General features: G+C 70.7%; 51 protein-coding genes (1 of these 51 running past the window's edge). 22 read left to right on the forward strand and 29 right to left on the reverse strand.

Features of this window, described 5'->3' with window-relative positions; translation table 11 throughout:
• The coding region (locus CLV67_RS48295; RefSeq protein ID WP_146169620.1) for a phosphopantetheine-binding protein at positions 1–1,032 on the forward strand (1,032 nt) is incomplete at its 5' end.
• A 935-nt stretch (positions 1,033–1,967) separates the two neighbouring features.
• Here the strand turns inward: CLV67_RS48295 and CLV67_RS48300 are convergent.
• The 4 genes from CLV67_RS48300 to CLV67_RS48315 form a co-directional block, all read right to left on the reverse strand.
• A complete protein-coding gene (locus tag CLV67_RS48300) occupies positions 1,968–3,563 on the reverse strand; it encodes a tryptophan halogenase family protein (protein WP_203737852.1) in 1,596 nt (531 codons plus the stop codon).
• A gap of 160 nt (positions 3,564–3,723) precedes the next feature.
• Positions 3,724–6,087 carry an FxSxx-COOH system tetratricopeptide repeat protein gene (fxsT, locus tag CLV67_RS48305; RefSeq protein WP_170154286.1) on the reverse strand — a complete coding sequence of 788 codons (2,364 nt, stop codon included), beginning with the start codon at positions 6,085–6,087 and terminating at the stop codon, positions 3,724–3,726.
• A 54-nt stretch (positions 6,088–6,141) separates the two neighbouring features.
• The gene (locus tag CLV67_RS48310) at positions 6,142–6,822 is read right to left on the reverse strand and encodes a response regulator (protein WP_106330739.1); all 681 of its coding nucleotides are present in this window, start codon (positions 6,820–6,822) and stop codon (positions 6,142–6,144) included.
• Positions 6,819–7,940 (reverse strand): sensor histidine kinase, encoded by a 1,122-nt coding sequence (locus CLV67_RS48315; RefSeq protein WP_106330740.1) that lies wholly within the window; start codon positions 7,938–7,940, stop codon positions 6,819–6,821. The genes CLV67_RS48310 and CLV67_RS48315 overlap by 4 nt, the downstream gene beginning before the upstream one ends.
• Positions 7,941–8,048: 108 nt before the next feature.
• Between CLV67_RS48315 and CLV67_RS48320 the strand changes: the two genes are divergently transcribed.
• The 6 genes from CLV67_RS48320 to CLV67_RS48345 all read left to right on the forward strand — a co-directional run bounded on the left by CLV67_RS48320 (position 8,049) and on the right by CLV67_RS48345 (position 15,266).
• Entirely contained in the window at positions 8,049–8,987 is a 939-nt protein-coding gene (locus CLV67_RS48320; protein ID WP_106330780.1) for an ABC transporter ATP-binding protein, read from the forward strand.
• Entirely contained in the window at positions 8,984–10,456 is a 1,473-nt protein-coding gene (locus CLV67_RS48325; RefSeq protein WP_203737851.1) for a DUF1349 domain-containing protein, read from the forward strand. The genes CLV67_RS48320 and CLV67_RS48325 overlap by 4 nt, the downstream gene beginning before the upstream one ends.
• 46 nt (positions 10,457–10,502) lie before the next feature.
• Positions 10,503–11,303, forward strand: coding sequence for a hypothetical protein (locus CLV67_RS48330; protein ID WP_106330741.1), 801 nt, complete (start codon positions 10,503–10,505; stop codon positions 11,301–11,303).
• 19 nt (positions 11,304–11,322) lie between these two features.
• Positions 11,323–12,894 (forward strand): carbamoyltransferase N-terminal domain-containing protein, encoded by a 1,572-nt coding sequence (locus CLV67_RS48335; protein WP_106330742.1) that lies wholly within the window; start codon positions 11,323–11,325, stop codon positions 12,892–12,894.
• Entirely contained in the window at positions 12,891–13,850 is a 960-nt protein-coding gene (locus CLV67_RS48340) for a sulfotransferase domain-containing protein (protein WP_106330743.1), read from the forward strand. Before CLV67_RS48335 ends, CLV67_RS48340 begins: the two co-directional genes overlap by 4 nt.
• Positions 13,851–14,474: 624 nt before the next feature.
• Positions 14,475–15,266 carry an AfsR/SARP family transcriptional regulator gene (locus tag CLV67_RS48345; RefSeq protein WP_106330744.1) on the forward strand — a complete coding sequence of 264 codons (792 nt, stop codon included), beginning with the start codon at positions 14,475–14,477 and terminating at the stop codon, positions 15,264–15,266.
• 4 nt (positions 15,267–15,270) lie between these two features.
• On the opposite strand, the gene CLV67_RS48350 is transcribed toward CLV67_RS48345, so the two are convergent.
• From CLV67_RS48350 to CLV67_RS48370, 5 genes are all read right to left on the reverse strand, one after another.
• The gene (locus CLV67_RS48350) at positions 15,271–16,842 is read right to left on the reverse strand and encodes a tryptophan halogenase family protein (RefSeq protein WP_106330745.1); all 1,572 of its coding nucleotides are present in this window, start codon (positions 16,840–16,842) and stop codon (positions 15,271–15,273) included.
• Complete coding sequence (gene vioD / locus CLV67_RS48355) at positions 16,836–17,969, reverse strand: capreomycidine synthase (protein WP_106330746.1); 1,134 nt, start codon at positions 17,967–17,969, stop codon at positions 16,836–16,838. Before vioD ends, CLV67_RS48350 begins: the two co-directional genes overlap by 7 nt.
• A complete protein-coding gene (gene gntD / locus CLV67_RS48360) occupies positions 17,966–18,967 on the reverse strand; it encodes a guanitoxin biosynthesis L-enduracididine beta-hydroxylase GntD (protein WP_106330747.1) in 1,002 nt (333 codons plus the stop codon). The genes vioD and gntD overlap by 4 nt, the downstream gene beginning before the upstream one ends.
• A gap of 109 nt (positions 18,968–19,076) precedes the next feature.
• Positions 19,077–20,132 (reverse strand): alpha-hydroxy acid oxidase, encoded by a 1,056-nt coding sequence (locus CLV67_RS48365; RefSeq protein ID WP_106330748.1) that lies wholly within the window; start codon positions 20,130–20,132, stop codon positions 19,077–19,079.
• Positions 20,129–21,097, reverse strand: coding sequence for a VOC family protein (locus tag CLV67_RS48370; RefSeq protein ID WP_106330749.1), 969 nt, complete (start codon positions 21,095–21,097; stop codon positions 20,129–20,131). The genes CLV67_RS48365 and CLV67_RS48370 overlap by 4 nt, the downstream gene beginning before the upstream one ends.
• Before the next feature lie 189 nt (positions 21,098–21,286).
• On the opposite strand from CLV67_RS48370, the gene CLV67_RS48375 reads away from it, so the two are divergent.
• Both CLV67_RS48375 and CLV67_RS48380 read left to right on the forward strand, forming a co-directional pair.
• A complete protein-coding gene (locus CLV67_RS48375) occupies positions 21,287–22,549 on the forward strand; it encodes a cation:proton antiporter (RefSeq protein WP_106330750.1) in 1,263 nt (420 codons plus the stop codon).
• Positions 22,542–23,753, forward strand: a complete 1,212-nt coding sequence (locus CLV67_RS48380; protein ID WP_203737850.1) for a tryptophan 2,3-dioxygenase — start codon at positions 22,542–22,544, stop codon at positions 23,751–23,753. Before CLV67_RS48375 ends, CLV67_RS48380 begins: the two co-directional genes overlap by 8 nt.
• Before the next feature lie 32 nt (positions 23,754–23,785).
• Here the strand turns inward: CLV67_RS48380 and CLV67_RS48385 are convergent, their stop codons facing one another.
• The 5 genes from CLV67_RS48385 to CLV67_RS48405 all read right to left on the reverse strand — a co-directional run bounded on the left by CLV67_RS48385 (position 23,786) and on the right by CLV67_RS48405 (position 29,125).
• Entirely contained in the window at positions 23,786–24,979 is a 1,194-nt protein-coding gene (locus tag CLV67_RS48385) for a glycosyltransferase (RefSeq protein ID WP_106330751.1), read from the reverse strand.
• Between the two features lie 134 nt (positions 24,980–25,113).
• Positions 25,114–26,598: a glycosyltransferase gene (locus CLV67_RS48390; protein WP_170154287.1), complete on the reverse strand. Its 1,485-nt coding sequence runs from the start codon at positions 26,596–26,598 to the stop codon at positions 25,114–25,116.
• Positions 26,599–26,648: 50 nt separating this feature from the next.
• A complete protein-coding gene (locus tag CLV67_RS48395; protein ID WP_146169622.1) occupies positions 26,649–27,464 on the reverse strand; it encodes a glycosyltransferase family 2 protein in 816 nt (271 codons plus the stop codon).
• 130 nt (positions 27,465–27,594) lie between these two features.
• On the reverse strand, positions 27,595–28,341 hold the full coding sequence (locus tag CLV67_RS48400; protein WP_307833910.1) for a class I SAM-dependent methyltransferase: 747 nt from the start codon (positions 28,339–28,341) through the stop codon (positions 27,595–27,597).
• Positions 28,342–28,510: 169 nt separating this feature from the next.
• The gene (locus CLV67_RS48405) at positions 28,511–29,125 is read right to left on the reverse strand and encodes a TetR/AcrR family transcriptional regulator (protein WP_106330754.1); all 615 of its coding nucleotides are present in this window, start codon (positions 29,123–29,125) and stop codon (positions 28,511–28,513) included.
• A 90-nt stretch (positions 29,126–29,215) separates the two neighbouring features.
• Between CLV67_RS48405 and CLV67_RS54515 the strand changes: the two genes are divergently transcribed.
• From CLV67_RS54515 to CLV67_RS48420, 4 genes are all read left to right on the forward strand, one after another.
• Positions 29,216–29,338: a hypothetical protein gene (locus CLV67_RS54515; protein ID WP_275414987.1), complete on the forward strand. Its 123-nt coding sequence runs from the start codon at positions 29,216–29,218 to the stop codon at positions 29,336–29,338.
• Positions 29,335–29,976, forward strand: coding sequence for a DsbA family oxidoreductase (locus tag CLV67_RS48410; RefSeq protein WP_239166951.1), 642 nt, complete (start codon positions 29,335–29,337; stop codon positions 29,974–29,976). The genes CLV67_RS54515 and CLV67_RS48410 overlap by 4 nt, the downstream gene beginning before the upstream one ends.
• Positions 29,977–30,114: 138 nt before the next feature.
• Positions 30,115–30,444, forward strand: a complete 330-nt coding sequence (locus tag CLV67_RS48415; RefSeq protein WP_106330755.1) for an ArsR/SmtB family transcription factor — start codon at positions 30,115–30,117, stop codon at positions 30,442–30,444.
• Positions 30,444–31,178, forward strand: coding sequence for a cation diffusion facilitator family transporter (locus CLV67_RS48420; protein WP_106330785.1), 735 nt, complete (start codon positions 30,444–30,446; stop codon positions 31,176–31,178). Before CLV67_RS48415 ends, CLV67_RS48420 begins: the two co-directional genes overlap by 1 nt.
• Here CLV67_RS48420 and CLV67_RS48425 read toward each other — a convergent pair.
• Positions 31,142–32,185 carry an NAD(P)-dependent alcohol dehydrogenase gene (locus CLV67_RS48425; protein ID WP_106330756.1) on the reverse strand — a complete coding sequence of 348 codons (1,044 nt, stop codon included), beginning with the start codon at positions 32,183–32,185 and terminating at the stop codon, positions 31,142–31,144. The genes CLV67_RS48420 and CLV67_RS48425 overlap by 37 nt on opposite strands.
• 183 nt (positions 32,186–32,368) lie before the next feature.
• Between CLV67_RS48425 and CLV67_RS48430 the strand changes: the two genes are divergently transcribed.
• The 3 genes from CLV67_RS48430 (at position 32,369) to CLV67_RS48440 (ending at position 34,367) form a co-directional block, all read left to right on the forward strand.
• Complete coding sequence (locus CLV67_RS48430; protein ID WP_106330757.1) at positions 32,369–32,575, forward strand: hypothetical protein; 207 nt, start codon at positions 32,369–32,371, stop codon at positions 32,573–32,575.
• A 42-nt stretch (positions 32,576–32,617) separates the two neighbouring features.
• Positions 32,618–34,000 carry a S28 family serine protease gene (locus CLV67_RS48435; protein ID WP_106330786.1) on the forward strand — a complete coding sequence of 461 codons (1,383 nt, stop codon included), beginning with the start codon at positions 32,618–32,620 and terminating at the stop codon, positions 33,998–34,000.
• 79 nt (positions 34,001–34,079) lie between these two features.
• Positions 34,080–34,367: a hypothetical protein gene (locus CLV67_RS48440; RefSeq protein ID WP_239166950.1), complete on the forward strand. Its 288-nt coding sequence runs from the start codon at positions 34,080–34,082 to the stop codon at positions 34,365–34,367.
• A gap of 4 nt (positions 34,368–34,371) precedes the next feature.
• On the opposite strand, the gene CLV67_RS48445 is transcribed toward CLV67_RS48440, so the two are convergent.
• The 7 genes from CLV67_RS48445 to CLV67_RS48475 form a co-directional block, all read right to left on the reverse strand.
• On the reverse strand, positions 34,372–35,088 hold the full coding sequence (locus tag CLV67_RS48445) for an ABC transporter ATP-binding protein (protein WP_106330758.1): 717 nt from the start codon (positions 35,086–35,088) through the stop codon (positions 34,372–34,374).
• Positions 35,061–35,879, reverse strand: coding sequence for an ABC transporter permease (locus CLV67_RS48450; RefSeq protein ID WP_106330759.1), 819 nt, complete (start codon positions 35,877–35,879; stop codon positions 35,061–35,063). Before CLV67_RS48450 ends, CLV67_RS48445 begins: the two co-directional genes overlap by 28 nt.
• Positions 35,876–36,826 carry an aliphatic sulfonate ABC transporter substrate-binding protein gene (locus CLV67_RS48455; RefSeq protein WP_106330760.1) on the reverse strand — a complete coding sequence of 317 codons (951 nt, stop codon included), beginning with the start codon at positions 36,824–36,826 and terminating at the stop codon, positions 35,876–35,878. Before CLV67_RS48455 ends, CLV67_RS48450 begins: the two co-directional genes overlap by 4 nt.
• Before the next feature lie 14 nt (positions 36,827–36,840).
• Entirely contained in the window at positions 36,841–37,341 is a 501-nt protein-coding gene (locus tag CLV67_RS48460) for a flavin reductase family protein (RefSeq protein ID WP_106330761.1), read from the reverse strand.
• Positions 37,338–38,483: an LLM class flavin-dependent oxidoreductase gene (locus CLV67_RS48465; RefSeq protein WP_106330762.1), complete on the reverse strand. Its 1,146-nt coding sequence runs from the start codon at positions 38,481–38,483 to the stop codon at positions 37,338–37,340. The genes CLV67_RS48460 and CLV67_RS48465 overlap by 4 nt, the downstream gene beginning before the upstream one ends.
• A 132-nt stretch (positions 38,484–38,615) precedes the next feature.
• On the reverse strand, positions 38,616–39,575 hold the full coding sequence (locus CLV67_RS48470) for a LysR family transcriptional regulator (protein WP_239166949.1): 960 nt from the start codon (positions 39,573–39,575) through the stop codon (positions 38,616–38,618).
• 360 nt (positions 39,576–39,935) lie between these two features.
• Entirely contained in the window at positions 39,936–42,203 is a 2,268-nt protein-coding gene (locus CLV67_RS48475; protein ID WP_203737848.1) for a M4 family metallopeptidase, read from the reverse strand.
• A gap of 199 nt (positions 42,204–42,402) precedes the next feature.
• Between CLV67_RS48475 and CLV67_RS48480 the strand changes: the two genes are divergently transcribed.
• On the forward strand, positions 42,403–44,388 hold the full coding sequence (locus CLV67_RS48480; RefSeq protein WP_106330765.1) for a sensor histidine kinase: 1,986 nt from the start codon (positions 42,403–42,405) through the stop codon (positions 44,386–44,388).
• Here CLV67_RS48480 and CLV67_RS48485 read toward each other — a convergent pair.
• The 3 genes from CLV67_RS48485 to CLV67_RS48495 are packed head-to-tail and all read right to left on the reverse strand — an operon-like array spanning position 44,328 to position 47,906.
• A complete protein-coding gene (locus CLV67_RS48485) occupies positions 44,328–44,723 on the reverse strand; it encodes an STAS domain-containing protein (protein ID WP_106330766.1) in 396 nt (131 codons plus the stop codon). The two genes, CLV67_RS48480 and CLV67_RS48485, sit on opposite strands and share 61 nt — an antisense overlap.
• Positions 44,720–46,687, reverse strand: coding sequence for a SpoIIE family protein phosphatase (locus CLV67_RS48490; RefSeq protein ID WP_239166948.1), 1,968 nt, complete (start codon positions 46,685–46,687; stop codon positions 44,720–44,722). Before CLV67_RS48490 ends, CLV67_RS48485 begins: the two co-directional genes overlap by 4 nt.
• Complete coding sequence (locus tag CLV67_RS48495) at positions 46,665–47,906, reverse strand: acyltransferase family protein (protein WP_170154289.1); 1,242 nt, start codon at positions 47,904–47,906, stop codon at positions 46,665–46,667. The genes CLV67_RS48490 and CLV67_RS48495 overlap by 23 nt, the downstream gene beginning before the upstream one ends.
• Before the next feature lie 165 nt (positions 47,907–48,071).
• Here CLV67_RS48495 and CLV67_RS48500 point away from each other — a divergent pair, with 165 nt between their 5' ends.
• The gene (locus tag CLV67_RS48500) at positions 48,072–50,666 is read left to right on the forward strand and encodes a PAS domain-containing sensor histidine kinase (RefSeq protein WP_170154290.1); all 2,595 of its coding nucleotides are present in this window, start codon (positions 48,072–48,074) and stop codon (positions 50,664–50,666) included.
• A gap of 4 nt (positions 50,667–50,670) precedes the next feature.
• On the forward strand, positions 50,671–51,051 hold the full coding sequence (locus CLV67_RS48505; protein ID WP_106330788.1) for a YccF domain-containing protein: 381 nt from the start codon (positions 50,671–50,673) through the stop codon (positions 51,049–51,051).
• 96 nt (positions 51,052–51,147) lie between these two features.
• Here the strand turns inward: CLV67_RS48505 and CLV67_RS48510 are convergent, their stop codons facing one another.
• A complete protein-coding gene (locus CLV67_RS48510; RefSeq protein ID WP_106330769.1) occupies positions 51,148–52,020 on the reverse strand; it encodes a MerR family transcriptional regulator in 873 nt (290 codons plus the stop codon).
• Between the two features lie 117 nt (positions 52,021–52,137).
• On the opposite strand from CLV67_RS48510, the gene eno reads away from it, so the two are divergent.
• Entirely contained in the window at positions 52,138–53,448 is a 1,311-nt protein-coding gene (eno, locus tag CLV67_RS48515) for a phosphopyruvate hydratase (RefSeq protein WP_106330770.1), read from the forward strand.
• On the opposite strand, the gene CLV67_RS48520 is transcribed toward eno, so the two are convergent.
• Complete coding sequence (locus CLV67_RS48520; protein ID WP_170154291.1) at positions 53,385–54,038, reverse strand: CDP-alcohol phosphatidyltransferase family protein; 654 nt, start codon at positions 54,036–54,038, stop codon at positions 53,385–53,387. The genes eno and CLV67_RS48520 overlap by 64 nt on opposite strands.
• 137 nt (positions 54,039–54,175) lie before the next feature.
• Between CLV67_RS48520 and CLV67_RS48525 the strand changes: the two genes are divergently transcribed.
• On the forward strand, positions 54,176–54,403 hold the full coding sequence (locus CLV67_RS48525; protein ID WP_106330772.1) for a DNA-binding protein: 228 nt from the start codon (positions 54,176–54,178) through the stop codon (positions 54,401–54,403).
• Positions 54,404–54,489: 86 nt separating this feature from the next.
• Here the strand turns inward: CLV67_RS48525 and CLV67_RS52500 are convergent, their stop codons facing one another.
• Entirely contained in the window at positions 54,490–54,657 is a 168-nt protein-coding gene (locus CLV67_RS52500; protein ID WP_170154292.1) for a hypothetical protein, read from the reverse strand.
• Between the two features lie 77 nt (positions 54,658–54,734).
• On the opposite strand from CLV67_RS52500, the gene CLV67_RS48530 reads away from it, so the two are divergent.
• The gene (locus tag CLV67_RS48530) at positions 54,735–56,768 is read left to right on the forward strand and encodes a cellulose binding domain-containing protein (RefSeq protein WP_203737854.1); all 2,034 of its coding nucleotides are present in this window, start codon (positions 54,735–54,737) and stop codon (positions 56,766–56,768) included.
• Between the two features lie 6 nt (positions 56,769–56,774).
• Here the strand turns inward: CLV67_RS48530 and CLV67_RS48535 are convergent, their stop codons facing one another.
• Positions 56,775–57,671, reverse strand: partial view of an ATP-binding response regulator gene (locus CLV67_RS48535; protein ID WP_106330774.1) — the 3' portion only. Its footprint extends 1,122 nt past the window's final position; 897 of the gene's 2,019 nt are visible here — the last part of the coding sequence; its start codon lies off the right edge, out of view; its stop codon occupies positions 56,775–56,777.

Genomic DNA, 57,671 nt, shown 5'->3' on the forward strand with positions numbered 1-57,671 from the left:
CCACACCACCTCCGGCACCAATGGACCGACTCCACGCTGATCAACATGTACGGCATCACCGAAACGACAATCCACGTCACCCACCAACACGTCGGCATCACCGATCTCCGAGCCTCGGATGATCGCGCGGCCGCAGAGGGCAGCGAGGGTCAGTGGGGCCGGCGGGGAGGCGGGACCGGCACCGCACCGGCCATCGGCACCCCACTGCCGAACTACCGGATCCACCTACTCGACCAGCATCTGCAGCCGGTTCCGCCCGGCGTTCCCGGCGAGATCCACGTTGCTGGGGGCGGGCTGGCCCGCGGCTATCACCGGCGGCCGGCTCTCACCGCCGAACGGTTCGTTCCCAACCCGTTCCACCCCGACGGTGAGCGCCTCTACCGCTCCGGTGACCGAGCACGGCTCCTACCCGACGGCACGCTCGAATACCTCGGCCGCACCGACACCCAAATCAAGATCCGCGGCCACCGCATCGAACCCGCGGAGATCGAGAACGCCCTCACCAGCGTCCCGCAGATCAGCGCCGCCATCGCCACCGAACACGACGGCCGACTGATCGCCTACCTGATCCCCAACGGTGACCTGCCGCCCACGGACCAACTCCGGACCCACCTGGCATCGCTGCTGCCCGCACACATGATCCCGTCCATCTTCATGCCGCTCGACGCCCTGCCACTGAACACCAACGGCAAACTCGACCGCACGAAACTACCGGCCCCCGACAGCAGCCGGCCCGAACTGAGCTCTGACTACCAGGCACCCACCAGCCCCACCGAGCAGACCTTGGCGGAGATCTGGTCCACCCTGCTCGGCCTGGACCGGACCGGCATCGACGACAACTTCTTCGACCTGGGCGGGCACTCGCTCCTGGCCACCCAGGCGATCAGCCGCATCCGTGCCGCCTTCAAGATCGAACTTCCCCTGACCGCGATGTTCGACCGCCCCACGATCCGAACCTTGGCCATAGCGATCACCCAGCAGCTGCTCGGCGACGACTCCGACGCCGAGACCTACGAGGAGTTCGAACTCTGACCCACTCCGCGGGGCGAGGGCTGCGGGATCCAAGACCCCCGCAGCCCGACAGCCCCGCAACCCGACAGCCCCGCAACCCGACAGCCCCGCAGCCCGACAGCCCGACAGCCCCGCAGCCCGACAGCCCCGCAGCCCGACAGCCCGACAGCCCGGCCCACCGTCTTCCGCGCAGGCTCCGTCCAACTCTGCTATTCAGCCGGACCGGCCCACGGACAGCCTGCCGATACCGTCGTCAGCCACGGCTCGGTGGCCGACACCGCCACGTCCCGGTGCTCCACGATCAACTACGGCCGTTCCCAAAGCCGGGCTCCGGCATACGGCTGCTTCCCGGGCAGGGACGGGTGCGCCAGCCACAGCCGAACGATCGAATAGCACGAGGATGCATCCACCAACCACAGCCCGACGATCAAACGGTCGAGGACAAGACCGCCAGCCATAGCTGGGCGATCAAACAGCCCGAGGAAGCGTCCGCCAGCCATAGCTGGGCGATCCAACGGTCGGCCGAACCCCGGTGCTCCGGTCGGCGGGCCGGACCCGAGGGTGAAAGGTGCCCAGAGCAGCCCACGACGCGGGTCCGTGGACGCGCAACGTCACCATGGCGACAGCCCGCACACACGCAGCAGGTCGTTGTGTGGCGGCGTCCCGAAATCCGCGTAACTTCTCCGGTTCGATCGCACCGGCCAGCGCTCCAGCGACACCACCCACCGGCGGGCAAGGCCGCAGCGCAAACCGAACCGGCACCGAGTCCCCCCATGCACCGGCGGCAGCGCCGCAGCGCAAACCGAACCGGCACCGAGTCACCCGCATGCACCGGCGGCAGCGCCGCAGCGCAAACCGAACCGGCGCGGTATCACCCGCATGCAGCGGCGCGCTGAGACGAAACCCGCCTCCCTGCGCGACGTAGGCGCTGAGAGGCGGGTTCGTGGCGCCCCCGGTCAGGGGCGCTTGGCGTGCAGCATGCTCAGGTACTCGCGGGTCGACGGCAGCGTTGCGACCAGCTCGTCCTGGCGGCGCTGGACCTCCTCGAAGAGCAGGTCGGCGTTCTTGACGGCGTCCGGTTTGTGCGCGAGCGCCGGCAGCGGATTGTCGGGGAGCAGGCCCATGCCGGTGAAGATGCAGTAGTAGCTGCCGTTGGTCCAGAAGTTGGCGAACTCGGCGTCGAGGTTGCCGTAGTACCCGCTCTCGTCGGTGATCGGGGCGTTGACCGGCAGTCCGGCCTTGTACATCGCCACCTTCTCCTGGATGCTCTCGCTCAGGTGCAGTTCCTTGTTCGCCGCCCAGAACGGGGTGTCGGTGCGTGGCGAGAAGTAGAAGTGCGCCTGGATGAAATCGCGAGTGTCGTCGAAGAAGCTCTGGATCTGCCGGTTGAAGTTGTCGCTGAGCGCCGGATCGAACCGCAGGTCGGGGAAGTTCTTGACGAGCTGATAGATCGCGGCGTATGCGAAGTAGATGCCGGTCGATTCAAGTGGTTCCAGGAAACAGGAGGCCAGGCCGACGCTGACGACGTTCTTCACCCAGGATCGACGGTTCCGGCCGACCCGGAAACGGATCTTGTTAGGCGGCGTCGTCTCCGGGTCGATCTGCCACATGTCACAGAACTCGCGGATCGCGTCGTCCTGGCTGATGAACCGGCTGGAGTAGACGTATCCGGTGCCGAACCGCCGCAGCAGCGGAATGCGCCACGTCCAGCCGGAGGACATGGCGATGGCGGAGGTGTACGGCTCGACGCCCTCGGCCTCGTCGTCGTACGGCAAAGACGTGGCGATGGCACTGTCGCAGAGCAGATGGTCGCTCATGTCGAGGAACGGCTCGCCCATCGCCTGGTTGATCAGCAGCCCACGGAAGCCGGAGCAGTCGATGAACAGGTCGCCCTCGAGCCGCTTCCCCTCCTTGGTGTGCAGCGCCGTGATGAATCCGCGATCGTCGAGCTCGACCCGTTCCATGGCGTCGCGCACGTGCCGCACACCCAGGTTCTCGGTGGCGAACCGGCACAGGTAGTCGGCGACCAGCTGGGCGTCGAAATGCCAGGCGTAGTAGGTGACCCGCTCACCGTCGAGTGTCCGTGGCGCCTTCAGAGCGTCCATCATGGCCGGTTCACGGAAGCAGGAGTAGTCGAACGGCGCGTCGGTCTCCCCGTTGAGCCGTTTGCGGGCCCAGTAGTGCGACAGCGGAATCTGGTCCTCGGTCGGCAGCAGCCCGAACGGGTGGTAGAAGTGGTCCGGCCGGCCCTGCCACTCGCGGGCTGCGGGGTCACCCGTTCCCGGCGTACGCCAGTTGATGAACTTGACTGCCGTCTTGAAACTCGCGTTACATTCCCTCATCCATTCCTCTTCGGGAATTCCGAGGAAGTCGAAGACCACGCGCTGAAGGTTCGGAACTGTCGCCTCACCGACGCCGATCCGGGGAATGGCGGGCGCCTCCAGAACGGTGACCTCAGCCGTACCCTGGAGCGCTTTGCCCAGATAGGCCCCGGCCATCCAGCCGGAGGTGCCACCGCCGAGAATGACGACGCGTTTGATTCGCTGGTCCACTTGAGCTCTCCGATCGGACAGGCCGATATCGGGAGGAATTTTACGTTCCCGCCGTGCTCGAAACACGACCTCGCCAGGCAGCCTCCAGCGACTCACCAGGATCCCGCAAACACTATTACAGCCGAATCGGAGTGGCTTTCGAGCCGAGCCCGGCGGGCTCTCAGGTTTCCGACGGAAACTTCCGCCGCAACTCGTCGGCCTCGGCATGCCGGCCGAGAGTGTCCAGGCCCCAGGCGAGATTCACGGCCGACCGGCGAGTGTCGGGATGGTCGTCACCGAGCACTCGGCGCCGCCGGGCAAGAGTGTCCACTTCCAGCTCACACGCCCGCTCGGACTCACCCAACGCGTGCAGGTCGGCGGCGAGGCCACCGGCCGAGCTGAGGGTGTAGGGGTGATCGTCACCGAGCACTCGGCGCCGCCGGGCGAGTGTGTCCTCATCCAACTCCCGTGCCCGCTCGTATTCGCCGAGCATGAAGAGGTCTCCGGCCAGATTCCTGGCTGAGGTCAGCGTGTCGTTGTGGTCGTCGCCCAACAGCCGGCGCCGCCGGACCAGGGTGTCCTGGTCCAGGTCGCGCGCCCGCTCGTATTCCCCCAGCTCGTGCAGAACGGCGGCGAGGTTGCTGGCCGACACGAGCGTGTTGCGGTGATCATCACCGTGAAGCCGCCGCTCCCGGGCGAGGCTGTCCTGATCGAGCTCGCGAGCCTGCTCGTAGCGACCCACACTGCGGTAGACGAGAGCGAGGGTGTTCGCGCTGATCAGAGTGCTGTCCTCGTCCGGCCCGAACCGAGCTTTCCACTCCTCGTAGAATTGCTCGGCCAGAGGCAGAGCGGTCCCGTATTCCCCACGGGCCATCAGATGCCAGACCGCGGCGTTGGCGGTCACGCGCAGGCTGAGGTTCGTCGTAGCGGCCGGGTCGGCGGCGAGAATGTGCGGCAACAGTACCGTCCACCGGGGCCACCATCGCGGATGGGAACCGTTGTCCGGTTTGGCAGCGCTCAGGAGTTCTTCGACGACCTCGCGGTGACCGGCTGCGTCGACGTCGGCATCACGGAGTACTGCCTGGACCAGGCGGTGCAGCACCGGGCCGCTGTCGGTGAGCCGGGCCAGGCCGTAACGGCCCAGCTGAGCCATCACGCGACCGAACGCGACCGGCCTGCGTGCCGATTCCTGCAACGGAGCGGGGAGAAGGTCGGGGCGGGCGGTGAACAGATCGGGCGGGACAGGTTCGGGTCCGAGCCTGGCGCACAGGTAAAGCAACTCGCCGGCGGCAGGATCGGCTGCGCACAGCCGGCCGGCGGACAGGGTGACAGTGGCGGCCAGCGGAAGCGGATATCCGTTGGGCGGACGTCCCTCACCCATCAGGTCAGCGGCATGCGTACCAAGATCATGCAGGTAGGTGTCGATCGGCAGACGGGTCTCGGCAAGCAGATCCACCGCCTGACCGACGGCCAGCGGCAGATCTCCCAGCGCCTCGGCGAGTCGATCCGCGTCGGCATCGCTCACGTTCGGCAGATGCTTGTGCAGAAGGCCGGTCGACTCGGATCGAGCGAAAACGTCCACGTCGACCGCCTGTGCCACACCCGTCCAGTTCGGGTCCCGACTGGTGATCAGCAGATGCCCGGGACCGTCCGGCAGCCACGGCGCCAGTTGGTCACGATTCTCGGCATTGTCGAACAGCAGCAGCCAGCGGTCGGTTCGACGCAGGCGATCCCACAGCGCCTCGACCGAGTCGGGCGTCACCGCTCCGGCCGGTACGAGACGCAGTTTCTGGGCCAGCGTGGCGAGGTGGTCGCCGATCAGTTCGGGTTGTTCGGCGGGAATCCACCAGATCAGGTCGTACTCACCGGCGAAGCGATGGGCGTACTCCAGAGCCAGCTGGGTCTTGCCGACACCACCCATGCCGTGGAGCGCCTGCACCGCCACCCGGCTGCCGCCCCGCAGGCTGGCGTGCAGACGGTTCAGCATCTCATCGCGGCCGGTGAAGCCCGGGTTCCGGCGAGCCAGGTTCCACACCGCCGGCAGCGATCCCGGTGGCCGCGGGCCTCCGGAAACGGCAGGCACGGTGCGGTCCGGATAGGACGGGGGCACCGTCGGCAGGGTACCGGCGGGTGGGGGGTCGATCACCCGTCGCACCGCGTCGATCAGGATCGTGGCCGCCTCGTCCGGGGACAGGCCGAAGACGTCGGGCACGACGATCGGGGCCCACAGGCCGCTGTGCAGGTCGACGTTCTCGATCCGCAGCGGGATCAACTTGGCGTCCGGGTCCCTGCGCCGCTGCGCCAGCCGTGCCGTCCACGCGTCGGTGGTGAGCCGCTCCGGATCCAGGTACGCCGACGACAACAACACCAGCATCGGGTTGTCCCGGCGCAGCGCCTCATCCATGGCCTCGACGGCGTTGGTGCCCGGCGCCCAGTCGACACCGTCCAGTTCGGTCGTGTACCCGGCGGTCTCCAGGTGCCAGCGTGCCCACTCCGCCCAGGCACGGTCCCTACCGGCGTGTGAGATCAGGATCCGTGAGGTCACGCCGTCCACACTGCACGAACCCGTTCCCGGAAGACGACCACCGAACGGGTACCGCTACTGTCCCGCGCCGGGCACGACCAAGCCCGACTCGTACGCCATGATGACCGCCTGGACACGGTCGCGGACGCCGAGTTTGGCCAGCACCCGGCTCACATGCGTCTTGATCGTCTCGGAGCTGACCATCAACCGCTCGGCCATCTCCGCGTTCGACAGCCCCTCCGCGATGAGCCGCAGAATCTCCTGTTCCCGCGCGGTGAGCTGGTCCTCCAACCCGGCAGGAGCAGCCCGCCGAGGCCGCAGCCGGGTCAGCTCCCCGATCAGCCGCCGGGTCACGGTAGGCGCCAGCAGCGCCTCACCCGCCGCCACCACGCGTACCGCGTCGAAGAGCCGCTCGGCCGACATGTCCTTGAGAAGGAACCCGCTGGCCCCCGCGTCGAGTGCCTCGTAGACGTACTCGTCCAGGTCGAACGTGGTGAGCATGATGATCCGCGGCGGGGATGTCCCGGCCGCGGCGAGGATCTCGCGGGTGGCCTGGATGCCGCTCTTGCGAGGCATGCGCACGTCCATGATGACCAGGTCGGGACGCTCCTCGCGGCACATCCGCACCGCGCTCTCCCCGTCGTCCGCGCAGCCCACGACAGTGAAGTCGGGCTGAGTGCCGAGCAGGGCGGCGAAGCCGGCGCGGACGACCTCCTGATCGTCGGCGATGACGATGCGGACCGGGCCGCTGGTCACGACGCGCCGTTCACGGGCAGGACCGCTTCGACGACGAAACCGCCGGTCCGGCTGTGGCCGGTGCGCAGGGTGCCACCCGCGAGGGCCACCCGTTCCCTCATGCCGAGCAGGCCGAATCCCTCCTCCGACGGCTCGTCGCGGCCGTCTCCCCAGGTGTTCCAGACGTGCAGGTGCAGCCTGTCCGGATGGAAACCTACCTCGATGTCGACGGCGGCGCCGGGGGCGTGCTTGCGGGCGTTCGTCAAGGCCTCCTGCACTATCCGGTACGCGGTCAGTTCGAGCCCGGGGTCCAGGCGGCGTGACGCACCCCGTACGACGAGCCTCGCTCTTGATCCTCCGGTGGCCCGGTCGTGGTCGACGAGGGTGATGAGCTGGTCGAGTCCGGGCTGGGGCAGCTGTTCGGGCTCGGTGCCGGCGTCGTCGCGGAGCACGCCGAGGACGCGGCGCATCTCGGTGAGGGCCTGCCGCGCGGTCTCGCCGATGGCGAGCAGCCGGGCGGCGCCGTCGGCGGGCAGGTCGCGGACGGTGAGGCGGGCGGTCTCGGCCTGGATGGAGATCAGCGAGATGTGGTGGGCCACGATGTCGTGCAGCTCGCGGGCGATGCGGGCACGTTCCTCGCGGGCGGCGTAGGCGTGCGCCATATCGGTGAGCGCGCCGGTGGCGGCCTGCCGGTCGGCGGTGCGGGTGCGCGACTGCCGCAGGCCACCGGCCGTGAGCGCACCGGCGGCGACGACGAGCAGGGCCGCGCCGAGCAGCTCGCCACCGGGGCGGGTCTCGATCGGCGTCACCGCATAGACAACGAACGGAACGACGAAGAACAGACCTGTGCGGTACGGACGACGCGCGCCCACCTGGTGGAGCGCCCAGGCCAGCGCCACCAGCGCGGCGACCACCGGCTGCTCGCCGATGACCAGGGCGATCAGCACACTGCCGCTGATGACCGCGGCCGCCGCGTTCAGACGTACCGTAAGGAAATAGACCGGAAGGGTGCCGCAGAGAGCGAGCACGGCGGCCGGCGGCAGGGTGCCGGACGTGTCACCGGATCGCGCCACCGCCTCCACGAGGCCCGTTGCTCCCAGCACCGCGGTGGCCACCGTGGGCAGGTTCACGCCGCCCATTATGTACGCGCGCGAACCGGGCGATCCCCCACGCGGGGGATGACGGGCGCAAAAGATCGCTCGCGGTGGTGACTACCCGGACCGGTCCCCCGTCATAGGTTGCTCATCATGCCCAATCTGACGATCGAGGCCCGTGAGCTGGTCAAGCGTTACGGCTCGACCCTCGCGGTGGATCGCCTCAGCTTCACCGTCGAAGCCGGCCGGGTAACCGGGTTCGTCGGGCCGAACGGCGCCGGCAAGTCGACGACGATGCGGATGATGCTCGCCCTGGACCGGCCGGACGGCGGTGAGGCGCTGATAGGCGGCAGGCCGTACACCTCCTATCGCGAGCCCGCCCGCACCGTCGGCGCGCTGCTCGACCCGGAGGCGGTGCATCCCGGCCGGCGCGCGTGCGACCACCTGCTGTGGATGGCGCAGTACAACGGCATCCCCCGCAAGCGCGTCGACGAGGTCCTGCAGATCGTCGGCCTGGAGTCAGTCGGCCGCAAGCGGGTCGGCGGGTTCTCCCTCGGCATGCGCCAGCGCCTGGGCATCGCGGGCGCTCTGCTCGGTGATCCGGGCATCCTGATCCTCGACGAGCCGGTGAACGGGCTCGACCCCGAGGGCATCCAGTGGATCCGCGGCTTTCTCAAGCAGCTGGCCGCCGAGGGGCGGACCGTGCTCGTGTCCAGCCATCTGATGAGCGAGCTGCAGGACACCGCCGACCATCTGATCATCCTCGGTCGTGGCCGGCTGCTCGCCGACACCACGGTGAAGGAGTTGCTCGACCAGACCTCCGGCGATCAGATCGAGGTGCGTACGACCGAGCGCAGCAGGACGATCGACGCGTTGAGCCTGGCCGGCGCGACCGTGGCGGTGACCGGCCCGGAGACGGTGACGGTGACCGGCCTGACCACCGAGCGGGTCGTGTCGCTGCTGTCGGCGGCGAGCATCCCGTTCACCGGGATCGGGCAGCACCGGGCGTCGCTGGAGGACGTCTACATGGCGATGACCCGTGAGCACACGACGTTCGCGGCGGCGCCCGAGGACGAGAGGGCGCTCGCGTGACGGGCGAACCGGGTGTGCTCCGGCTGACCGGGCGCGCGCTGCTGGCCGAGTTCACCAAGCTGCGGTCGGTGCGCAGCAGCGGGCTGGCCCTGCTCACGCTGGTCGCGCTGACGATGTTGCTGAGCCTGGTCGCGGCGTCACTGAGCACCACGACCGCGAACGACGCGAAGATCTCGGTGGACCAGTTCCACTTCGTGCATCAGCCGCTGACCGGCGACGGCACGGTGACCGCGCAGGTCGGCGCGCAGCGCGGCACCGATCCGTGGGCGAAGGCCGGTCTCATGTTCAAGGACGGCACGGCGAGCGGCTCGGCGTACGCCGCCATCATGGTCACTCCCGGTCATGGCGTGCTCCTGCAGGCCGACGCGACCACCGAGGTGGCCCGGCCGTCGGCGACCGGCCCGCGCTGGCTCCGGCTGACCCGCACGGGGCAGTCGGTGACCGGTTACGAGTCCGCCGACGGCACCACCTGGAACACCGTCGGGACGGTCACGACGGCCGCGCGGCCCGGCACCGGCCAGGCCGGTCTCTTCGTGGCGTCACCCCCGAAGCTGCGCATGATCGGCGAGATCCCCAACTATGAGCCGGTTCTCGGCGAGGCGACGTTCAAGAACGTGAGCCTCACCCCGGCCGGCGGTGGCACCGCGGCCGGGACCTGGGCGGACACCGAGGTCGCGCCGCCGCCGGACGGTCCGGAGACGGCACTCGGTGAGGGCGCGCCGTCCGCGCCGGTGCTGGCCGGCGGTAGCACCCGGAAGGCCGACGGCACGGTCACGGTCTCCGGCAGCGGGGACATCGGGCGGGCCGGGATGGGCGGCATCAACCTGACCGACGTGGACCGGGTCAAGGCCGGTCTCACCGGCATCCAGTTCGGGCTGATCGGCGCGATCGCAATCGGCGCGCTGTTCATGACGGCGGAGTTCAAGACCCGGGGCATCCGTACGACGTTTCTCGCCCGCCCCGGCCGCGCCACCGTGCTGACCGCCAAGTCGATCGTGCTGGGCACCGTCGTGTTCGTCACCGGCCTGGCCGTGACCGTTCCGGCGTACCTCATCACCAAGCCGCTGCAGGACGACAACGGGTACCGTGCGCCGATCTATCCGGAGTCGTCGATCACCGACCCGGTGGTGCTCCGCGCGATCGTCGGCGCGTCGCTGTTCCTGGCCCTGATCGCCCTGTTCAGCCTGGCCGTCGGCACGATCGTGCGGCGCACGGCGGGCGCGGTCATCGTGCTGCTCGCGGTGCTGGTCATCGTGCCCACGATCGCCGGCGGCACGTCGGACACGGCCTACGCCTTCATCGGCCGGGCCACCCCGCTGGCGGGCATCTCGATCCTGCAGACCGTCGAGCTGACCCCGGTGTCGGACGCCGTGGTGACCGACGCCTGGTCGGGTTTCGCGGTGCTCTGCGGGTACACCGTCGCGGCGCTGGCCGCGGCCTTCTGGCTGCTGAAGAGGCGGGACGCATGATCCACACGCTGCTCGCGGAAGGCACCGGTTCGAGGAGGCGGGACGCATGAGACGCGCACTGCTCGCGGAGTGGACCAAACTGCGGACCCTGCCGTCCAACGCGTGGACGATGCTGGCCCTCGCGGTGCTGATGACGGCCGGCGCGGCCGTGGTGATCGCGGCCACCGACGTGCCGGGCTGCCGGGGCGAGCAGGACGGCTGCCCCGCGCAGGACACCACGGCGCTGATGCTGATGGGCGTGCACGCCGCCCAGATCGCGGCGGTCGCGCTGGCCGCCGCGGCGATCTGCGCCGAGTTCCAGCCCAGGCTGATCCGCACCACGTTCGCGATGAAACCGCAGCGTGTGCTGGTCTTCGCCGCCAAGGCCCTGGTGGTGTGCGGCGCGGTGCTGGTGACCGCCCTCGTCGGGGCGGTCGCGGCGATCCTCGTCGGCCGCCCGGCCCTGACCGGCAAGGGCCTGACCGCTCAGCTCGGTTACACACAGCTGGCCCTGTCCGACGGCTCACTGCAGCGGGCGGTGCTCGGCACGATGCTCTACCTGGTCCTGGTCGGTCTGCTCACCGTCGGGATCGCCGCGGCGGTCCGGCATGCCGGGGCCGCGATCGGGATCGCGGTGACGGCCCTGTATGCGCCGTACATGGTGACGGTGCTGGTCCCGATGTCGGCGCAGACGCTGGACCGCATCCAGGACGCGTCGCCGATGATGGCCGGTCTCGCCGTGCAGACCACGGTGGCCGGGACCGGCACGTCGTCACTGCAGCCGTGGGCCGGGCTCGCCGTGCTGACCGCGTACGCCGCCGGCGCGCTGCTCATCGGCGGTGTCCTGTTCACCCGGAGAGACGTGTGAGAACGGATATGGGGACCTGATGCTCATAGCGGGACTGAGATCCGTCCACGGGGGCGGTCTTGCCATCCTTCGCGACGACACACTCGAGTTCGGTGCAAGGCTCGACGAGTCCAGCGGTTTCACCCAGGCCGCCGCCGTGCTGGCCGGGCAGGGCTTCGACGCCGACCGCATCGACGCCTGGGCGGTGGACGGCGCGGTCGGCGTGGACCGGCCGTACTTCGGCTATCCGCACGCGGCGGGCCAGGTCGCGGCCGCGTACTGCACGAGCCCGTTCGCCGCCGGCGGCGAGTCCGCGCTGGTGCTGGTCTGGGATCACGGAGCCGCGCCGCTGCTGCACCGTGTCGGCGCGGGCGGGCGCATCGAGCAACTCGGTCCGCTGCTCCCACCGGCAAGCGGTGGCCTCACCGCCGAACTCGGCGACCCCGCATCGGAGGCCGGTAAGCCGGACACGACCGGGCTCGCCAGCACCGGGACAGCAGGCGACGCCGGGCTCGGCCACACCCGGACGGCGGGCGACGCCCGGCTCGGCGACGCCGGGACGGCGGGCGTCGCTGACGAGGAGATCCGGAAAGCGCTGCACAGCGCCCTCCGGGCCCATCTGGACGGTCCGGAATCGGGCCGGGGCTTTCTCGACGACCTGCGCGCCGAGGCGTCCCGGCTCGGCGTCGATACCGGCCGCGTCCGGGCCGGCGCCCGTGACCTGCTGGTTCAGCTCGTCGCCGAACATCTCGCCGAAGCCGGTGGCGACCGCGCCGGTCTCTGCTTCACGGGCGATCTCGCAACGGATCCGCGGTGGGCGACGGCCCTGCGGCGGCACGCGCCCGACGCCGGGTTCTGGGTGCCGCCGTTCGCGGGCGAGTCCGGTTCCGCGGTCGGGGCGGCCCTGCTGCACCGGTTCCGTGACGACGGTCTGCGCGCGGTGCGGTGGAACCGGCGCTGCGGTCCGGTGCCGCGGCGGCACAGCCACGTGCCGGACGGCTGGTCGACGATGCCGTGCAGGCCGGAGGAGCTGGCCAGGATCATGCACCACACCGGCCGGGCCGCGGCGATCGTCACGGGCCGCGCCGATCTCGGTCCGGAGACGCTCGGCAGCCGGGCCGTGATCGCGCCGGCCGGCGGTGACGGGGTGGACCGCTGGGGGCCGGCGGTGACGCTGTGCCTGTCGCGGCAGGCGGATCTGTTCTTCGATCAGGCCGACGCCGATCCGTATGCCCAGTTCCGGCACCGGGTCCGCGCGGAGTGGGCCGCCAGGCTGCCGGGCCTGTGCGACGCCGACGGGACGACCCGGGTACGGACCGTGCACGAGGCCGACGATCCGGTGCTGGCCACGATCCTGCAGGAGTACTCGGTGTGGAACGACGCGCCTCTGCTGAGAGGGGCGAGCGCGAACTTCACCGACGCGGTGTCGGCGATGCGTTCCGGCGGGGTGGATCTGGTGTGGAGCGACGGGGTGTTGTACCGCCGGGCGTATTCCGGCCGGACCAGGGAGAAAAGCCGGACCGGGGAGAACAGCCGGACCGGGGAGAACAGCCGGGACGGGCAGACGAGCCGGAGCGGGCAGACGAGCCGGAGCGGGGAGGAGGGCCGATGACCCAGGCACCACAGGCGATGGTGATCTCCTGCATGAAGGCGGGCACGCATCTGATCCAGGAGCTGGTCCTGGAGCTGGACTACCGGGTGGTGGGCGCGCCGCGGCCGACTCCGAGGGCCGCGCCGCGGTTCACCGACGAGCAGCGCCGGGCGATCGCGGCCCTGGTGCTGTCCAAGGCCGATTACGACGAGGTGCTGGAGTCGCCGCCCGCGGAGTTCGCCGAACGCACCGACGACGCGTGGGCGGCCCTGGTGTGGCACTGGCATCAGCGCCTGGGGCAGCCGGTGGTGAACCGGTACGGCCAGACCCGCATCGACTTCACCGCGGGCCTCGCCAGCAACCCGTTCCTGCCGTACAGCCGGTTCTCCGACACCCCGGCCGGGCTGTGCTGGATCCTGCACGAGCTGGACCTGGAGAAGGTCGACGGCAGTTTCATGAGCGAGTGGGTGGAGACGTCGTCGCCGCCGCTGGTGTTCAACTTCCGGGACCCGCGCGACGTCGTCGTCTCGATGATCAACTTCCTGCAGGGTGCGACGGGTGGCTACGGCAACTTCTTCGAGGCGGACATCTTCAGCACCATCCTGAAGAGCAAGCCCACCTGGGAGGAGAAGATCGACTACGCGCTGACCGACCCGCTGTTCGTCGGTGGACGCGCGTTCGAGCGGGCCCTGTGGCTGCTCAATCACCCGAAGGTCCTCAACGTGCGGTACGAGGATCTCATCGGTGAACAGGGTGGCGAGTCACGCCGGCGGCAGGTGGAAACTGTTAACCGCGTACTCACCCACCTGGGGTCCGGCCGCGACCCGGAAAAGGTGGCCGCCAAGGTCTACAACCCCGAATCGTGGAGCTTTCATCGCGGTCGCACGGGGGCGTGGCGGGAACGATTCACGGCACGGAACATCGCCCACTTCAAAGAGCGGTACGGCAGTCTTCTGGAGCTTTACGGATACGAGTGAGTGCGGCCGGTAACGGCATGGGAAGAGGCGCGGCCCGCCGCCACCGGCGGGGCGCGGCTCGGTGGCGCGCGGGATCGGCGGGGCTCACATGGTGGCGCCCGGTCCCACTCATCGGAAACGAGCACTCGCCCTGAGACTATGACGACGATCACAACGAGCAGTCCGTCCACCCTGCGATTGGACGGTCATTATGCCGCGAAACAGGTTAAACCGCAGGCGGAATGACCACTGGTTGTGGATACCGTCGCGCAGGACCCCCACCCGGAGCGCGACCGCGCACACCGCCCACGATCCGGGACAATGACGAACCCCCAGGTCATGCCGGGGGCATACCGCAGGGCCGGTCTGTCGACTCTGGACGCCCACAGGTTGCCTCGCTAGTATTCGGCGAGATTGGGGCGTGATCATGATCTTCAATATTGATACCGGCTGAGCGCATAGGGCGCTCCAAATGAGGCCGTGTATTTCCGTGCCCGCACGAGTATCGCGATGCGGATTCGCTGTCGCGCGTTTCCGCATGGAGCACGAAGCGTGAACAATTAAATACTTGTAACGACGGTCAGCGCAGTACGGCCCGGGTACCCCAGAGCCCGACGCCGCCCTGCGCGTCACAGGGGAGACCACGTGCGATTCTTAATCCTGGGCAATCTCGAGGTCAGGTCAGCCGAAGGAATAATTCCGATCACGGCACCGAAGCAGCGTACGGTGCTGGCGGCCCTCCTTCTCGGCGCCAACAACGAGGTCGCCATCGACCAGCTCATCCACTTCGTCTGGGACGGACGCCCGCCGGCGACCGCCCAGACCACCCTGCAGTCCTACATCTACCGCCTGCGCCAGCTGCTTCGTCCGCTGCCGGACACCGAATTGCGCACCAACATCGACAGTTACCGCCTGGAGAGCCCGCTCGGCGAGACCGACCTGTGGTTCTTCCGGGAACGGGTGGAGCGGGCCCGCCGCGAGGCCGACCACGGCGACCTCGCCGCATCGGTGATCAGCCTGCGGGAGGGCCTGTCGGTCTGGCGTGGCAAGTCTCTGGCCGGCATTCCGGGCCAGGCCATCGCCGAGGAGGCCCGGATGCTCGACGGCGAGCGCATCGCCGCTTACGAGGAGCTGTTCGGCGCCGAGATCGCCCTCGGCAACACCCGCCAGATCATTCCCGAGCTGCACCGGGTGGTGTCGGTCTACCACTTCCACGAGATCTTCCAGGCCCAGCTCATGCTCGCCCTGTACTGCGCGGGCCGCCAGGCGGAGGCCCTGCAGAACTACGCCGGCATCCGCCGCCGGATGCGCGACAACCTGGGCATCGAACCCGGCCAGGAGCTGCAGCGGCTGCAGCGCTCGATCCTCGAGCAGGTGCCGGCGTCGAAGATCGCCCTCACCGAGTGGGTGCGCGGATCGAGGGTGCCGGCCGGCTAGGGGCTCAGTGCAGGCGCGCCAGATATTCGCGGTGCCCGGGCAACTCGCCGACGAGGCGTTTCGCCTGGGTCTGCAGCGCCGCGAACTTCTGCCCGGCCTCCGTCGCGTCCAGCAGAGCAAGCGCCGGACGCGGCGGCGGCTGCACCCGCCCCAGACCGATCAGCATCGCGATCCAGGAGTACGGCTCGAAGCCGTGATAATGCGGCCAGATGTTCTCCTCGCCCGGCAGCATCTCCGCCCAGACCCGCATGCGCTCGGCCAGTTCCGCGTCGCCGCGCTCCTTGGCCGCCTTCCAGTATGGCGTGTCCGCCCGGGACGCTCCGCGATAGTGCAGCGTCAGAAACTCACGGACACCGTCCATGCACCGGCCGACCTGCCCGTTGTACGCGGCACGCAGGCCGTCGTCGCCGTCGTTGCGGTCCGCGGGACCGTACCGGGGAAAGTGTTTGACCAGTTGTTCGATGCCGTTCTGAATGAAGAAGATGCCGGTCGACTCGAGCGGTTCGACGAACCCGCTGGACAGGCCGATCGCCACGCAGTTCGCGACCCACGATCTGCGGTTCCGGCCGACCCGGATGCGCACGTGATTGGCCGCAAGGCCGGCGGCGGCCGGTCCCACGAAGTCGCGCAGGGTCCGCTCGGCCTCCTCCTCGGAGCAGTACTCCCCGGCGTAGACGTATCCGAGACCGTCACGTCCGTACAGCGGGATGCGCCAGATCCAGCCGGCGTCCATCGCGGTCGCCGTGGTGTACGGACGGATTCCGACCGTGTCGATGTCGGACGGCACCCGCAGCGCCACGGCCCGGTCGTTGGGCAGCACGTCGGCGAACGAGTCGAACTCCTCGCCGAGTGTCTTGTTGATCAGCAGGGCCCGGAACCCGGAGCAGTCGATGAACAGGTCACCGGCCACCTCGCCGTGCTCGCGGGTGGTGACGTGGGTGATCCAGCCGCGGTCGTCGCGGCCCACGCCGACCACGTCGTCGGTCACGTGCCGTACGCCCTGCTCGACACCGATCCGGGTGAGGTAGCGGGCCAGCATCGCGGCGTCGAAGTGGTAGGCGTACGGGAACTGCGTGTCCTGCTCGGTCAGTGTGCTCCGGCCCGGGTCGGTGCCGGCGCCCAGGTCACCGCCGCCTGCGCCGATGCCATACAACGTGCCGTCGAGGTGCCGGGGGCTGCGCTGCGCCTCGCACAGCGCGGTGGTGATGAAGCACTCCTCGTCGAGGCGTCGCGCGCCGCCGATCTGCAGCCACCAGTCGGCCAGTGAGAACCCGTTCGCCCGCTGGAGCCGTTCGAACGGGTGGTAGAAGTGGTGGCCGGGCCGCCGCCAGTTCTCGAAACGGATCGCCAGCTTGTAGGTGGCGTTGCACTCCGGCATCCACTCGCTCTCGGCCAGGCCGAGGTACCCGAAGAAGTGCCGGATCGTGCTGAAGGTCGCCTCGCCCACCCCGATCGTCGGGATCCGGGCCGACTCGACGAGCGTGATGCCGACCCGGTCACCGAACGCGGCCCGCAGATAGGTCGCCGACATCCACCCGGCGGTGCCGCCACCGACGATCACCACGTTCTTCACCATGCGGAACGCTCCCTCAGCGACGAGTCCGACAGTGCCGCGCTCAGCCGGTCGAGGCCTTCGGCCAGCGCCTCGGTGGGGCCGCCGAAGCCGACCCGGATGTGTTCGGGCGCGCCGAAGCAGGAGCCGGGGATCACCAGCACGCCCCGGTCCAGGAACAGCTTGTCGCAGAACTCGTAGGTGTCGCCGAGTCCCAGCAGGCGCGGGAACGCGGCCACCCCGCCGTCCGGCAGGCGCAGCGACACCCGCTCCGGATCGGCCTGCGCCCAGCGCCGCAGCAGTTCCCGGTTGGCCCGTGCCCGTTCCCGCCGGGGGCCGATGAACGCGTCGGCGTTCTCCAGCACCCGCAGCGCCAGCAGCTCGATCAGCGGCGCGACGTGCAGCGTGGTGTAGTCGCGGACCCGTACGCACCCGGCCAGCACCTCCGGCGGCGCCAGGCACCAGCCGAACCGCAGCCCGGGCAGCCCGAACGCCTTCGAGAAGGTGCCGAACCCGATGCCGCGCGAGTACAGCGTGGACACGCACGGCAGCGGAGCGGTCTCGTAGGTGAGGTCGGCGAACGCCGCGTCCCAGAGCAGGTAGGCGCCGGCCCCCTCGGCGATCGCCACGAGCCGGCGCAGCTCGGGCTCGGTGATGGAGACGCCGGTCGGGTTCTGCGGGAAGTTGACGATGATCGCCCGGGTCCGCTCGTCGACCAGTTCCGCGAGCTCGTCCAGCGACGGCGTGAAACCGGCGTCGGCGTCGAGCCGCCAGGTCACCGTGTCGCAGCCGAGCCCTTCGGCGAACCGGACGAGCGAGTGGTAGCCGGGCTCGACGACGACGACCCGGTCGCCGGCTTCCAGCAACGCGGTGAGCACCAGGGTGATCGCCTCGCTGGATCCGCTGGTGGTCATCACCTTCCGCGCGTCACCGTCACCCCATCGATCGGCGATCACCTGTCGTACGGGCGGCGCGCCCAGTGAGTAGCCGTCGTCGAACACGAGGGTGTCGATCTCGTCGTACCCCAGCCCGGTCGTCTGCCGCAGCCACGTCATCGAGTACGGCTCGACACCACTGGAGCTGATGTCGATCTCGGCGGTGAAGTAGTAGTCACGGAGCCAGTCCTCGAGCGGTGCCGGTCGCAGTCTCATCTGATCGCCCGGTCGTCTCTGGCCGGCCGCGACGCGCGCGACTTGCGCAGATCCACGGTGATGTTGATCCGTTTCAGCCAGCGGTCGGTGCCGTCGTGGCGGGCCTTGAACGGCTTGCGCCCGTGCACCACCCGGTAGTTGTCGATGACGATGAAGTCGCCGTCGCCGAGCACGACGTCGAACATCCGGTCGTCCATCGCCTTGGCGAACGCGTCGAGCGCCGAACGGGCCTCGTCATCGCCTTCGGCGACATCCATGAAATACGGATCGGCGCGTACGAACGGCGCGTTCCGATCCCCGAAGAGCACCGCGATCGGCTCGGGAGCACGATCCATCTCCTCGATGTCCTCGAACGCCTTGCCCTCGGCGTCGGAGTTGTTCTTGGCCAGGTGCGACTCGTCCGGCCGGATCCCGAACCGCGGCTCGAACAACACGTCGCGCACGCTCTCCGGCAGCTCCAGCGCGTCGACGTAGCCGACCGTGGTCTGCGCGCCGTACGGATTGCGCAGGCACCCGAGCAGCAGGAAGTCACCGCGCAGCGGATGGAACGCGTCCTCGGTGTGCCAGGTCAGCAGGGCCTCGCTGCTGGAGCCCAGCTGCTCGTTCTCGTGCCCGGCGATCGGCAGCACGTCGTGGATGAGCCGGCCGTCCTGCTGCGTGCCCCAGGCGAACGGGTCGCCGAGCAGCGAGCCGATCATCAGCAGGAGCAGTTCCTCGCGGCGTGAGGTGCTGGGCTCGGGCCGCTCCCGCCAGTGCCCCGGGGTCGGGCCCACCCGCTCCTGGTCGACGCGGTAGCCGGAGACGACCAGCACGCCGTCGAGCTCGCCGAGCCGGAACGCGTTGATCCGGGCCCGGACGTCGCGCGGCAGCTCCTGCGCGTGCAGCGTGGCCAGTTTGAGCGACTCCTCGGTGTCGAGGGCGCCGAACTCCCCCTCGACGTCGTCGAGCAGACGCTCGATGTCACGCACCTCGTCGGCGTTCAACTCAAGCTTGTACATGGTTCGTCCTTCCTGGCCGGAACCGGCACTCTGACATCGACATCCGCACAGATTTCTGGTGTTGCGTGCTCTGCGTTGCCTCGGCCCCCGGCACAGAGGGGAACCGCTTCTACCACTGCTCCCTGACGAGTGCCGGGCCGGCGTCCTTGACGGAGCCGGTCCCGGTCAGCGTCATGGCGTCGGTCAGTTCCTCGACGAGGATGTCGAGGACCCGGCCGACCCCGGCCGCGCCGCCGATCGCCAGCCCGTGCAGCACAGGCCGGCCCAGCAGGACCGCGTCGGCGCCGAGCGCCAGCGCGACCAGGACGTCCGTACCGCGCCGCACGCCGCCGTCGAGCAGCACCGGGCCGCGGCCGGCCACCGCTTGTACGACCTCGGGCAGCACCCGTAACGTCGGCGGCACACCGTCGAGCTGCCTGCCGCCGTGGTTGGACACGATCACGCCGGCCGCGCCCGCTTGCACGGCCAGCCGCGCGTCCTCGCCGGTCAGTACCCCTTTCACCAGGACAGGCAGGGCGGTGATCGACCGCAGCCAGCCGATCACCGACCAGTCCAGGTCCGGGTCGAGCTCGTCCCGGCCGTGCGCCGCCGGTGACGCGTAGTCGCCCGGCGCCAGGTTGGCCGGTGCCACGCCGGGCGGCAGCACGAAGCCGTTGCGTACGTCGCGCAGCCGGCGCCCCAGGTGCGGGGTGTCGGCGGTCAGCACCAGCGCCGCGAACCCGGCCCGCTCGGCCCGCTCGACGACCGCGCGGGTCGTCGCGCGGTCGCGGAAGCAGTAGACCTGCAGCCACAGCGGCGCGGCCGTCACCGCGGCGATCTGCTCGAACGCCGTGCCGGCGAACGTGCTGACCACCAGCGGCAGGCCACGCTCCCCCGCGGCGCGGGCGGTGGCCGCCTCGCCCTCCGGATGGGCCATCGTGTGGTACGCCAGCGGCGCCACCCCGATCGGCGCCGCCCAGTCGGCCTCGAGGACGCGGGTGCCGAGGCCGGGACGGCCCGCCCCGGTGAGCACCCGCGGGCGCAGCCACACCCGGTCGAAGACGTCCCGGTTCGCGGCCAGGGTGCGTTCGTCGCCCGCACCGCCGGCCACGAAGTCCCAGACCGGCGGAGACAGGCGCGCCCGCGCCAGCCCGGCGACGTCGTCGAGGGTGAGGGCGTGGTTCATTCCGTCATGACACGGTCGCGCTCGACCGCCTCGTACAGCGCCCGGATGTTCGAGCTGCCGAAGCCACGGGCGCCGCGCCGCTGGATCAGCTCGTAGAAGAGCGTGTTGCGCTCGTGCGGCGACCGGGAGAACAGCTGCAGCAGATATCCCCATTCATCGCGGTCGGCGAGCACGCTCGTGGACCGCAGATCGGCGATCTCCTCGCTCATTCCACCGAGCCGCTCACCGAGCACGTCGTAATACGAAGCCGGGGTGCTCAGGAATTCCACACCACTGTTCCGGTAGTGCCGTACCGCACCCACGATGTCGTCGACCAGGAATGCGAGATGCTGAACACCGGCGCCGTTGTTGCGTTCCAGGAACGCGTCGATCTGCCCGGCGTTCTTCTCCGAATCCGGCTCCAGAATGGTGAACGTGACACCGCCTGACGGGCTGCGGACCACCACCGAGTCCATCGCCTGCCCACCCACCTCGATGTACTCGCTGGAGTAGATCTCCATGCCGAACCCGGCGAGGTAGAACTGCACGCTGGAGGCCAGCGTCGCGGCGTCCACGCAGACCGCCACGTGGTCGAGTTCCTGGATCAGCCCGCCCGGGACCGTCTCGTCCGGACCGTCCGGCAGCAGTGTGTGCCGTACGGCGCCGAAGCCCGAGACAACCGGCTGTGCACCGCCCGTGAACAGGGTCGCCCCGGCCGAGACCGCCCGGTCGCGGGTCGCGGTGACGTCGTCGCAGACGAAGGCGATGTCGGCGATGCCGTCGCCGTGCGCGTCGACGAAGGCGGCCGTGGCCGGGCCGGCGGACACGCGCAGCCGGAACGTCCCCTGCGCCAGGTGGACCGAGTCGAGGCCGGGTCCAGCGGACCGCCCGGTCTCGGTGAACCCGAGGGCGTCCACGAAGTAGTCGAGGCTCGAATTCAGATCCCCGACGTAGAGCTCGACGTATCCGATTCTTTTCACGGGCATGGCAAGAGGCTCGCATATCACGGCGGCCTTTCGAATGCATCACCAGCCTTGCTCCACCGGCACACCACGGCGCTTGGACCGGGCCGCCACAGCAGCGCCGACAGTTCTTTATGGCATTGACCGGCCATTGAATACGCGGTTACCTTCACCGCGAGCATTCGCTGACAAAATCGCCTGGGAAGGCCTCCATTGACTACCTTTCAAGCGACCTTCCTCCTGCTCGATCTCGCACTGATCCTCCTGCTCAGCCAGATCTGCGGCCGGATCGCCCAGCGGCTCGGCCAGCCGGCGGTCATCGGAGAGGTGGTCGGTGGGATCCTGGCCGGGCCGACGCTGCTCGGCGCCGTCTCCACCACGTTGTTCCCGATGGAGGTGCGGCCCTTCCTCACGGCACTGGCGAACGTCGGCGTCGCGATCTTCATGTTCCTCATCGGACTGGAGCTCAACCACCGCAACCTGCGCGGGCAGGGCTCGATCGCCGCGTCGGTCGCGATCAGCTCGATCCTGCTGCCGTTCAGTCTCGGGGTCTGCCTGGCCCTGTTCCTCGCGCCACGGCACGAGGCGGAGCACCGGCTCGGGTTCCTGCTGTTCATCGGCGCGGCCATGTCGGTCACGGCGTTTCCCGTACTCGCAAGGATCTTGACCGATCGTGGTCTTCAGCGGACGACCCTCGGCGGGCTCGCGCTGGCCTGCGCCGCGATCGACGACGTGCTCGCCTGGTCGCTGCTCGCCGTGGTGATCACCGTGGCCGGCAGCGGCGGCACCGATCAGTGGCTTCTCCTGCTCCTGGCCCCCTATCTGGGCGTCATGCTGGGCATCGTCCGGCCGCTGCTGCGTCGCCGGCTCGCCGCAGCCACCGGCATCACCCCCGGCCTGCTGGCCACGTTCTTCATCGGCGCGCTGCTGTCGGCCGCCGCGACCGAGTGGATGGGCCTGCACTTCCTGTTCGGTGCGTTCCTGTTCGGCGCGCTGATTCCACGGGAGGGCACCGGGCTGCTGCGGCGTGAGATCGTCGAGAGCACCCAGCGGTTCAACGGCACCCTGCTGCTGCCGGTGTTCTTCGTGGTCGCGGGATTCAAGGTGGATCTGTCCCTCAGCGCCGGCGGCCTGCTGGAACTGGGACTGATCCTGGTCGTCGCGATCACCGGTAAGTTCGGCGGCGCCTTCCTCGCGGCACGGCTGCACCGGCTGCCACCACGGCAGTCGGTGATGCTGGCGATCCTGATGAACACCCGCGGCCTGACCGAGCTGATCATCCTGATGGTCGGGCTGCAGCTCGGGCTCCTCGACACCGAGCTCTACTCGCTCATGGTCGTGATGGCGGTCGTCACGACGGCGATGGCCGGGCCACTGCTGCGGCTGGCGGGGCTGCGCACACCCGTACCGCCACCGGCAGACGACCTTCCGATCAGCGCTCGCGCCACGACCGATCGTGACGATCGGCATGGATGAGCTCGCGACGTGGCTCGCCGATCCCGACCCGGCGACCTTTCCGTACGCGCCGGTCGTCGCCGGCTTCCACGGCACCGGCAAGCACTTCGTCGCCCAGCACACGCTGAAACAGCTGGCCCTGGCTCGCGAGGCGATACGCGGCACGACGGCCCCGGCGGTGCTGCCGCGCTGGCTCGACGTGCTGCTGGACAAGTGGGACGACCGCTACGACTACCGGTCCTACCTGGCACTGAGTCTGCTGCCGCTGCCCGGCACGGACGCCGGTTCCGCCCTGGTCGCCCGGGACCGCCTGGTGGCCGGGCTCCTCGGTGACGTGCTCGGATTCGAACACGACGCCGCAGCGGGCCGGACCGCGCTGCTGCCGGAGATGCGCCCCGGCCCGGACCTGGTCGCCAAACGGTTCCGGCTCGGGCTCAAGGTGGCCCGGCCGGCATTGGCCCGGCTCGGCGCCGGACCACTGGCGGACGACGACGGCACGGCGGTCACCGGCCTGCGCACCGCGATGCGGCGGCTGCTCGGTCCCGACGAGCTGCGGGCGCTGGACCTGAGCATCCTGCCGGTCTACGTCTCGCACGACGAGTACCTGTTCATCCGGGTGCTGCAGGTCTTCGAGACCACCTTCGCGATGCTCGTGCTGCGGCTGCGGGCCGGCATCACGGCCCTCGACGACCGGGCCTGGGCTGTGGCGGCCGGTCACGTGTCGGTGGCCGCGCGGATCCTGACCGAGTCGGCGCCCACGTTCTCGCTGCTGGCCACCATGCAGGTCGAGTCGTTCCGGACGTTCCGGGAGTTCACGGTGGGCGCCAGCGCCATCCAGTCCCGCAACTACCGGCTCCTCGAATCGCTGTGCCGTCTGCCCGACGACGACCGGCTGGCCTCGGCCGCCTTTCACAACACGCCCGATGTACGCGAACAGGTGCGCCACGGGCTACGGACGCTCGAGCAGGCGTACACCGAGGCTGTCGGACCGGCCGATCGCAACCCGCCGGCCGGCGCCGAACCGGTGGTGGCCGCGTTCCGTGCGTTTGCCGCCGCCGTGCGCCGCTGGCGCCAGACCCACTACCGTCTGGCCGTGCGCATGCTCGGTGACCGCACCGGAACCGGGTACACCGAGGGCACGCCGTACCTGAGCCGCGCCCGCACCATCCCGGTCTTCCTGAACGACGACCTGGACGACGCCGCCGGGGCCGCCGGCCGCACCTGAGCCGGGGCCCTGGCCGGACTCCGCACCGCGGCCTATCCCAGGGCGAGCAGACCGGCGGCGGCCACGCTCGCGCCGTCGGCACGGACCCGCGGGGCCAGATCCCGCGCCGCAGGACCCGCTCGCAGCGCCGTCTCCACCACGCCGGCCAGGGATTCAGCGGTCAGCGGACCGGCCGGGTGGGCCGCACCGATGCCGAGTTCCGCAACCCGCCCGGCCCAGTAGAACTGGTCGTAACGATGCGGAAGGATCACCTGCGGCACCCCGGCCCGCGCGACCGCCGTGGTCGTGCCCGCACCGCCGTGGTGCACGGCGGCCGCGACCCGCGGGAACAGTGCCTGATGGTCGAGCTCGCCGACGACCAGGCAGTCCGGGGCGCCGCCGCCGGCCGACAGCTCGGCCCAGCCCCGCGCCACGATCGCGCGCCGGCCGGACGCCCGCGCCGCGGCGAGCATCGCGTCGCCGACACCGCGATTGCCTACAGGGGTGCTGCCGAGTCCGAAATAGATCGGCGGTTCCCCCGCGTCGAGGAACGCCTCCACCTCCGGCGGCAGGGTGTCGCCGGCGGGCCGGATCCACGCGCCGGTCTGCGTGACCGTGACCTCGCCGGAGCCGGGCCACGGCCCGAGCACCGGGTCGGCGGCGAGCCAGGGACGGGCGGTGAACAGGTGGGCCCGGACATCGTCGACGGCCGCCAGCCCGGCCGCCTTGCGCTGCTCGTTGACGGCGGGTCCCCAGTGCTCGTTCCAGCGGCGGGCGTCGTCGGCCCACTGCCGGCCGGCGTCGGCCGTGGTGTCGCCACCCCAGGCGACCGGCGGCGGGGCGTGGTGCGGCGAGGGCAACGACACCGGGCAGAAGTGCACGTTCAGGTACGGGACACGCAGCATCTCGGCCACCGACGGCGCGGCGAACAGCATCGGCCCGCCGCCGACGATCAGATCACAGCCGGCCGCCACCGCGGGGTACTGCTCGAACTGCAGCGCCACGGTGCCCTCGATCAGCCGGCGCCGGGCCAGGGGTGTCGTGCCCGCCGGTCGCCGCGGGCCGGCTCCGGGCCGCACCGAAGGCCCGAACGGTGTCACCGGCAGGCCCAGTTCCTCGATCCATTCACGGAAGTCCGGCGGTACGCAGAGTCGCGCCTCGCCACCGGCCTCGCGGATCCGCAGTGCCACCGCGACGAGGGGTTCCACGTCGCCGCGGGACCCGATGGTGGACAGCAGAATCCGCATCCCGACCTCCTCGGCGGCACCCCCGGCCCGGCGATTCTCTCGACGGCGCCGATCCCCCGCAAGCCTGTGGGGGTGTGCCGCGACGCGGGCTCCGGCGAGCGTCCAGTGATCCGCGGCTGTGCCTCACCGCCGTCTCAGGTCCGTTGAGACAGCCGTGAGACAGAGCCGGGCCGGTGGAACCGGGCGGCGGCGAGCAGCGCGAGCCGGGCCGGCCCACGCCCCCAGATCGGCAGGTGTGTGGTGTGCAGCAGGATCTCGTCGCGCAGCACGTCCTCGGGACCGTGGCCGGGGTCCCCGGCCGGCACGGACACCGGCGTGACACCCGCCCGCTCGGCCCGCACCCACAGGTCGGTCACCGCACCGTGCCCGCCGAACCGGCCGTCGACACCGCCGAGCCGTTGCAGCAGGTCACGGCGAATCAGGACGGGCGGCGCGGGTGCGAGTTCGGTGAGGCCCAGACAGTATGCGACGGCACGCCGCAGCGACGGCCGCCGGACCGCGCCGCCGTAGAGCCCCGCACCGGGAAACCGCACCGCGAGCGCGTGCAGAACCTCGTCCACCTCACCGCCGACCGCCACCAGCGCGGCCGTCGGGGTGACGGTCGTCATGCCGGCGCCCGGAGCGGCGACACCCCCGGCCGGAATGGAGACGCCCGGCGCGGGAACCCCCGCGGTCGTAGTGGAGACGCCCGGCGCGGGAACCCCCGCGGTCGTAGTGGAGACGCCCGGCGCGAAGGAGCCCGGAGTGCGTAACCCGTCCGCCCGGGCCCAGCGCTCGGGCCGCCGCAGCCGGCTCGCCACCTGCACCCACAGGAACGCCGGGACGTGCGGCCACAGCCGGGGCGCGGCCAGCACCGCCCGCGCGTTACTGCCGGCACCGGCGGCCGGCGACGCGTCGGCGAGTTCGGCGTTGCCCTGACGCCACCGCGCCAGCACCCGGATCAGTTCCCGTCCGGCGGGCAGGACGAGCAACATCCCGGCGTCGTCGACGACCCGGCGTTCCGCCCCGGCGAACCGCGAACGTACGAACGCGTCGTCGGCGATCACGTCGGGGAATTCGCCCCACCGCTGCCGGCCGGCCGCGTTCACCGCGTAACAGCCGCTGCCGACGACATCGCCCTCGACCGAGGGCAGGCGCGACCAGACCGCCCCGAACCCGCGGGCCAGCCGGTCCCCCGGACGCACCAGAACCGGCCGCGGGCCCACCAGCACCGGCCGGCCGGCCGCGTCCATAGCCGCCACCAGCGCGGGCAGCGACCCCGGCGTTAGCACCGTGTCCGCGTCGAGATAGACGACGGGTACGCCACGGAGGTACTCGTTCGCCGCGTTCAGAGCCGCCGGTTTGGACGCGGCCGCGAGCTCCACCACGATGAGGTCCACATCGGCACCGGCACCGGCCGCCCGCGCCACGTCCGCCGTGTCGTCCGTGCACCCGTTCGCCACCACCACGACCCGCACGTCCAGACCCGCCGCGCCGGCGGCGACCGAGCGCAGGCAGGCCCCGATCAGGGCCCGTTCGTCGTGGGCAGGCACCACCACGTCGACGCGGCCGCCCATGGAGATCGACGGCGACTCGGGGGTCAACGGCTGCTCGGGGGTCAACGGCTGCTCGGGACTCAACGGCGGGTCGGGACTCAACGGCGGGTCGGGGCTCAACGGCGGGTCGGGGCTCAACGGCGGGTCGGGGTGAGCCGGCCCGCGGCGTGCACGGCCAGGAAGACGGCGGCGGCCGGCCACGCCGCGGGCTTGGCCAGCAACGACTTCACCACGCCGCGGTGCCGGATGTGATCGTCCGGGTAGGGCGGTCGCGGGGTGAGGCCACCGAGCTCGCGGTTGCCGCGCTGGTAGCGGCGCCTCGCCCGGAGCAGATCGGCCACACCGTCCGGGGCGACCACCTGGTACCACTCGTCGGAGACGACACGGCGCTCGAACGGCGCGAAGTGCCAGCGCACCCACTTGTCGTCGGAGTGCAGGTCGGGCAGCACGTCCCAGCGCGACCGGCCCTCCGCCGACACCGCGTACGCTCCGCAGGTGGCCGGCGAGCGCCGCACGTACGGCAGCTCCCGCCAGATGCGGTAGTAGGCCTGGGTCACCGCGCTCTGGCCGGGAGCCAGCCGGAACCTCGGCACCGCGAAGTGGATGCCGGTGCCCGGAGCCAGGACCGCGAGCAGCGTCGCGACCGCCGACGGCGACAGCGCGGCGTCCTGGTCCAGGTAGAGCCGGGCGCCCGGCGGCAGCAGCCGGTCGGCCGCCCGCATGCCGGCCTGCCTGCCCGGCGCGGTCCGGATGACGATGCACTCGATCCCGGCGGCACGGACCTCGGGCGCCAGGGCGACGGCCCGGTCGTAGCTGTCGGCACGGTCGTCGTTCACCGCGACGACCACGTGCACGTCGCGGGTACGGGTCTGCCGAGCCAGCGAACGCATGCTGCGGTCGAGCATGGTCGAGCCGTGGTGAGTCGGGATGACCACACCCAATCTGGCCACGGTTTCCCCGTTCCGTAGGCGAGATCTGCATCCTCGCACCGTCCGAAGTGGCCTGCCCATGGGCGAACCGGCCGACTTCGATGTCCGAGCGTAGGAATCCGATTCACGTCCCGGCGTGTGAGGGATCGCGTCAGCGGGTGCGGCGGGCCAGGTGGACGATGAGGTCGGCGGTGATCTCGACGGTGGCCGGCAGGACCCGTTCGATGCTGTCGAAGGCCTGCCCGCGGGCCGAGGGCGGCAGCTCCAGGTAGGCCGAGATGGTGGCGAGGTGTCCGATGTAGTCGGCGGCACTCATCGCGAGGCGGCGCTCGATCACGACCTGCCGCACGTCGGTGAACAGGCCGGACAGCAGCAGTTCGGTGCCCGGCCACCACATCTCGGCGCTCTCCGGGGTGCCGTCCGGCGACGGGATCTCGTCGGTGGCGAGGAACGGCGCCCGGGCGATACGGACCGCCTCCTCCACGGCCGGGTCGGAGAGCCGGGCCGGGCCGCCGAACGACGCGAACACGCCACCCGGCTCCAGCAGCTCCGCCATCCGCGTCCAGCGGCCGTCCGGCCTCGTCCAGTGCAGCGCCGCGGCGGCGTACACCAGGTCGAAGCTCTTCCTGGTCTTGATCTCCTCGAACGCCGCACGCATCACCGTCACCTCCGCGGGGACGTGTTTACGCAGCTCGGTGAGCATGCCCTCGTCCGGGTCGGTCGCGGTGACGGCGATGCCGGGCCTGGCGAAGAGGCGAGTGGCCTTGCCGGTTCCGGCTCCGACCTCGAGCGCGGTGCGGATCGGCCGATCCGCGTAGGAGTTCACGAGGTCGAAGAGTTCGTCCGGATAGCCGGGCCGGAACCGCTCGTAGGTCTCCGCCACCGCTCCGAAACTCACCGCGCGTCCTGACACGCCCGGCATCCTGCCACGACCCCGGCTGTCCGCGCCCGCGAATACAGGGTCCGAAGGGTGAGCTTCCGCCTGGCGGCGTACGCCGTGTGCATCGACGACGACCGGGTCCCGCTCGCGGATCCCGGATGCGCCCGTCACGGCCGGCTGGACTCGGTCAGGGCATCAGCAACCGGTTGATCTGCTCGGCCGACATGGGCTCGACGGCGATCGGCTTGGCGGCCGCAGCCCGCAGCCCGTCCAGCATGAAGCTCACGCCGCGGCGCCACGCGTCCGAGCCGGCCGACGCGGCAGCACGGGCGAGCGGCGCGTGCGAGGCGAAGAAGAACAGCAGGTCGGAGGCGGTGAAGTCGGACCGCAGCGAGCCGTCGAGGCGGGCCCGCTCGATGATCGACTCGGCAGCGGCGAACGAGTTGTCGCAGACCGCCATGAGCCGGCTGGCGTCCGGGAACCTGCGCGTCAGCACGTCACCCATGGCCGGGTCGACGGCCTGCAGCTCGCAGACCTCGGTCACGTAGCCGGCGAAGCCCTCCCATGCGCCCGGGCAGGCCAGTGCCCGGCGAGCGGCCTCCCCGAGCCGGGTGGCGGCGAGATCGGCGACCACCTCGTCGAGCAGCGCCTCCCGGGAGCCGAACAGGTTGTAGAGCGTGCCGTGACTCACCCCGGCCCGGCGGGCGATCTCCTTGAGCGAGACCTGAAGTCCCTGTTCTCCGAAGAGCTCGGCCGCGGCGGTACGCAGTCTGGCCGCGTTGCGTTGTGCGTCGGCGCGCATGCCCCTCCGTAACTTGACCCCGCGGTCAACATGTCTGCTACCGTTGCCGCCATAAGTTGACCGCCAGGTCAGAATACCGGAGGTGCGGCCATGCCGGAGATCCCGGCCGAGCAGCCCGTCGACGAGGAGATCACCGTCGAGGAGCTGCCGCAGTTGATCACGCTGGAGGGCTCCGAGGACGCCCCGGTCTGCGAGAACGGAGTGTGCCTGTGAGCATCCGCATCGACGTCTGGTCCGACGTGGTCTGCCCGTGGTGCTACATCGGCAAGCGCCGCCTCGAGACCGCCCTCGACCGGTTCGAGCACGCCGACGAGGTCACCGTCACCTGGCACAGCTTCCAGCTCGACCCGACCATCCCGGCGGGCCACCGCGAACCGGTCCAGGAGATGCTGGCCAAGAAGATCGGCGCGCCCGCCTCGCAGGTCCGCGCCATGACCCACCAGGTCACGCAGCTCGCCGAGGCCGAGGGCCTGAGCTACGACCTGGGCAACGCCATCTCGGTCAACACCCGTGACGCCCACCGGGTGGCACACCTCGCAGGCCAGCACGGCCTCGGCACCGAGATGCACGAGGCGCTGCTCAAGGCCCACCTGTCCGACGCCGCCGTGGTCGACGACCCGGACACCCTGATCCGGCTGGCCACCGAGGTGGGCGTCCCCGCCGACGAGGCCGGCGACGTGGTCCGCGGCACGAAGTACAGCGCCGAGGTCGACGCCGACATCAGCACGGCCCGCAAGATCGGCGTCTCCGGCGTCCCGTTCTTCATGCTCAACGAGAAGTACGGCATCTCCGGAGCCCAGCCCGCCGAATCCTTCCTGGGCGCCCTCCGCAAGGTTCACGCCGAGTCCTGACCGACGCCGGATGCCGGGCATCCGGCCCGTGACGAGCGTCCGGTGACCGTTCGCTTTCATCACCGGGTCCGCCCATCCGGCGTCGACGCACGCCCTCCAGCCTACCGACAGTACAGGTTTGGCTGTACTGTCGCGGGTGTGGAGCTTCTGACGCACGGGTCGGTGCTGGCCCGGTTCGGACATGCGCTGTCGGATCCGACGCGGGCCCGGCTGCTGCTCGCCCTGCGTGACGGGCCGGGCTATCCGGCCGAGCTGGCCGGGCTGCTCGGCTGCACCCGGCAGAAACTGTCCAACCACCTGGCCTGCCTGCGTGGGTGCGGCCTCGTGGTGGCGGTGCCCGAGGGCCGCCGGGTGCGCTACGAGCTCGCCGACGAGCGGCTCGCGCATGCGCTCGGTGATCTGCTCGGCCTCGTGCTCGCCGTCGACCCGGCGGTCTGCGCGGACTCGGACGAGAAGGGGTGCTGCTGATGACCGGGCCGCTGTTCCAGATCCTCCCCACAGGACCCGGAGTGCAGCGGCGGGCCGTTCTCCACCGGCGGGTACGGCTGCTCGTCGCGGCGACCATCACCTACAACGTGGTCGAGGCGGTCGTCGCGATCACGGCGGGCACGGTCGCGTCGTCGACCGCGCTGATCGGGTTCGGTTTGGACTCGATCATCGAGGTGTCGTCGGCCGCGGCGGTGGCCTGGCAGTTCTCCGGCGCCGATCCGGAACGCCGGGAGAGGGCGGCGCTGCGGGTCATCGCGGTCTCCTTCTTCGCGCTGGCCGCCTACGTCGGCGTGGAATCGGTCCGGGCGCTGCTGACCGGGACCGAGGCGGAGCACTCCACGATCGGGCTCGTCCTGGCCGCCGTCTCGCTCGCGGTGATGCCGGGCCTGTCCTGGGCGCAGCGGCGCGCCGGACGGGAGCTCGGGTCACGGTCGGCGGTCGCCGACTCGAAGCAGACGCTGCTCTGTACGTACCTCAGCGGGGTCCTGCTCGCCGGTCTCGCCGTCAACAGCCTGTTCGGGTGGACCTGGGCCGACCCGGTCGCCGCCCTGGTCATCGCCGCCGTGGCGCTCAAGGAGGGCCGTGAGGCCTGGCGGGGCGACACCTGCTGCTCCCCCGCCACGACAGCGGGACGGCGCGGACACCCGGAGGCCCCCGGGTGTCCGCGAGAATCGGGTCAGCGCAGCGAGTCGACGTCGATGACGAAGCGGTAGCGGACGTCCGACTTCATCACTCGCTCGTACGCCTCGTTGACCTCGTCGGCGCCGATGACCTCGACCTCCGGCGCGATGCCGTGCTCGGCGCAGAAGTCGAGCATCTCCTGGGTCTCGGCGATGCCGCCGATCGACGACCCGGCGAACGAGCGCCGGTTGCTGAACAGCGTGAACACCCCGACCGGCAGCGGCTCCGGCGGCGCACCGACGCTGACCAGCGTGCCGTCGAGAGCCAGCAGGGACAGGTAGGCCTTCATGTCGATCGGGGCGCTGACCGTGTTGATGATCAGGTCGAACGTGTTGCGGAGCGTCTCGAACGTGGCCGGGTCGCTGGTGGCGTAGTAGTGCTTCGCACCGAACGCCAGGCCGTCGTCCTTCTTGCTCAGCGTCTGTGACAGCACGGTCACCTCGGCGCCCATGGCCACGGCGAGCTTCACGCCCATGTGCCCGAGACCGCCCATACCGACCACGGCGACCCTCTTGCCGGGCCCCGCCTTCCAGTGCGCAAGCGGCGAGTACGTGGTGATGCCGGCACACAGCAGCGGCGCGGCGGCCTGGTGCGGGATGCTCTCCGGCACCCGGAGCACGAAGTCCTCGTCGACGACGACATGGGTCGAGTAGCCGCCCTGGGTGACGGTGCCGTCACGGTCGACGCTCGCGTACGTGCCGACGTTGCCCGTGAGGCAGTACTGCTCGTACCCGGCCTTGCAGTTGTCGCACTCCCGGCAGGAGTCGACCATGCAGCCGACCCCGACCCGGTCACCGATCGCGTGCCGGGTGACCGCGGCGCCGGCCTCCCGGACGTGCCCGACGATCTCGTGTCCGACGGTGAGCGGATAGGGCACCTCGCCCCACTCGCCGCGCACCGTGTGGATGTCGGAGTGGCAGATGCCGGCGTAGCTGATCTCGATCAGGATGTCGCGTGGCCCCAGGTCACGCCGTTCGATCGTGGTACGGACGAGCGGCTCGGTGGCCGAGGGCGCGGCGATGGCGTTGACGGTAAGGATGGCACTTCTCCGATCGGACTTGCGTTTTCCTTCACTTGATCACGTACCAGCTAACCTGATCCGCATTTCGCCCGCCACCGCTGAAAGGTGTACCAGTAGTACCGTCTCAAGACATCGACGGGCTCGACATGATGGAGCAGAATGTCGGGTGCGCCGTATGACCGACCGGTGAGAGGACGTTCCATGAAGGTGAGAACCATCCTGTCGCTGGCCGCGGCGTCACTCGCGATCGCCGGGTCCGCGGTGGTGCTGAAGACACCGCTGGACGCCACTGCCGGGGGCGGCGGCTCCGGCGCGGTCCTCGTCATCGTCGACAACGGCACATTGATCCCGGTCACCGACGATGTACGGGTGGACTGGGACTGCCCCGACTACGCGGCCGACAGCTGACGGGGCTTCGCCCGATCGCCGTACGTCGATATGGTGTCGGGCGTGAGACTTCGCATCGTGGCAGTTCTCTGTTCCCTGCTGGTTACCCTCTCGCCAGCCGCGGCGGCCCGCGCCGCGGCCGACCCGCTGCTCGATCAGCTGGCCGCCGTTCCCGGACTCACCGTCGTCTCTGAGACCCAGGGCACCGGTTACCGGTTCTTCGTCATGACCTACCGGCAGCCGGCCGATCACCGGCACCCCCGGGCGGGCACCTTCGAGCAGCGGCTCACGCTGCTGCACCGGTCGGAGGCCGGTCCGGTGGTGCTCTACACCAACGGGTACGGCCTGGCCGCCAGCCCGCGCCCGACACAGACCGAGCCGACCGCGCTGCTGAACGCCAACCAGCTGTCGGTCGAGCACCGGTTCTTCACGCCGTCACGCCCGGCCGAGGCGGACTGGTCGGACCTGACGATCTGGCAGGAGGCGACCGACGAGCACCGGATCGTCAGCGCGTTCAAGAGCGTCTACGACGGGCGCTGGATCCAGACCGGCGCGAGCAAGGGTGGCATGACCTCGGTCTACCACCGGCGCTTCTATCCGAACGACGTCGACGGCGTGGTCGCCTACGTCGCGCCGAACGACGTGGTGAACCCGGCCGACCGGGCCTACGACCGGTTCTTCGACACGGTCGGCACGGCCGAGTGCCGTACCGCCCTCGACGACGTGCAGGCCGAGGCGCTGCGCCGGCGGGACCGGCTGGTGCCCCGGGTGGCCGCCGACGCCGCCGCGCAGGGCCGGACGTTCGAGCGGACCATCGGCACCGCCGACCGGTCGTTCGAGATGACCGTGCTGGACGCGGTGTGGGCGTTCTGGCAGTACAGCCTCGAGGCCGACTGCGCGTCGGTTCCGGTGGCGGCGACCGCCACCGACGACGAGATCTACGGCTGGATCGACACCGTGGCCGGCTGGATGTTCTACACCGACCAGTCGCTGGAGTACTACTTCCCGTACTACTTCCAGGCCGCTTCGCAGCTGGGCTGGCCGAGCCTGAAGTTCGAGCACCTGCGCGGGCTGCGCGAGTACCCGGGGCTGTACACGGCCAACTCGTCGCTGCCGGCCGAGCTGCGTCGTCACCACAACCCGCTGCCGATGGTCGACGTCGACTTCTGGGTGCGTACGGCCTCGCAGCGGATGCTGTTCGTGTACGGCGAGAACGACCCGTGGGGCGCCGAGCAGTTCACGCCGAGCCGGCGTGACTCGGCCGTCTTCACCGCGCCGGGCGCCAACCACGGCGCGAACATCTCCCGGCTGAACCCGGCCGACAACGCCGCGGCCACGGCGATGCTGCGCCGCTGGGCGGACGTGCCGGCAGTGGCCACCCTGTCGGCGTCGGACGTGCCGCTCGACGACATGCTCACCGACCGCCGCCGCCTCGACCGCAAGTAGACGCGGAAAACTCCGCCGATCCGGTCCGGCCCACGATGACATCCTCTGCACCGTGGGCCGGACTGCCATCATCATGGGCATGACTTCCGAGGAACACGCCGCCCGCGCGGCAGAGCTCGTCGCCGAAGCCGAGCGGCTCTACCAGATCTGCCTGGTCGACTATCAGACCAACATCAACGAGGACGACCATTCCGAGGAGCCGTACGTCCCCGGCGCCGACCTGGCGATGCTGACGGCCACGACCCAGCTCGCGCAGGTCCACGCCACGCTGGCGCTCGGCCGGGCGGGCCGCACGCCGATCACGCCCCCTTACGAAAGCGTCGAACTCGGCTACGGCGACGACGCACCCACCTGGGACCGCCGGTGATCGGTCAGCCGGCCGGCACACCCAGCCGGTCGAGCAGGTGACGGCGCAGACCACCGAACCCGGGATCGTCCTGGTGACGCGGCCTCGGCAGCGTCACCGGGACCTCCTCGGCGATCCGGCCGCCCTCCAGGATCAGGGCACGGTCGGCGAGCAGCAGGGCCTCGTCGACGTCGTGGGTGACCAGCAGCGCGGCGAAGCCGTGCCGCTGCCGCAGCCGTTCCAGCAGCTGCTGCATCCGTAGCCGGGTGAGCGCGTCCAGCGCGCCGAACGGCTCGTCGAGCAGCAGCAGCTCGGGCTCGCGGACCAGCGCACGGGCGACCGCGACACGCTGGGCCTGCCCGCCGGAGAGCTCGGCGGGCCAGGCGCCCCCGCGGTCGCCGAGGCCGACCTCGGTGAGCGCCCCGAGGGCCCGGGTGCGGGCGTCGGCGCCGGTCAGGCCGAGGGCCACGTTGTCGGCGACGCGTTTCCAGGGCAGCAGGCGGTGTTCCTGGAAGACGACGCCGTAGTGGTCGGGTACCTCGATCACGCCGGTCGCGTCCGGGTCGAGGCCGGCCAGGGCGCGCAGCAGCGTGCTCTTGCCGGAGCCGCTGCCGCCGAGCAGGGCGACCACCTCGCCCCGCCCGACGGTGAGGTCGGCGCCGTCCAGGACTTTCGTGTCGCCGAAGGCCCGGCGCAGGCCGGTGACCCGGACGGTCAGGTCGCTTGCAGGCCGCGTCGCCACGCCAGTGTCCTCCGTTCCGCGATGCGGATCAGTGCGTCCGAGAGCAGCCCGAGCAGGGCGTAGACGAGCAGGCCGAAGACGACGACGTCGGTCTGGGCGAACTCGCGGGCCTCCATCATCAGGAAGCCGATGCCGGTCTGTGCGTTGACCTGCTCGCCGACGACCAGGCTGAGCCAGCCGGCGCCGATGGCCAGGCGCAGGCCGAGGAACAGCGACGGCAGCGCGCCGGGCAGCACCACGTGCCGCAGCCGCTGCCACTGGTTGAGCCCGCACGTCTTGGCGGCCTCGACGAGCCGCTGGTCGATGTCGCGGATCCCGGCGTACGTGTTGAAGTAGAGCGGGAAGAAGCTGCCGAGCGCCACCAGGCTGATCTTGAGCTCCTCGCCGATGCCGACCCAGATGATCAGCAGCGGTACGAGGCCGAGGTGCGGCAGCATGCGGGCCATCTGCACGGGCGGGTCGATGGCGTTGTCACCGAGACGCAGCAACGCGGCCGTGGCGGCGAGCACCACGGCCAGGCTGCCGCCGATGGCCAGGCCGATCAGCGCGCGGGTCAGCGAGTCGAGCAGGTGGGTCGTCAGCTCGCCCTCGGTGGCCAGCCGCCAGCCGGTCCGCGCGACGACGCTGGGGGCGGGCACCTTCTCCTCAGGAAGCACGCCCGTCCGGGCCGCGGCCTCCCACGTGACGACCAGGACCAGCGGGCTGATCAGCCGGTACCAGCGGCGAGGCCGGCGATTCCGGGCCGGCGCGCGGGCCGGAGAGACGGCAACCTCGTTCAGAAGAGTCGTCACAGGAACGCCTCGTTGAACGTCTCGTCGACGCGCTCCTTGATGTTCACCGAGCCGGGGATGAGCTCCAGCTTGGTGAACCCGTCGGCGATGGCCTGCAGCTCGTCGCCGATCGCCGGGGTGATCGGCGCGAGCGGCTTGGCGCTGCGGGCGAGCGCCCGGGTGGTGGTGGGCTCGTCGATCTTCAGCTCGGGCGAGAGGATCTTCGCGCGTTCGGCGGCGTTGGCGATGCCCCAGTCGGTGGTGGCGCGGTACTTCTTGAGGAAGTCGCGAATGAGCTCGGCCTTGCCGGTCACCGCGTCCGGGGCGGCGAGGATGTATTCGCGGTTGTTGGCCAGTCCGGTGGCGTCGGCGAGGACCTGAACGCCCGGTTGTTCGGCGAGCGCGAAATACGGGTCCCAGATGATCCACGCGTCGACCTGGTCCGAGTCGAAGGCGGGCCGGCCCTCGGCGGGCTTCAGGTACTTCACATTGATGTCTTTGATGGTCAGTCCAGACTGTTCGAGCAGTTTCACGAGCAGCCAGTTGACGTTGGAGCCCTTGTTCAGAGCGACCGTTCTGCCCTTGAGGTCGGCGAACGTCTTGTAGCCCTTCGCCGCCTTGACCAGCACGGCCTCACCCTGCGGGACGGGCTCACTCGTACCGACGATCCTGAAATCGATCTTTCCGGCGGCCGCGAAGATCGGCGGCGCCTCACCGGTCTGACCGATGTCGATCGCGCCGGCCTTGAGGGCCTCGGTGAGCGCCGGGCCGCTCTCGAAGAGCGACCAGGTCGCGTCCGGCGCGTCACCGCGCGCCTTCGCCAGACTCAATCCGCCGAAGCGCTGATATCCGATGCGGAGCTTTCCGGCCTCGCCACCGGCGCTCGTGCCGGAATCCGAGTCCCCGCACCCGGCGAGAAACGCGGCGCCGAGCGAACCGATCAGAAGACTTCGACGAGAAGCAGGCATTGTTCAAAATCCTTTCAGCGGTACGGGGAGAGCCGCCCGAATCCGGAGCGGTGAAAGACCAGTGGCCCGGCGGCGGCGTCGGCGCCGTGTTCCACGGCGTGCAGTTGCAGCAGGACGATGGTGTGATCGCCGGCCTCGACCTCGCGGTAGATCGTGCAGTCGAACCGGGCGAGACCGTCCTCGATGACGACCGCGCCGTTCTCGGTGACGTCGACGCCCACGTGGTCGAACCGGTGCTCGACCGGCCCGGCGAGCTGCCGGCACAACTCGCCGTGGTGCGCGGCCAGTACGGTCACCCCGAGGTGGTCGGCGCGACGCAGGTCGGGCCAGGTCTTGGAGCTGTTCGCGATCGACACCGACACCAGGGGCGGCTCGAGACTCACCGACGTGAACGAGCTGGCCGCCAGGCCGACCGACGCCCCGTCGACCAGCGCCGCCACGGCAACGACGCCACTGGGGAAGTCACCGAACGCCTGACGTAGGCGTACCGGATCAAGGTCTTGATTGGTCTTCATCGCCCGGCGGCGGCGAACGGCACCCGGGCGTTGCGGTGACGCCGGGGCCGTTCGTCCTTCCACAGTCCGCGCTCGGCGAGGATCGGCAGCACACCCTCGCCGAACCAGTAGGCGCCCTCGAGATGCGGGTATGCGGAGAGGATGAACTCCTCGATGCCGAGGGCCGCGTACTCGGCGATCCGGTCGGCGACCTGCTCGTGGCTGCCGACCAGCGCGGTGCCGGCACCGCCGCGGACCAGGCCGACGCCGGCCCACAGGTTCGGGTAGATCTCCAGGCTGTCGCGGGAGCCGTTGTGCAGGGCGAGCATCCGCTTCTGCCCCTCCGACTCGCTGCGCCGCAGACCCTGCTGGACGGTCTCGACGGCCTCCGGCGGGATCCCGGCGAGCAGCCGGTCCGCTTCCGCCCACGCCTCGTCGGCGGTGTCGCGGGTGATGGTGTGCATCCGGATCCCGAACCGGATGGTCCGGCCCTGCTCGGCGGCGAGCCCGCGGATCCACGCGATCTTCTTCGCCACCGCGTCCGGCGGCTCGCCCCAGGTGAGGTAGACGTCGGCGTGCTTCGCGGCGACCAGCCCGGCGGCCGGCGACGACCCGCCGAAGTAGATGTCCGGTACCGGGTCCGGGATCTGGCCGAGGGAGGCGGCGTCCACGGAGAGGTGCTCGCCGTGGAAGTCGACGGTCTCGCCGGCCCACAACCGGCGGACGATCTCCAGGAACTCGTCGCAGCGGCGGTAGCGGGCGTCCTTGTCCAGGTAGTCGCCGTACATCCGCTGCTCGTGGCTCTCGCCGCCGGTCACGACGTTGAGCAGCAGGCGGCCCTGGGACATGTTCTGGAAGGTGCCGGCCATCTGCGCGGCCAGGTACGGCGAGACGACGCCGGGCCGGAACGCGACGAGGAACTTCAGGCGGTCGGTGGTCTGGCTGAGCATCGCGGTGCTGAGCCAGGCGTCCTCGCACCAGGCGCCGGTCGGGGTGAGGGCGGCCGCGAAGCCGTTGTCCTCGGCGGCGCGGGCGACCTGGGTGAGGTAGGCGACGTCGGCGGGGCGGCCGGAGCTGCCGGGCGCGAGGCCGTGACCGCCGCCGACGACGTGCCGGCCGTCACCGCCGTTGGTCGGCAGGAACCAGTGGAACTGGAGGGACATGAGGCCCCTTTCGGTGTAACCATCTAATGCCTATAGGTTCGCTAGATTTAGAACCAAAGGCAAGGCATCGGCTGTACGGGCATGCCGAACGCCCCATCGGTTACGCCGAACGGGCCGCCCCCGTCCTTTTGGTCACGCCGAACGGGCCAGCCGCTGGATGATCTCCTCGAAGTCCGCGATCCCGGCCGGCACCCGGTCGTACCGACGGCGCAGCATCAGCATCATCACCCCCGGGACCTCCCCTGCCAGCGGCCGCGCGGTGATCACCCCGGCCGTCTCCAGAGGGTCGCCCAGGATGCTGTAGTCCGGCAGGATCGTCGGACCGGTACCGGTCGCCACCAGCGTCTTGCCCATCTCCGCGCCATCGGTGGAGAACGTCTCCGGGGGCGGCGCGTCCCCGAACAGCCGCTGCGCCAGCCGGTGCATCAGATAGCCCGGGCGCATCGCCACGAACGGCCGTTTCCGCAGGTCGTCCACACTGATCGCGTCCTGCGAGGCGAGCGGGTCGTCGGTGCGGCAGCAGACCGCCGGGACGCCGTGCAGCAGAACCGTCCGGTGCAGCGCCGCGGGGATGTCGTCACCCGGGAACGCGTTTATCAGCCCGACGTCGAGCCTGCCCTCCAGGAGGCTGTCCTGGATCTCGGCCTGCAGCAGGGTCGCCACGTCGACGGTGGTGCCCGGGTGGCCCGCGCCGAACTCGCGCACCGCCGGGACCAGCAGTTTCGAGGTGCCGGCGTTGACCGTGCCGACCCGGATCGTGCGACCGGCCCGCTCCTGGTCACCGGCGACGGCCTTGAGCTGTGCCACCCCGGCGAGAATCTCGGCGACCAACGGCAGCAGGTCGCGTCCCTCCCGGCTGACCCGCGCGCCGGACCGGTGCCGCTCCAGCAGGGAGACGCCGAGCTCGCGCTCCAGCGAGCTGATCCCCTCGCTGAGCGCCGACTGGGACACGTGCAGTTGCTCCCCCGCCCGGCGGAGCGACCCGTGCCGGATCACCGCCATCAGGTACTCCAGCTGCTCGAACCGCATCGCCCCCGGCACCCCCTCGCCCGCCGCGAGACTACGCGCCCGCCCGGCCCGGCTGCCGCTCACGGGCCCTGCACCCGCCCCGGCCCGGCTGTGACTCACCGGCCTCACACCTGCCCGGCACCCCTCAACCGCAAGTCACCACACGAACCGCCTCCGCCGGCAACGTGGTGAACCACGCCCACCCGCGAACCACAAGTCACCACACCAACCGGCCCGCCCGGCAACGTGGTGAACCACGCCCACCCGCGAACCACAAGTCACCACACGAACCGGCCCGGCAGGGCGCCTGCCGTCCGCTGAGCCGAGCGGCCGCACGGCCGGGAGCCCTACGCGCGCCTGACGAGGCGCGCGGATGCGAAGCGGGGTGGCGGCCACCGATGTGGCTGCCACCCCGCCGGGTGCTACCTGGGTCAGAGGGTCAGGTCAGAGGGTGAGGGTCCAGGTGTTGATGTAGCCGGTGTCGGCGGACGCGGCGTCCTGAACCCGGAGGTTCCAGGTGCCGTTGGCCGCCTCGGACGACAGGTTGGTGGTGAAGGTGGTGACGATGTTGTCGGCGCTGCCGCCCGACCGGTTACGCAGGGTGTAGACGCTGCCGTCCGGGGCGACCAGGGCGACGACGAGGTCACCGCTGTAGGTGTGAACGATGTTCACGGCGACCGAGCTGGTAGCCGAGGCGTTACGGGCACAGCCGCTGATCGTCACCGGGGACGTCACCGTGGTGTTGTCCGGGATCGCCACGTCGTTGCCGTTGGTGGCCGAGCAGCCCGCCGGGCCGTTGACGGTCAGGGCGAACGTCGCCGAGCGGGTGACCGAGCCGCCGGCGCCGTTGAGGCTCACCGAGTACGTGCCAGCCGGGGTGCTCGCCGAGGTGGCGATGGTGACGGTGGAGGTGCCGCCGGCGGTGACCGACGCGGGGCTGAACGTGGCCGTGGCGCCGGTCGGCAGGCCGGAGGCGCTGAACGTCACGGTCTGGGCGCTGCCGTTGGTGACGGCCGTGCTGACGGTGGCGGTGGCCGACGAGCCCGGGTTCACCGCGGCGGAGGCCGGGGCGACGCTGACCGAGAAGTCGTTGCCGACCGGGCATGCGGTGTCGTTGCCGGCGACGTTGACCGAGGTCCAGGCGGCCTGGACGGTGCGGTACTCGGTGGAGCACTGGCCGTACAGGTCGGTAGCGGCCCGCAGGGTGTAGGCGCGGGACGTGTTCGCCGGGGTGCTGCTGTTGACGTACCGCGTGTTCGAGGTGAAGTAGACGTCGAGGGCGCGGTACCAGATGGCGGCGGCCTTGTCCCGGCCGATGCCGGTCACGGCGGCGGCGGAGCCACACAGCGGCGAGGTGCCGAACGCGGTGGCGCCGGAGCCCTCGGCCAGGTTGAAGAAGAAGTGGTTGGCCGGGCCGGAGGAGTAGTGCACGTCGATGCTGTTGGTGTTGGTCGCCCAGCAGCCGTGGGACGAGCCGTCCAGCGTCGGGTTGTACATGTACCGCAGCGGCGTGCCGTTGCCCCGGATGTTGATCTTCTCGCCGATCTGGTAGTCACCCGGGTCGGCGCTGGTGTTGGCGTAGAACTCGACCATCGAGCCGAAGATGTCGCTGGTGGCCTCGTTGAGGCCGCCCGACTCGCCGGAGTAGGTGAGGCCGCCGGAGACCACGTTCTCGGTGACACCGTGCGCCATCTCGTGACCGGCCACGTCGAGCGAGACCAGCGGGCGGGTGTTGCCCGAGCCGTCACCGTAGGTCATCTGGGAGCCGTCCCAGAACGCGTTGACGTACGCGCTGCCGTAGTGGACACGCGACGGGACGCCGGTGCCGTTGCCGAAGATGCCGTTGCGGCCGTGCACGTTCTTGAAGTAGTCGAACGTCTTGGCGGCGCCGAAGTGGGCGTCGACGGCGGCGGACGCCCGGTCGCTGGTCGCGCCGTTGCCCCAGTTGTTGTCGGCGTCGGTGAAGGTGGTGCAGGTGCCGCTGGTGCGGTTGTTCATGTCGCAGGTACGGCCGCTGCCGTGCGACGGGTCGATCATGCTGTAGGTCGAGCCGGAGAGTGTGGTGTCGACGGAGACGCTGCCCGAGTAAACGCTCGCGCCGGTGCCGGCGACCGTCTCGACGTCGTCGAACTCGCCGATGTACGCCCCGGTCTGCGCGTCGGAGATGACGTGCAGCGTCGACGGGGTCTGCTTGTCCTCGGCCCAGCCGGTGACGACGGTCTCCCAGGCCAGGCGGCCGGCGCCGGTGCTGGCGTCGACGAACAGTTCGGGGGCGGCCGAGCCGGTGATCTCACCGGAGAAGCGGGCCTTGGCCGCCTTCTCCGCCTTCTCCGCGCTCACCTTGGCGGTGGTGCCGAGGGTGAGCGGGGCGTCGAGGCCGACCGAGGTGCCGTCGTAGGCGCCGCCCGGCTTGGTGTGCACGACGAAGTCACCGCCGTAGACGCGCAGGCCCCGGTACTCACGGGTGTAGCGGACGTGCGCGGCGCCGTTGGCATCCACCTTGGTGCGGTACACGGAGTAGGACTCGCCGGCCCCGGCCTCGATGTCGGCGGGACGCGCCGCGACGATGTCGTCCGCGCGGTCGACCGCCTGCGCCTCGGAGGGCGGCGCGGCGGGGGTGGGCGGCGGTGCCGCGGCGCTGCTCGCGGCGGTGGCCGCGAGGGCGCTGCCGACCAGCAGGGTGACGCCGGTCAGAGCAATGGCTTTTTTCACTCGGTTCCTCCCCGAACCAGACATTTACGCATGGCAATGCGTGAATTCATTATGAGGATCGGATAATGAACGGCGTATATATCTTCGGGGTCATACCGTCGTGACACATCAGGGCCGGGAGCGCTCCCCTGAGCGAGCGGCGGCCGGATCGACGAGATCGGGCGCTACAACCGCTGAACCGGTGGTCGAATAAGAAGACATGGTCAGTCCGCTGTTCGAGGAGACGTCCGTGATGCGGGCCGCCCACCGGGCGCCGCGTCACGGCGAGGAACAGTCACGGGCGGCCTTCGAGGCCAGCCCGTCCGGCATGATCATCACCGGCGTCGACGGGCGGTTCGAGCGGGTCAACCCGGCCTTCGCGCGGATGCTCGGCCGCACCGTCGAGGAACTGCACGGCCGCGACCACCGCGAGTTCACCCACCCCGAGGACCTGACGGCCGGAACCGGTGACACCCTCGGTGAGCTCGAGAAACGGTTCCTGCGACCGGACGGCACGGTGGTCTGGGCACGGGTCACGACCACCGCGATCACCGGACCGGACGGCCGGGCACAGCGTCTCCTGCAGGCCGAGGACATCACCGCCCGCAAGGACGCCGAGGCACGTGCCGCGCGCGAGACCGACCGGCTGCGGAGCATCATCGCCATCCAGCGGGAGGTCGCCGCCGCGGCCGCCGACCGCGACACCGCCCTGCGGCTCGTGGTGCAGCGGGCCATGGAATCCCTGCCTGCCGCGGAGGGCGCCATCATCGGCATGGTCGACGGCGACGAGCTGTATCCGGCGGCCACGGTCGGCGCGCTGACCGCCAGCAGCGACATGCGGGTGCGCGTCGACGGCTCGCTCGCCGGGCAGGTCGTGACCAGTGGGAAGACCCTGCGCTGCGACGACATCGGCACCGACGTGCGGGTCGACCGGGACAACAGCCGGTCCGCCGGCGTCCGATCGATGATCATCGCGCCACTCTTCGCCGACGGCCGCGTCTTCGGCACACTGGGCGTCTGCAGCGGCCTGCCGTACGGGTTCGGCGACGCCGACACCGAACAGCTGACCCTGCTCGCCGACGCGCTCACCGGCGCCCTGCGGGCCAACGCCGCGGTGACGGCCCTCGAGATCAGCGAGACCCGGTTCCGCTCGGCGTTCGACAACAGCCCGCTCGGCATGGTGCTGACCGGCCTGCGGGAGGACAACCTGGGCGTGGTCCTGCGGGCCAACCCGGCGATGGCCGCGATCACCGGCTACCCCGTCGAGCGGCTCGCCGGGATGCGCATCCACGACTTCCACCATCCCGACGAGCACGCCGCCACCGACCGGGTGCTCGACGAGCTGAGCCGGACCTCCCTCGACACGTACGCCGTCGCCAAGCGGTACCGGCACGCCGACGGGCACACCCTGTGGGTACAGGTGCACTCGGCCGTGATCCGTGACGAGCAGGGCGTCCCGCTGCACGTCGTCGCCCAGGTCCAGGACGTGACCGACCAGCGCCGGACCGAGCAGGCGCTCGCTGACCGCAACCGTGAGCTGGAGGGCGCCAACCACCTCAAGCAGGATCTGATGGGGATGCTGGGGCACGAGATCGGCAACCCGCTGACGTCCATCCTCGGCAGCACAGAGATCTTCGCCGACTGCTGGGACGAGCTGACCGCCACCCAGCAGCGCGCCATGCTCGCGACGATCGCCCGTAACGCCAACCAGATCGACGGCATCGTGCACGAGGTCCTCACGCTGGTGACCCTCGATGCCGGGCGGATCACCGCGACACCCGAACCGGTCGGTGTCCAGGAGCATCTGACGCTCGTCCTGGCGAACACCGGCACCTCGGCACTGCTGGACTGCGCGGCCGGGATCACCGTGTCGGTGCAGCCCGGTCATCTGTCCCAGATCGTGACGAACCTGCTGTCCAACGCCCGCAAGTACGGAGGTGGCGCCACCATGCTGACGGTCGGCACGGACGGGCCGACCGTGCGGATCGCGGTCCACGACGGCGGTCCGGGCGTACCCGATGCGCTACGCCCGCTCCTGTTCGAACGGTTCAGCCGGGCCTTGGACACCACGAAGACGGTCAAGGGCACCGGTCTGGGCCTGTACATCGTGCGCGAACTCGCCCGCGCGAACGGCGGCGACGTCCACTACGAGCCGGCGCCGGACGGCGGCTCGATCTTCGTACTGAGCCTCCCCGGGGCCTTCTGACGCACGCCGAGGATGTCGATCAGGCCGGAGATCCGCAGCACCTGACAAACCACCTCGGACGGGTCGACGATCGCGAACGTACTGCCGGCCCCCTCCACGTCGTGCAGGCAGCCGATCAGGCACCGCACTCCCGCCGCGTCCAGGAACGTCACGGCGGCCAGATCCAGTTCCACCGCCGAAGGGGTGGCCGCGGCCAGGCCCGCGACGAGCTGTCCGTGCAGTTCGGCGGCACTGATCGCGTCCAGCTCACCGGTCAGCACGAGCCGGAGCAGCCGTTGAGCGCCGACCTGCTGCACGACGATCCACAGGGCGGGCGTGTCGCCGTACGACATCATGAGCTCTTCCCGGTGTCATGGGCTATGGCGACGAGACTGAGCACGTGCTGCGCCACGGTGCCCGACGGCGCGAACAGGCGCAGCTGCCGCCCGTGCTCCCGGCTCATCGCGGTGGCCTGCTGCAGGACGGCTACCCCGGCGCTGGCCAGTACGGTCACCCCGGTGAGGTCCACGGTGAGGTCCCGTGTGCCGCCGGCGGTCAGCCGCCGTAGTTCGCGGGCCATCATTCCGCTGGTCAGCGCGGTCACCGGCCCGTCCAGGCGGATCGCGGGCGGCGGACCGGCCGGCTGTTCGAGGATGAGCAGCAGCTCCGGGTCGGTCCGGCCCCGGCCGGGCGGCGGCACCGGCGCGAGCCCGTCCGCGTCGAGGAGCCGGGCCGGACCGGCGAGCCGGTGCGTCAGGGTGGCCGTGGTGCCACCCGCGCCGTGGTCGATGCGCAGGTCGTCGACCATCGCCCCGGCCATCACGAGTCCCAGGCCCCGGCGCTGCCCGCTGATCGCCGGCGACCGCTCCCGCCACCGGCCGCGGTCGCAGACCTCGATCCGTACGGTCCCGTCCTCCCGCAGTTCGCCGGTCACCGTGAGCGGGCCGGGTTCATCGGCGTACGCGTGGTCGACCACGTTGGTGACCAGCTCACCGATGGCGTGCTGGACCGCGACGAGATCACCGCTGCCGCCTCCCACCCCGGCCAGCCAGCCCGCGACCGTGCGGTGCACGGCACGGACCGAGTCCGGTGTCGCGGCCGTCTCCAGATCCACCCCCGGAGCCGGCGGGGTCCGCTGGGCCGCCAGGATGGTGATGTCGTCGGCGTGACCGGTAGCGCGTACCAGGAGTTCGATGGTCTGGTCGCAGACCCGCCGTGCCGCGGTCGCCTCCGGGTCCGGCAGCGCCCGGTCGGCGGCCGCGTCCGACGCCACCTGCAGCAGCTCGGCCACCGCCTGTCCGTGATGGCGGCCCGGACGCTCGAGGATCCCGTCGCTGTACAGCACCAGCACCGCGCCCTCGTCCAGTTGCGCGTCCGCGACGACCGGTGGCCGCCCGGACGCCAGCGGCCCGGATCCGGTCGGCGGCAGATAGCGCGCGTCGCTGCCCGGAGCAGCGATCAGTGGCGGCGGGTGACCGGCGGTGCAGTAGCGGATCGAACCGTCCGCGGTGTCCAGCACGGCCACGCAGACCGTGGCGGCGCGGGCGCCCGGCACCCGTGCGGCCACCCGGTCGGCGGCCGCCAGCGCCGCCACGATGTCGCCGTCCTCTTCGAGCCGGTCGTGCAGGACGGCCCTCAGCTGGCTCATCGTGGCCGAGGCGGCGACGCCGTGCCCGACCACGTCGCCGACGACCAGCGCCACCCGGCCGGCGGGCAGCACGACCGCGTCGAACCAGTCGCCGCCGGCTGCGGTGTCCGCCTCCGCGGGCAGGTAGGAGGCGGCGATCCGGGCCTGCGGCAGCACCGGCAGGCCGGCCGGGAGCAGGGCCCGTTGCAGCGACGCGATCACGTCGGCGGCGTGCGCGTACCGCTGCTCGGCCAGTTCGGCGCGCTCCTGGGCGGCATGCCGTTCGCGTACCCGGTCGGAGACGTCGGTGACGATGACGATCATGCTGCGGTCCGGCGCTGCCGCCGACCGGTGCGGCAGGAACTCGCAGTTCAGCGACACCTCGATCGCCTCGGCGGTCTCCTGGTCGACCAGGTGCATCCGCCATTCCCGGATCGTCTCCGGCACGCCCGAGGCGTACACCCGGTCCAGCATCTCGTAGACCTGCTGCCCAGCCAGCTCAGGGAACAGCTCACGGGTCGGGGCGCCGCCCGGCGCGGGCCGCCCGGTCAGAGCCCGGTAGGCCGTGTTGGCGGCCACCACGCGGTGTTCCGGGCCCTGGGTGACGGCTACGGCGATGGGCAACGCGTCGAAGACGCCACGGACGAATTCGGCGTCACCGACCACACGGTCACGCTCGTCGGGCTTCTCCACCGCCATGCTGGGGTACAACGCCCGCCGGCTCCAACGGACGCGGGTCGGCGACGGTATTCACCGTCCCGGCGCTCGGCACGTCCGGACGGCGGGTGATCCTGACGATCCAGCGGCGGGCCGGCTCCTCGATGTACTGATGGGCACCCTCGGCGATCAGCAACAGGAAGAAAATCACGATCACCAGGGAGACGTACGGGACGAGCCCGCTGCCCTTCTCGATGAACTCGGCCGCGGGCATCTTGCCGACCAGCCACCGGTGCGTGATGTAGAGGGCGTAGCTGGCCACCCCGAGCCGCATCATCGGCGCCGTGGCCAGGAACCTGGCCATCCACCCGCGGTCGGTGGCCAGACTGACCAGCACGAGCGCGAACGGTGCCACGAAGAACAGCCCGTAGGAGGCGGTCCCCCACCCCGGGCCGGTGCTGCGGAACATCGCGAGCCCGAAGACGTAGCAGAACACGAAGGCCTGCACGAGGTGGTGCCGCCGGGTGCTCCACCCGCGGACGTGCGGGATGAGGAACGCGACCGCCATGCCGCACACGAAGATCGGCAGGTAGCAGAGGGGGTTGCGGTAGAGCCAGCGGTGCGCCGAACCGGGGTCGGCGGCGGGCAGTGCGGACCGGCCGCTCAGGTAGAAGTACGTCCAGAGGGCGAACACGATCAGGGTCATCGCCGCGATCAGGGTGACCAGGCCCCGGGCGCCGAACCGCCGGTACAGGCGCGCGACGTACGGGATGAGGAAGGGAAAGAGCAGGTAGAAGAACATCTCGACGCCGATGGACCAACCCGGGCCGTTGTAGTAACTCTGCGCCACCTTGATGTCGCCGCTCCACGTCTGCACGGCGAAGACGTTCTGCAGCAGCGGCACCGGATACTGGTGGCGGCCGACCACGTAGTAGTACGCCACGCAGTAGGCGATCATCGCCCAGTACAGCGGCATCACCCGCGCGATCCGCGCGACGTAGAACCGGATCGTCCGCCGTCCCTCCCAGAACCGCAGGTCAGGATAGTTGTAGGCGAGGACGACACCGGAGAGCATGAAGAACATCGGTACGCCGATGTAGCCCCACTGGGCGATCTTGGCGAGTTCCTCGGGCAGGCTGTCGGGCACCCCGGTGTGCGAGACCACGACACCTGTCGCGGCCACCGCCCGGAGTCCGGTCAGAGCCTTCATCTCGGGACGCCGCGCGTGCGGTCCCGGCGAGGTCGTCGCTGTCACGTTCGTGGTTCCCCCGTGGTCGAGCCGTCAAGGACACGGCATTGCACCAGCGCCCGGCGAACGCCGGCACACGTACGGGATGAACGCGGGCTTAATGGTTGGACACGACCCCTCCGTCCGGGAGGCGCGGCTCACGTCCGGCGCGTTCCAGCCGATCGTGTTCTTGTGCATGTCGGGATCCTGGAACGCGTCGACGGGCAGCCGCTGGAGTTGCTGGTGGGCGCGTTCACCGCCAGCCCGGTGCCCAAGGTCGTCGTCAGCCTGGCCGAGGGCGAGGTGGGACGGTTCGTCGCGGTCAACCGGGCGTTCAGCGACCTCGTCGGATACGGCCATCACGAGCTGGTCGGGCAGTCGTCGCTGCTCGTGGTCGCGGCCGAGGACCGGGCCGTGGTCGACGGGCTCTTCGACGGAATGGTCCGCGGCGAGATCCGCGAGGCGGTGATCGAGCGGGTCCTGGTCCGCCGCGACGGCTCCCGGGTGTGGATCTCGTCCCGGAACTTCCTCGGCCACGACCACGCCGGGCGGTCGTTCCTGATCGCCGAGGTGGTCGACAGCGGCAGCCGGCGGGCGCCGGCCGACAGCGAGGCCTGGTTCCGGTCGCTGGTCGAGGCGTCCCCGATCGGCACGGCGGTGCTCGACGGCGACGGTCACTGGGTGCCGGCGAGCCCGGACCTGCTGGCGCTCACCACGCTCGACGGGACGGTGCTGCGGGTCAACGCGGCCTGGCAGCGGCTACTCGGCTGGTCCGAGGACGACCTGGTGGGTACGAGACTGTCCGCGCTGCGGCATCCCGACGAGGTGGCGGCGGCAGACGGCCCCGGCGCGGGGACCTTCCGGTACCGGGCCAGGGACGGCGGATACCGGTGGGTGCACTGGTCGGGCACGGTCGTCGCGGACCAGCAGGTGGTCATGGCGACCGGGCGGGACGTCACCGACGCGGTCACGGCCGAGCGGTCCGCGGCCCGGGAGGCGGACCGGCTGCGCGCCACCATCCGGGTCCAGCGGGAGATCAGCGCGGTGGCCGCCGATCGCGACGAGGTACTCCGGCTCATCGCTGACCGTACCCTCGAGGTGATCTCGACCGGCGAAGCCGCGTCGGTCCATCTCACCGACCCGGACGGGCAGGCCATGCGGATGGTCGCCGCCACCGGGGGCCTCGCCGACGGCGACCCTCAGCTGCTCACCCTGCTGGCCGACGCGGCCATGACGGCGATCACCGGCCAGGTCGAGGACGTGACCGCCCGCCGGGCCGCCGAGTCCGAGCTGCGCCGCCAGGCCCGCCTGCTCGAGCTGATCCCGGCCGCCGTGATCGTGCGCGACCTCGACGGTGTGATCCGCTGGTGGAACGCGGGAGCGACGGCTCTGTACGGGTGGCCGCTCTCCGCCGCCACCGGCAAGCCCGTGGACCGGCTGCTGGTCACCGCGTTCGACGGTCACGACACCGCCGCCGGGCAGCGTGAGCACCTGGAGCGCGAGGGATCCTGGGAGGGGCAGCTGCAGCACGTCACGGCCGGCGGGCGTACGCTCACCGTGCTCAGCCGCCAGGTCCTTCACCAGCCCGAACCGGGCTCCGACGGCCGCCGCGAACCGCCTCAGGTCCTCGAGATCAACACCGACGTGACCGCGGCCCGCGACGCCGAGGTCGCCCTCGCCGAGAGCGAGCAGCGGTTGCGTGCCCAGTTCGACAACTCCGCGGCCGGGCAGGTCATCCGCGCGCTCGACGGCACCCTGATCGCGGTCAACCCGGCGTTCGCCGGGATGCTCGGGTACACCGTCGGCGAGCTGACCGGCACCGCCGAGACGGACCTGCTCGACCCGGCCGACCACCGCGACTACCAGCGCCTGACCGCCGGTCTGTTCGCCGGGGAGGCGGACTCGTACACGCGGGAGGGCCTGCTCCGGCACGCCGGCGGGCACCGGGTCGACACCGAGGCCACCATCTCGCTGGTCCGCGACGACAGCGGACGGCCGAAGCACCTCATCGGCGTGTTCACCGACATCAGCGGCCGCCGCACCGCCGAACGCGCCCGGGACAACGCGGCGGCCGTGCTCGCCGAGCGCAACACCGAACTCGAGGCCGCCAACCAGCTGAAACTCGACATCATCGGCATGCTGGGCCACGAGATCGGCAACCCGCTGACCACCATCCAGGGCCACGCCGAGATCCTCGCCGACGACTGGGCCGGCCTTGACGACCGGCGCCGCACCCGCGCGATCGACGCCATCGGACGGCAGGCCACCAGGCTCGACACGATCGTCCGCGAGGTCCTCGCCATGGTCACCATCGACGCGGGTTCGATCCGCGCCGACCGCCACGAGCTGTCCGTCCGCGAGGAGGTGGCCCGCGCCCTCGACGACGAGCTGGTGCCGGTCTACGGCGAGGACGTGCGGGTGCTCTTCTCCCCCGGCCACCTGCAGCAGATCCTGGTGAACCTGCTGTCCAACGCGGCCAAGTACGGCGGCGGCGCGACCGCCGTGCACATCGGCCGCAGCGAGCGGCTGGTGCACGTGACCGTCGAGGACGGCGGTCCCGGCGTGCCCGAGCAGTTCCGCGACCGCCTGTTCGACCGGCTCACCCGCGCCGAACGCGACGCCACCAGCGTCAGGGGCACCGGCCTGGGCCTGTACATCGTCCGTGGCCTGGCCCGCGCCAACCACGGCGAGGTGCACCACGAGCCGAACCCGGCCGGCGGCTCCCGGTTCATCGTCGATCTGGAACCGGCTTCCCTCTGCGAGGGTGGCGCGCGGGGTTCATCCTGAGGAGGTGCGCCTGATCCTCAATGTCCTGTGGTTCATCTTCGGCAGCGGATTCGTCCTGGCGATCGGGTACGGCGTGGCCGCGCTGATCTGCTTCGCCCTGATCGTCACCATCCCGTTCGGCGTGGCCTCGCTGCGCCTGGCCGTCTACTCCCTGTGGCCGTTCGGCCGCACCGTGGTGAGCCGCCCCAGCGCCGGCGTCGCCTCGGGCGTCGCCAACGTCCTGTGGGTCGTGCTGGCCGGATGGTGGCTGGCCCTGACCCACCTGGTCGCCGGGATCGCCCAGTGCGTGACGATCATCGGCATCCCCTTCGGCATCGCCAACTTCAAGCTGGTGCCGGTCGCGTTCTGGCCGTTGGGCCGCGAGATCATCGACCTCGGCGACTAGCCTCGCGGCCGGCCGCCCTCCACTCGCCAACCTTGTGGGGTTCGGGTCGCTTCCGCGGCCGATCCGCACAAGACCTGTGACAGCGGCGACAAGCGTTCATCGGCGCTGGGTCAGCCAGCGCATCACGTCGAGGGCGTGTGAGGCCGGGTCCGGGATCGGATGAAAGACGTGCTCGACGCGGTCGTCGGTGACGATCAGGGTGAGGCGTTCGTAGACGGTCAGGTCGCCGTCGGTCCGGGTCGGCAGGGCGGTCGCGGCGGCCAGGGTCAGCTTCGGGTCGGGGATCAGCGGGTACGGCAGGCGCAGGCGGTGGGCGAGTTCGCGCTGGTAGCCCGTGGACTGGGCGGACAGGCCGTACACCCGGGCCGCGCCGGCGGCGAGCAGTTCGGCGTGGTGGTCGCGCAGCCAGCTGTCCCGGCTGCGGGCGCCGTGCACCTCGAGCAGGCCGCGCGGCAGATCGACGCCGGGACGACCGGTCAACGGGTAGACGAACACCACGGTCCGGCCGGGGCCGAGCGCGTCCAGGGCGACCGGCCGCCCGTCGCTGGCGTAGAAGTGCAGCCCCGGCAGCGGCTTGCCGACCAGCTCGGCCGGGTCGGTGCCGGGCGCGGGTGGGCCGGTCACGATGCGGTGAGCGGCGGCGTCGATGCGGGCGTCGAGGGCCTCCCGCTGGGCGGTCAGCTCGCCGATCCGCTCCTGGAGGCTGCTGACGGTGCTGCGGAACGTGGCCACGGCGGCCGCGCACACGTCGTCGTCGTTGGCGATCGACTCGACGAACGGGCGGGTTTCCTCGACGGACAGGCCCAGGGCCATCAGCTCGCGGATCTGCGCGACCTGCCGTTCGGCGATCGGCTCGTAGTCACGGTAGCCGTTACCCAGCCGCCGGGGCACGACCAGCCCGGCCTCCTCGTAGTAACGCAACGCCCGGATCGTCGTCCCGGTCCGGCGCGCCAACTCCCCCACTCGCATCCCGAAACCCTAAACCCGCACCTCAGGGTACGGGTCAACGTGTCACTTCTCGCGATGACAACACCTCGTGCGGACGGCCACGCTTTCCCCCGTACAAGCGAAAGGGGTTGATCGAGAATGACAGCCATCAGCCGGGTCGCCGGGCGGCAGATCCTGGACAGCCGGGGGAATCCCACCGTCGAGGTGGACGTGGTGCTCGCGAACGGTGCGACCGGACGCGCGGCCGTCCCGTCGGGAGCGTCCACGGGCGCCAACGAGGCGGTCGAGTTACGCGACGGCGATCCGGACCGGTTCCACGGCAAGGGTGTCAGCCGGGCGGTCGCCGCGGTGAACGGTGAGCTCGCCACGGCTCTGACCGGCCTCGACGCCGAGGAGCAGGCGCTGATCGACGCCACGATGATCGAGCTGGACGGTACGAAGGACAAGAGCCGTCTCGGCGCGAACGCGATCCTCGGCGTCTCGCTGGCCGTGGTGAAGGCCGCCGCGGCCGCGCACCGGCAGCCGCTGTACCGCTACGTCGGCGGGGTCGGCGCGCGGCTGCTGCCGGTGCCGATGATGAACATCGTCAACGGTGGCGCGCACGCCGGCAACCCGCTCGACTTCCAGGAGTTCATGATCGCGCCGGTGGGCGCGCCCACGTTCTCCGAGGCGGTACGGATGGGCTCCGAGGTGTTCCACACGCTGCGCAAGCAGCTGGCCGCGGCCGGGCACAGCACCAACGTCGGCGACGAGGGCGGGTTCGCGCCGGACTTCACCGACGCCGACGAGGCGCTGCGGTTCGTGGTGAGCGCCATCGAGGACTCCGGCTACCGTCCCGGCGCCGACATCACGGTCTGCCTCGATCCGGCCAGTTCCGAGTTCTTCCACGACGGGGCCTATGTGTACGCCGGCGAGAAGCGCACCCGCAGCGTGGACGAGCACATCGCGTACCTGCTGGACCTGGCCGGCCGGTACCCGATCAGCTCGATCGAGGACCCGATGGCCGAGGACGACTTCACCGGCTGGAAGCGGCTCACCGCGAAGGCCGGCGACCGGCTGCAGCTGGTCGGCGACGACGTGTTCTGCACCGACGCCGACCGTCTGACCAGCGGTATCGAGGGTGGGTACGCCAACGCGATCCTGGTGAAGGTCAACCAGATCGGCACGCTCACCGAGACCCTGCGCACGGTCGACACCGCGCACCGGGCCGGGTACCGGGTGGTGATGTCACACCGATCCGGCGAGACCGAGGACACCACGATCGCCGATCTGGCCGTCGCGACCGGGTGCGGGCAGATCAAGACCGGTTCGCTGTCGCGCAGTGACCGGACCGCGAAGTACAACCAGCTGATCCGTATCGAGGAGGAGCTGGGCCGGGCCGCCGCCTACGCCGGCCGGGCCGACCGGGCGATCGACGCGAACAGGAATCCGCAGTTCAGGACGGTGTAGCCGACGATCAGCCAGGTCATCGGGCCGGGACCGGCAGCGGCGGCCACCGCGATCACGGTCACCTTGAAGCCGTGGTCGCGGACCATCTTCACGGCCTGGACCGGCCACGCCCGCGACGGCAGCAGACTGAGGTTCGCGCCGTCGCGGGCCAGCACCGACGTCACCATGGAGATCATCCAGCTCGCGGCGAACAGGGCCACCAGCCAGGCCGGTGCGCCACCGGCGAGTATCACGACGGAGATGACCAATCCGATCTGTACGGCCACGTCCACCAGCACGTCGAGCCGCCCACCCGCCTCGGAGGCGACGCCGGTGACCCGGGCCAGCTGACCGTCCGCACAGTCGGCGAGGTAGGCGGCCTGCCACGACAGCCACGCCATCGCCGCCGCTGCCGGGGTCGCGGCGACGACGAGCGCCGAGCCCGCGACCCCGAGCACCAGGTTGACCAGGGTGAGCGCGAAGGGTCGCAGCCCGAGCCGGTGAGCCAGCACCCCGAGGTGAGCCGCGATCGGATAGTTCACTCGTCGGGTGAAGAGCCCGGCGTCGGGCCGGGCCGCCCGCCGGAAGTCCTCACTGCGCGTTCTCTCCACCGCGCGATCATCGCCCTCCCCCGCAGTTCTTGTGAGGTTCGGGTCGGCCCGGCGGCGCGATTTCACAAGATCTCGCGGCTCCCTCATGGGCAGGGGCGAAGATGATCACTACTAGTCCTTGGACTATAGTCCCTTGCATGGCCCAGCGTATCTATCTCGTCGGCCCCACCGAGGTGGGAAAGATCCTCGGCAACCTCAGCCGCCAGCGCGTCTACCAGATCACCATCCAGCCGGACTTCCCCGAGCCCGTCGCCGAACTGGCGCAGGGCAAGGTGTGGCTCGGCGAACAGGTAGAGGCGTGGGCCGCCAACAGACGGGTGCGGATCGCCAAGCCCCGGCGGAGCTCACCGGCGACCGAGCAGTAGCCCGGCGGGCCCTACGGGTCCAGCCACAGGTGCCCGGGGACCCGTGAGGTCTCCGCAAGCTCGTCGACGAACGCCCGGAACGACGGTTACTCCGGCGTGAGAACCCAGTCCGGCGGGGTGGCGGACGGGCCGGTCAGCCAGGCCGACAGTTCCTGGAGTCCGTCCGGCCCGCCCGAACCACCCCGCCACACCACGCCCGGAACCCGGCCCGACAAACGCGGTGCCCAGGGCGGGGCGACGGGACTCATTGACATGTTTCTTTTGTTACGCGGATTATGGGAGCGCTCCCAACATCATCCCCACGTCAGCGGAGACTCTCGTGCAGAAGACAATGCCGTGGAAACGGCTTGCGAGCGCCGTCCTGCTCGCCGCCGCAGCCGCCGTCCTACCACCGTCCGCCGGTGTGAGCGCCACCGCCGCACCCGCCGAAACACGTGTCGACATCGACGTCCGGGCCGGTCTGGCCGGTGTCGGTGACGTCGCGGTCGGCGTCAACCACGCCATCTGGGACAGCCAGCTCGGCACCCCGGCCGTCGCCGACCTGCTCGGTGACGCCGGCGTGACGATGGTGCGCTACCCCGGTGGCTCCTACGCCGACATCTACCACTGGCGCGATCACACCGCTCCCGGCGGCTACGTCGCGCCGGACACCGACTTCGACACGTTCATGGCCGGCGCGCGGCGTACCGGCGCCCAGCCGATGATCATCGCCAACTACGGGACCGGCACCGCCCAGGAGGCCGCCGACTGGGTCCGCTACGCGAACGTCACCAAGGGGTACGGCGCCAAGTACTGGACCATCGGCAACGAGAACTACGGCAACGGCCACTACGGCTCGGCGTGGGAGGCCGACGACCACGCCGACAAGAGCCCCAAGGAGTACGCGTCACACGTCGTCGCCTACTCACAGGCGATGAAGGCCGTCGACCCGACCATCAAGGTGGGCGCCGTGCTCACCATGCCCGGCAACTGGCCGGACGCCATCGTCGGCTCCGGTGACCAGGGCAGCTGGAACCAGGAGGTGCTGACCCGCGCCGGGGCGGCGATCGACTTCGTGGACGTGCACTGGTATCCGGGCGGCAGCGCGCCGGCCGACGCGCTCGACCGGACCGCGCACATCCAGGACGCCGTGTACCTGCTCAAGCAGCAGATCAGCCAGTACGCCGGCACGAACGCGGACCGCATCAGGATCAGCATGACCGAGACGAACGTCGACGTCGGCCGCAACACCCAGCCGGGCGCGCTGTTCCTCGCCGACGCCTACAGCTCGCTGCTGGCCCAGGGCGTGTTCACCGTCCACTGGTGGAACGTCCACAACGGCCTGGGCACGGTCTCCGAGATCGCCGGCGAGACCGACTACAACGACTACGGCCTGCTCTCCAGCGGGAACTGCAACGCCGACAACACCGTCTGCCAGCCGCCGATGAACACGCCGTTCGCGCCGTACCACGCGTTGTCTCTGGTCGGCGACTTCGCGAAGGCCGGTGACCGGTTCGTCGGCGCGGGATCGAACGACGCTCTGGTCAGCGCGCACGCGGTGCGCAAGGCCAACGGCGACGTGGCGGTGCTGCTGATCAACAAGGATCCGGACGCGTCGCGGACCGTGGAGCTGAACTACCACGGGTTCACGGCCGCCGCGGGCACGCCGTCGGTCGCGAGCTTCACCAACGGAGCGGACGGGGTGGCCACGGCGCCGGCCGGGTCGGCGTCGTCGCAGACGCTCGCGCCGTACTCGATCTCGCTGGTCACGGTGCGCGCCGGCCGTACCGAAGCGAACTCGCCGAAGGCGCCCGGAAAACCTGCCGCGACCGTGACCGCCCGCACCGCGACGATCTCCTGGCCTGCCGGGCCCGCCGGGCTCAAGTACGAGGTGTTCCGGCAGAACGGCGGCACGAGCGAGCAGCTCGGCGAGACCACCGGCACGTCACTGACCGTCGGCAACCTCGACCCGGGCCGCCGGTACACGGTGAACGTGGTGGCCCGCGACGGCTCGGGCCGGGTCTCCCCCGCCTCGCCGCCGCTGACCTTCACGACCGGCACTCCGGGGAGCTCGACGTGCACGGTGAAGTTCCGTGACGTCAACGACTGGGGCAACGGGTACGTCGGCGCGGTCGACGTCACCAGCAACGCGGCGGCGCCGGTCAACGGCTGGACGCTGACGTTCACCTGGCCGACCGGCTGGCAGAGCGTGAGCAGCGGGTGGAGCGCCACCTGGAACCAGAGCGGCCGTACGGTCAAGGTGACCAGCGACGGCGTCCTGGCGCCGGGGGCGACCGCGAGCGTCGGTTTCGTCGGCAACTACAGCGGACCGAACGTGCTCCCGGCGGTGTTCGACCTGAACGGCGCCGTCTGCACCAGCGTCTGATCCGGATCACCGGACGGCGCCCAGCTCCGCGGCGATCGCCTCGCGGAGCTGGGCGCCGGTGAACGGTTTCGCGACGACGGGACGGCCCGGTTCCAGGGTCGTCCCGTCGTCGGCGAGCAATGCCTCGGCGAAACCGGAGATGAACACGACCCTGGCCTCCGGCCGCAGTTCGAGCACCCGGTGGGCGAGCTGGCGGCCGTCGATACCGGGCATCATCACGTCGGTGACCAGGCAGTGGATCGGGCCGGCGTACTCCTCGGCGAGGCGCAGCGCCTCGGCGCCGCAACCGGCGGTGAGAACCCGGTAACCGCCCTTGGCGATGAACCGCTCGGCGGCGCCCCGCAGCGGTTCGTCGTCGTCGACGAGCAGCACCGTGACCTCGCCGGTCGCGTCACGGGTGGCGGTGCCGGGCGGGCCGGGACGCTCCAGTGTCACCTCCCGCGCGGCGGCGGGCAGGCGGACCCGGACGGTGGTGCCGGATCCGGGTGGTGAGGTCAGCACGATCGCGCCGCCGGCCTGCGTGACGATGCCGTGTGCGGTGGAGAGGCCGAGTCCGGCCGTACGGACGCCGGGTTTGGTGGAGAAGAAGGGCTCGAAGGCCCGTCGCTGGACCTCGGGCGTCATGCCGGTGCCGCTGTCGGTCACCTCGACGAACGCCGCGCCGCCCGCCGGATCGGCCGAGGTGCTCACGGTGATCGTGCCGCCGGACGGCATGGCCTCGCACGAGTTGCGCAGCAGACTGTGCATCAGCCGGTCGAGGCATCGGCGGTCGATGCGGGCCGGTGGCGTGTCGTCGGCGAGCCACAACGCGACGGTGACCTGCTCCGCGGTGAACTCGCGGACGAGCGCCGCGATGAAGCTGTTCAGGTCGACGGTGACCGGCTCGTTGACCTCGCGGCGGCC

The organism is Actinoplanes italicus (assembly GCF_003001815.1).
Taxonomy (GTDB): Bacteria; Actinomycetota; Actinomycetes; order Mycobacteriales; family Micromonosporaceae; genus Actinoplanes; species Actinoplanes italicus.

Coding starts and splice junctions, on each gene's coding strand:
- CLV67_RS48380 (WP_203737850.1), top strand. CDS start 22,542: ATGGATGAGCTCGCGACGTGGCTCGCCGATCCCGACCCGGCGACCTTT.
- CLV67_RS48480 (WP_106330765.1), top strand. CDS start 42,403: ATGGTCAGTCCGCTGTTCGAGGAGACGTCCGTGATGCGGGCCGCCCAC.
- CLV67_RS48350 (WP_106330745.1), bottom strand. CDS start 16,842: ATGGTGAAGAACGTGGTGATCGTCGGTGGCGGCACCGCCGGGTGGATG.
- CLV67_RS48320 (WP_106330780.1), top strand. CDS start 8,049: ATGCCCAATCTGACGATCGAGGCCCGTGAGCTGGTCAAGCGTTACGGC.
- CLV67_RS48485 (WP_106330766.1), bottom strand. CDS start 44,723: ATGATGTCGTACGGCGACACGCCCGCCCTGTGGATCGTCGTGCAGCAG.
- CLV67_RS48330 (WP_106330741.1), top strand. CDS start 10,503: ATGAGACGCGCACTGCTCGCGGAGTGGACCAAACTGCGGACCCTGCCG.
- CLV67_RS48370 (WP_106330749.1), bottom strand. CDS start 21,097: ATGCCCGTGAAAAGAATCGGATACGTCGAGCTCTACGTCGGGGATCTG.
- CLV67_RS48460 (WP_106330761.1), bottom strand. CDS start 37,341: ATGAAGACCAATCAAGACCTTGATCCGGTACGCCTACGTCAGGCGTTC.
- CLV67_RS48335 (WP_106330742.1), top strand. CDS start 11,323: ATGCTCATAGCGGGACTGAGATCCGTCCACGGGGGCGGTCTTGCCATC.
- CLV67_RS48315 (WP_106330740.1), bottom strand. CDS start 7,940: ATGGGCGGCGTGAACCTGCCCACGGTGGCCACCGCGGTGCTGGGAGCA.
- CLV67_RS54515 (WP_275414987.1), top strand. CDS start 29,216: ATGCCGGAGATCCCGGCCGAGCAGCCCGTCGACGAGGAGATCACCGTC.
- CLV67_RS48455 (WP_106330760.1), bottom strand. CDS start 36,826: ATGCCTGCTTCTCGTCGAAGTCTTCTGATCGGTTCGCTCGGCGCCGCG.
- CLV67_RS48525 (WP_106330772.1), top strand. CDS start 54,176: ATGGCCCAGCGTATCTATCTCGTCGGCCCCACCGAGGTGGGAAAGATC.
- CLV67_RS48340 (WP_106330743.1), top strand. CDS start 12,891: ATGACCCAGGCACCACAGGCGATGGTGATCTCCTGCATGAAGGCGGGC.
- CLV67_RS48465 (WP_106330762.1), bottom strand. CDS start 38,483: ATGTCCCTCCAGTTCCACTGGTTCCTGCCGACCAACGGCGGTGACGGC.
- CLV67_RS48405 (WP_106330754.1), bottom strand. CDS start 29,125: ATGCGCGCCGACGCACAACGCAACGCGGCCAGACTGCGTACCGCCGCG.
- CLV67_RS48440 (WP_239166950.1), top strand. CDS start 34,080: ATGACTTCCGAGGAACACGCCGCCCGCGCGGCAGAGCTCGTCGCCGAA.
- CLV67_RS48420 (WP_106330785.1), top strand. CDS start 30,444: ATGACCGGGCCGCTGTTCCAGATCCTCCCCACAGGACCCGGAGTGCAG.
- vioD (WP_106330746.1), bottom strand. CDS start 17,969: ATGAGACTGCGACCGGCACCGCTCGAGGACTGGCTCCGTGACTACTAC.
- CLV67_RS48385 (WP_106330751.1), bottom strand. CDS start 24,979: ATGCGGATTCTGCTGTCCACCATCGGGTCCCGCGGCGACGTGGAACCC.
- CLV67_RS48430 (WP_106330757.1), top strand. CDS start 32,369: ATGAAGGTGAGAACCATCCTGTCGCTGGCCGCGGCGTCACTCGCGATC.
- CLV67_RS48365 (WP_106330748.1), bottom strand. CDS start 20,132: ATGAACCACGCCCTCACCCTCGACGACGTCGCCGGGCTGGCGCGGGCG.
- CLV67_RS48510 (WP_106330769.1), bottom strand. CDS start 52,020: ATGCGAGTGGGGGAGTTGGCGCGCCGGACCGGGACGACGATCCGGGCG.
- CLV67_RS48530 (WP_203737854.1), top strand. CDS start 54,735: ATGCCGTGGAAACGGCTTGCGAGCGCCGTCCTGCTCGCCGCCGCAGCC.
- eno (WP_106330770.1), top strand. CDS start 52,138: ATGACAGCCATCAGCCGGGTCGCCGGGCGGCAGATCCTGGACAGCCGG.
- CLV67_RS52500 (WP_170154292.1), bottom strand. CDS start 54,657: ATGTCAATGAGTCCCGTCGCCCCGCCCTGGGCACCGCGTTTGTCGGGC.
- gntD (WP_106330747.1), bottom strand. CDS start 18,967: ATGTACAAGCTTGAGTTGAACGCCGACGAGGTGCGTGACATCGAGCGT.